At 58.8% G+C, this 57,671-nt stretch carries 38 protein-coding genes and 1 pseudogene (1 of these 39 running past the window's edge); 17 read left to right on the plus strand and 22 right to left on the minus strand.

The features are described 5' to 3' along the window. The 3 genes from K5E40_RS10410 to K5E40_RS10420 all read right to left on the minus strand — a co-directional run. Positions 1 to 974 (minus strand): RHS repeat domain-containing protein (locus tag K5E40_RS10410; protein WP_409339133.1); only part of this gene is annotated, 974 nt, incomplete at its 3' end. Continuing rightward, positions 971 to 5,473, minus strand: coding sequence for a SpvB/TcaC N-terminal domain-containing protein (locus K5E40_RS10415; protein WP_221730642.1), 4,503 nt, complete (start codon positions 5,471 to 5,473; stop codon positions 971 to 973). The genes K5E40_RS10415 and K5E40_RS10410, both read right to left, overlap by 4 nt. 220 nt (positions 5,474 to 5,693) lie before the next feature. Then, complete coding sequence (locus K5E40_RS10420; protein ID WP_221730643.1) at positions 5,694 to 7,217, minus strand: fumarate hydratase; 1,524 nt, start codon at positions 7,215 to 7,217, stop codon at positions 5,694 to 5,696. A gap of 459 nt (positions 7,218 to 7,676) precedes the next feature. Here K5E40_RS10420 and K5E40_RS10425 point away from each other — a divergent pair, with 459 nt between their 5' ends. The 3 genes from K5E40_RS10425 to K5E40_RS10435 are packed head-to-tail and all read left to right on the plus strand — an operon-like array spanning position 7,677 to position 10,490. Further along, positions 7,677 to 8,783, plus strand: a complete 1,107-nt coding sequence (locus K5E40_RS10425) for a diguanylate cyclase (RefSeq protein ID WP_221730644.1) — start codon at positions 7,677 to 7,679, stop codon at positions 8,781 to 8,783. Continuing rightward, complete coding sequence (locus tag K5E40_RS10430) at positions 8,776 to 9,711, plus strand: iron-sulfur-binding ferredoxin reductase (protein WP_221730645.1); 936 nt, start codon at positions 8,776 to 8,778, stop codon at positions 9,709 to 9,711. The genes K5E40_RS10425 and K5E40_RS10430 overlap by 8 nt, the downstream gene beginning before the upstream one ends. Before the next feature lie 29 nt (positions 9,712 to 9,740). Then, the gene (locus tag K5E40_RS10435) at positions 9,741 to 10,490 is read left to right on the plus strand and encodes an enoyl-CoA hydratase-related protein (protein ID WP_221730646.1); all 750 of its coding nucleotides are present in this window, start codon (positions 9,741 to 9,743) and stop codon (positions 10,488 to 10,490) included. A gap of 186 nt (positions 10,491 to 10,676) precedes the next feature. On the opposite strand, the gene K5E40_RS10440 is transcribed toward K5E40_RS10435, so the two are convergent. From K5E40_RS10440 to pyk, 4 genes are all read right to left on the minus strand, one after another. Next, positions 10,677 to 11,963 carry a hypothetical protein gene (locus K5E40_RS10440; protein ID WP_221730647.1) on the minus strand — a complete coding sequence of 429 codons (1,287 nt, stop codon included), beginning with the start codon at positions 11,961 to 11,963 and terminating at the stop codon, positions 10,677 to 10,679. A 213-nt stretch (positions 11,964 to 12,176) separates the two neighbouring features. Then, entirely contained in the window at positions 12,177 to 13,460 is a 1,284-nt protein-coding gene (locus K5E40_RS10445; RefSeq protein WP_221730648.1) for a delta-60 repeat domain-containing protein, read from the minus strand. 276 nt (positions 13,461 to 13,736) lie between these two features. Further along, positions 13,737 to 15,017 carry a delta-60 repeat domain-containing protein gene (locus K5E40_RS10450; RefSeq protein WP_221730649.1) on the minus strand — a complete coding sequence of 427 codons (1,281 nt, stop codon included), beginning with the start codon at positions 15,015 to 15,017 and terminating at the stop codon, positions 13,737 to 13,739. A 206-nt stretch (positions 15,018 to 15,223) separates the two neighbouring features. Next, positions 15,224 to 16,675 (minus strand): pyruvate kinase, encoded by a 1,452-nt coding sequence (gene pyk, locus K5E40_RS10455; RefSeq protein ID WP_221730650.1) that lies wholly within the window; start codon positions 16,673 to 16,675, stop codon positions 15,224 to 15,226. Positions 16,676 to 16,847: 172 nt separating this feature from the next. Between pyk and K5E40_RS10460 the strand changes: the two genes are divergently transcribed. Then, positions 16,848 to 17,234 (plus strand): tol-pal system YbgF family protein, encoded by a 387-nt coding sequence (locus K5E40_RS10460; protein WP_221730651.1) that lies wholly within the window; start codon positions 16,848 to 16,850, stop codon positions 17,232 to 17,234. 228 nt (positions 17,235 to 17,462) lie between these two features. After that, a complete protein-coding gene (locus K5E40_RS10465; protein WP_221730652.1) occupies positions 17,463 to 17,822 on the plus strand; it encodes a PilZ domain-containing protein in 360 nt (119 codons plus the stop codon). 132 nt (positions 17,823 to 17,954) lie between these two features. Here K5E40_RS10465 and K5E40_RS10470 read toward each other — a convergent pair whose 3' ends face one another. Then, complete coding sequence (locus K5E40_RS10470; protein WP_221730653.1) at positions 17,955 to 18,323, minus strand: DUF6124 family protein; 369 nt, start codon at positions 18,321 to 18,323, stop codon at positions 17,955 to 17,957. A gap of 467 nt (positions 18,324 to 18,790) precedes the next feature. Between K5E40_RS10470 and K5E40_RS10475 the strand changes: the two genes are divergently transcribed. The 4 genes from K5E40_RS10475 to K5E40_RS10490 all read left to right on the plus strand — a co-directional run bounded on the left by K5E40_RS10475 (position 18,791) and on the right by K5E40_RS10490 (position 33,936). Beyond that, the gene (locus K5E40_RS10475; RefSeq protein WP_221730654.1) at positions 18,791 to 21,970 is read left to right on the plus strand and encodes a hypothetical protein; all 3,180 of its coding nucleotides are present in this window, start codon (positions 18,791 to 18,793) and stop codon (positions 21,968 to 21,970) included. Between the two features lie 146 nt (positions 21,971 to 22,116). After that, positions 22,117 to 25,761 carry a Tc toxin subunit A gene (locus K5E40_RS10480; RefSeq protein ID WP_221730655.1) on the plus strand — a complete coding sequence of 1,215 codons (3,645 nt, stop codon included), beginning with the start codon at positions 22,117 to 22,119 and terminating at the stop codon, positions 25,759 to 25,761. Positions 25,762 to 25,814: 53 nt separating this feature from the next. Continuing rightward, positions 25,815 to 29,918 carry a neuraminidase-like domain-containing protein gene (locus K5E40_RS10485; protein ID WP_221730656.1) on the plus strand — a complete coding sequence of 1,368 codons (4,104 nt, stop codon included), beginning with the start codon at positions 25,815 to 25,817 and terminating at the stop codon, positions 29,916 to 29,918. Continuing rightward, on the plus strand, positions 29,911 to 33,936 hold the full coding sequence (locus K5E40_RS10490; protein ID WP_221730657.1) for a hypothetical protein: 4,026 nt from the start codon (positions 29,911 to 29,913) through the stop codon (positions 33,934 to 33,936). The genes K5E40_RS10485 and K5E40_RS10490 overlap by 8 nt, the downstream gene beginning before the upstream one ends. Positions 33,937 to 33,944: 8 nt before the next feature. On the opposite strand, the gene K5E40_RS10495 is transcribed toward K5E40_RS10490, so the two are convergent. From K5E40_RS10495 to K5E40_RS10520, 6 genes are read right to left on the minus strand one after another with little or no spacing between them, the layout of a single operon-like run. Further along, complete coding sequence (locus tag K5E40_RS10495; protein ID WP_221730658.1) at positions 33,945 to 35,276, minus strand: DUF58 domain-containing protein; 1,332 nt, start codon at positions 35,274 to 35,276, stop codon at positions 33,945 to 33,947. Further along, a complete protein-coding gene (locus tag K5E40_RS10500) occupies positions 35,273 to 36,274 on the minus strand; it encodes a MoxR family ATPase (RefSeq protein WP_221730659.1) in 1,002 nt (333 codons plus the stop codon). Before K5E40_RS10500 ends, K5E40_RS10495 begins: the two co-directional genes overlap by 4 nt. Continuing rightward, positions 36,271 to 37,434, minus strand: coding sequence for a DUF4350 domain-containing protein (locus tag K5E40_RS10505; RefSeq protein ID WP_221730660.1), 1,164 nt, complete (start codon positions 37,432 to 37,434; stop codon positions 36,271 to 36,273). The genes K5E40_RS10500 and K5E40_RS10505 overlap by 4 nt, the downstream gene beginning before the upstream one ends. Then, complete coding sequence (locus tag K5E40_RS10510) at positions 37,431 to 38,978, minus strand: DUF4129 domain-containing protein (protein ID WP_221730661.1); 1,548 nt, start codon at positions 38,976 to 38,978, stop codon at positions 37,431 to 37,433. The genes K5E40_RS10505 and K5E40_RS10510 overlap by 4 nt, the downstream gene beginning before the upstream one ends. Continuing rightward, the gene (locus tag K5E40_RS10515; protein ID WP_221730662.1) at positions 38,965 to 39,942 is read right to left on the minus strand and encodes a stage II sporulation protein M; all 978 of its coding nucleotides are present in this window, start codon (positions 39,940 to 39,942) and stop codon (positions 38,965 to 38,967) included. The genes K5E40_RS10510 and K5E40_RS10515 overlap by 14 nt, the downstream gene beginning before the upstream one ends. Next, complete coding sequence (locus K5E40_RS10520) at positions 39,939 to 40,664, minus strand: RDD family protein (RefSeq protein ID WP_221730663.1); 726 nt, start codon at positions 40,662 to 40,664, stop codon at positions 39,939 to 39,941. Before K5E40_RS10520 ends, K5E40_RS10515 begins: the two co-directional genes overlap by 4 nt. Positions 40,665 to 40,845: 181 nt before the next feature. Here K5E40_RS10520 and sbcB point away from each other — a divergent pair, with 181 nt between their 5' ends. Next, a complete protein-coding gene (gene sbcB, locus K5E40_RS10525) occupies positions 40,846 to 42,276 on the plus strand; it encodes an exodeoxyribonuclease I (protein WP_221730664.1) in 1,431 nt (476 codons plus the stop codon). 99 nt (positions 42,277 to 42,375) lie between these two features. On the opposite strand, the gene mvaT is transcribed toward sbcB, so the two are convergent. Next, entirely contained in the window at positions 42,376 to 42,753 is a 378-nt protein-coding gene (gene mvaT, locus K5E40_RS10530) for a histone-like nucleoid-structuring protein MvaT (protein ID WP_221730665.1), read from the minus strand. 312 nt (positions 42,754 to 43,065) lie between these two features. Here mvaT and purU point away from each other — a divergent pair, with 312 nt between their 5' ends. Next, positions 43,066 to 43,914 (plus strand): formyltetrahydrofolate deformylase, encoded by an 849-nt coding sequence (purU, locus tag K5E40_RS10535; RefSeq protein ID WP_221730666.1) that lies wholly within the window; start codon positions 43,066 to 43,068, stop codon positions 43,912 to 43,914. A gap of 86 nt (positions 43,915 to 44,000) precedes the next feature. Further along, positions 44,001 to 44,195, plus strand: coding sequence for a hypothetical protein (locus K5E40_RS10540; RefSeq protein ID WP_221730667.1), 195 nt, complete (start codon positions 44,001 to 44,003; stop codon positions 44,193 to 44,195). Here the strand turns inward: K5E40_RS10540 and K5E40_RS10545 are convergent. The 5 genes and pseudogenes from K5E40_RS10545 to K5E40_RS35575 form a co-directional block, all read right to left on the minus strand. Next, positions 44,161 to 45,159: a lysylphosphatidylglycerol synthase transmembrane domain-containing protein gene (locus K5E40_RS10545; protein ID WP_221730668.1), complete on the minus strand. Its 999-nt coding sequence runs from the start codon at positions 45,157 to 45,159 to the stop codon at positions 44,161 to 44,163. The genes K5E40_RS10540 and K5E40_RS10545 overlap by 35 nt on opposite strands. Next, positions 45,156 to 45,932 carry a DUF2334 domain-containing protein gene (locus K5E40_RS10550; protein WP_221730669.1) on the minus strand — a complete coding sequence of 259 codons (777 nt, stop codon included), beginning with the start codon at positions 45,930 to 45,932 and terminating at the stop codon, positions 45,156 to 45,158. Before K5E40_RS10550 ends, K5E40_RS10545 begins: the two co-directional genes overlap by 4 nt. Then, positions 45,925 to 47,037 (minus strand): glycosyltransferase family 1 protein, encoded by a 1,113-nt coding sequence (locus K5E40_RS10555; RefSeq protein ID WP_221730670.1) that lies wholly within the window; start codon positions 47,035 to 47,037, stop codon positions 45,925 to 45,927. The genes K5E40_RS10550 and K5E40_RS10555 overlap by 8 nt, the downstream gene beginning before the upstream one ends. Before the next feature lie 230 nt (positions 47,038 to 47,267). Continuing rightward, the gene (locus K5E40_RS35570) at positions 47,268 to 48,032 is read right to left on the minus strand and encodes a methyl-accepting chemotaxis protein (protein ID WP_401135294.1); all 765 of its coding nucleotides are present in this window, start codon (positions 48,030 to 48,032) and stop codon (positions 47,268 to 47,270) included. A gap of 93 nt (positions 48,033 to 48,125) precedes the next feature. Continuing rightward, a pseudogene (locus K5E40_RS35575) lies at positions 48,126 to 49,157 on the minus strand (cache domain-containing protein); the annotation flags it as partial. Positions 49,158 to 49,345: 188 nt separating this feature from the next. Between K5E40_RS35575 and K5E40_RS10565 the strand changes: the two are divergent. Continuing rightward, positions 49,346 to 50,833 (plus strand): helicase HerA-like domain-containing protein, encoded by a 1,488-nt coding sequence (locus K5E40_RS10565; protein ID WP_221730672.1) that lies wholly within the window; start codon positions 49,346 to 49,348, stop codon positions 50,831 to 50,833. Positions 50,834 to 50,878: 45 nt separating this feature from the next. Here K5E40_RS10565 and K5E40_RS10570 read toward each other — a convergent pair whose 3' ends face one another. Then, entirely contained in the window at positions 50,879 to 51,334 is a 456-nt protein-coding gene (locus K5E40_RS10570) for a DUF721 domain-containing protein (RefSeq protein WP_221730673.1), read from the minus strand. Between the two features lie 307 nt (positions 51,335 to 51,641). Here K5E40_RS10570 and secA point away from each other — a divergent pair, with 307 nt between their 5' ends. The 4 genes from secA to K5E40_RS10590 all read left to right on the plus strand — a co-directional run bounded on the left by secA (position 51,642) and on the right by K5E40_RS10590 (position 57,382). Then, a complete protein-coding gene (gene secA / locus K5E40_RS10575; RefSeq protein ID WP_221730674.1) occupies positions 51,642 to 54,377 on the plus strand; it encodes a preprotein translocase subunit SecA in 2,736 nt (911 codons plus the stop codon). A gap of 122 nt (positions 54,378 to 54,499) precedes the next feature. Then, positions 54,500 to 55,717 (plus strand): bifunctional glutamate N-acetyltransferase/amino-acid acetyltransferase ArgJ, encoded by a 1,218-nt coding sequence (gene argJ / locus K5E40_RS10580; protein ID WP_221730675.1) that lies wholly within the window; start codon positions 54,500 to 54,502, stop codon positions 55,715 to 55,717. 91 nt (positions 55,718 to 55,808) lie between these two features. Continuing rightward, complete coding sequence (locus K5E40_RS10585) at positions 55,809 to 56,441, plus strand: glutathione S-transferase family protein (protein WP_221730676.1); 633 nt, start codon at positions 55,809 to 55,811, stop codon at positions 56,439 to 56,441. Beyond that, positions 56,438 to 57,382, plus strand: coding sequence for a Nudix family hydrolase (locus K5E40_RS10590; protein ID WP_221730677.1), 945 nt, complete (start codon positions 56,438 to 56,440; stop codon positions 57,380 to 57,382). Before K5E40_RS10585 ends, K5E40_RS10590 begins: the two co-directional genes overlap by 4 nt. A 118-nt stretch (positions 57,383 to 57,500) precedes the next feature. Here the strand turns inward: K5E40_RS10590 and K5E40_RS10595 are convergent, their stop codons facing one another. After that, a protein-coding gene (locus K5E40_RS10595; RefSeq protein WP_221730678.1) for a cob(I)yrinic acid a,c-diamide adenosyltransferase crosses the window boundary here: on the minus strand, positions 57,501 to 57,671 show its 3' portion. Its footprint extends 414 nt past the window's final position; 171 of the gene's 585 nt are visible here — the last part of the coding sequence; its start codon lies beyond the right edge, outside the window — the gene reads right to left on this strand; its stop codon occupies positions 57,501 to 57,503.

Below are 57,671 nucleotides of genomic sequence, written 5' to 3' on the forward strand. Positions count from 1 at the left end.
TCATAGCCGGTGGCGCAGGTCAGTCGGTACAGCGAGTCGTAGCAGAAATCACGGTGACCCTCGATGAGCTGGTTGGCAAACCACACCGGCTGGAAGGCGTGGTCTTCAATGCGGGTGATATTGCCGACCGGGTCGTAGAAATACTCGAAATCCTGCAGCACCGCACCGGCAGCTTTGCGGCTGCGCTGGGTGTGCAGGCGACCATCGGCCGGATCGTAAGTCCATTGGCTGAGCACGCCGTTACCGGCCTGCTGTTCGATGATCTGGTCGGCGGCGTTGTATTGCGCATCGAGCAGAACCGGCTGCCAGTCGGGCTGGCCGTTGATCAGCAATTGCACCTGCTTGAGTTGCCCGGCCAGGCCATAGCGCGACTGCTGCCGATGGTCGCCGGCATCGGTCTGTTCCAGTACGGCACCCAAGGGGCTGAACACCCGTTGACTGGTGAAGGCTTCTCCATCGCCAAAGGTGCGGGTTTCCTGCATCGGCTGGCCGGACAGGGCGAAGCTGTCGGTGTGCAGCGTGCCGCCATTGTCTTTGTGCGCCAGCAACTGACCGCGCAGGTTGTGCCCGGCGTCGGCCGAGGCATCGGCGTAGGTGAAAGCTTCGACCTCACCGTTCTGTTCGATCGCCACCACGCGCAACTGGTTATCGAAGGCCGTGAGCCATTGGTGGTCGCGTTCGTCCCAACGCTTGCGCGGCTCGCCCGCCAGCCCGGGCAGGTTCAAGCGCCAGCCGGCGTCGACGCTGTCGGATTTCAGCGCGGCACCGCTCAAGGCATACACCGTGGTCTGGCACGGAACCAACAGGCGCGGATCCCACTGCGCCACCAGCCGTCCCACCGCATCATGCTGCTGACGGTTCACCAGAGGCGTGGTTTGTGCAACGGTACGCAAGTAAGCGACCTGCCGAACAGGCAGGCCCCGGCCGTCGCTCACCGAGAGCGTGGGTGTACGCCAATGCTCACTGGCGGTCATGACCGAGGAACCATTGTTTCGGGCGAAGGCTCGGCGGTGTCGTTGAAGTCTTCGCTGATGTGGTACCAGGGATGGTAGGTCTCGCGGGAGAACTCGCCTTTGGCGTTGATCAGTTTTATCTGCCGTCCCAAAGCGTCATAGAACAGTTGATCGAAGTAGCCGAGTTCGCGAAGGGATTGATCCTTGATGTAGCCATGCACATTGGCCAAAAACGCTCGGAACTGGCGATTCGGTTCCCCCTTGTTGTTGTATTCCACGCGTTGGCTGATGCGCCAGCGCGGATCGGCATGTACCTCGACATACTGGCCGTCTTGAACGACGAGTGAGCCATCCACCACCTTGTACGCCATGCCCGGGTCTACAAGTTGCTGGGTTTGCAATGCCCGGCCAAAACCATCGACGCAGGCCTTGATGATCTGGATTTGTGCGGGGATCTCGTCGTCGGGGTAACGGTCGGCGCTCAGCACGACGCTGTGCACCGGCTCCCGGTGAGCCGATGTGATCGCTTCAAGCAAGGCCTGTTCTGTTGACGTCAGCGTGTTGCGCCGTGCAAGCCTTTGACGCGCGCTAGCCCGAATATGTCCGCTGGGCAACAGGTATCCCTCGTTCACCCACGGCTCGGTCGCAGCAACGACACCCATCCAGCTGAACAAGTCCTTGCGCAGGGTGCTGGCGGCTTTTTGCACCGCCAGCGCCGGATTTTCGATGGCCGGGTCCGGGTGATGATCCGCCGGACGATCGTATTCGCTCAGCGGTCTGAAACCCGCGGCGACACCCTTTTCGGTGCCGTAAAAACTGGTGGCCAACGGTTGCCCGGAAGGTTCGTAAATCGCCTCTTCAACGTTGTCGTTGGGATCGATGATGCGCAGTGGTTGCAGGGCGTGATAGTCGTAATCGATGCGGGTGGTGCAGCCGTCGGGCAGCACGATACGCGTGAGTGCCAAATGGTAATCGTCGTATTCGGCCCTGGTCGTGCCGTGGCTGGGGGTTTCGCGGTAACCGAGCACTTTGTAAAAGCCTTGGAGGTCGGCGTATTCGGCGATGGAGAACGTTGACGACCACAAGTCGTGTTCCGTGCCAGTCAAGGGGGGGGACCAGAACAGAAACTGCATTGGCGTGTAACCGATCCTCTCCAGTTCGGCGCGGATGTCGAACGGCGGCGGCAGGACGCCGTAAGCGTCCAGTGCAATCTTGTCCAGTTGCGCCATTTCCAGCGGGCCTGTCAGTGCTTCGAATTCGGCAACGCCGTCGGCCAGCAGCGTGCCGTCGGTTTTCACGTAGCGCTGCACGGACTGGGTCGTCAATACGCGCTCGGAGTTCCAGTGCGGCGAATCCTGATGATCCCTCAGTTGGTCGAAAGAGACCTGTGCCGGCGAAAGACCGGTCGGCAGCGTGCCTTTGGACAAAACCAACGCATTGCTGCGCAGTTGGTATGGCAAGCCCAGTCGCCAATGCTGAGGATCTTCATCCAGGTCGATGAAGCGGGAACGGGTTTCGCTCAGATAGAACAACTGCTGCGCCTCGTCATGGGCGTCGCGCCACCACTGTTGTTCATCCGGGTCGGTAAATGGCGGCGAGTCTTCACGGGTCAGGCGACGTGCATAACTTACCGTCAGTGCGTGGGTCGACAGCCCGTACTCGTTCCAGCGCAGGTTGACCTCGTGACGGCACAGTGGATCCTCTATAAACCGGTCGTACTGGTAGCTGATTTTTTCCAGCATCAGCGGCAGTAAAGTCGCTGCCGCATACGAACCCTTGGGGCGCACTTCGCGTACCAGATAGCGCATCTCCTGCACCGCATACGGCGTGGCAATGCCCGGTTCGTCGACCTGGGCATCGGCATAGGTTTCGATGCGGGTGACCGCCCCGACCAGCGCCCGGGAAATCTGGTATTGGCTGTCGGCGTCGTGTGGCTCGATCGGTTCGTCGACTTCGTCGGCAGCGTGATAACGGCTGAACAACGTCTTGCCCAGTGCAACAGCCTGTGCGTCTTCGTTGAAATAAAAGTCGCGGGGCCGATCCATCGATTGCCCAGTATGGAACCAGGTGCAGACCCGTACGGGGTCGCTGAACCCGACATCGTCATCGCCGGTGGCGCTTTCGCTGTCGGTCTGCTGCAACTGACCAAAGCCACGGAACTCGCGGTCCTTGCTGTCGTAGACACCTTCGCGCCAAGTAAATGTCTGGGTCAGGCAGTTCCCGGTGACCTCATCCAGTTGCTGCTGTTTTTTCACCACTGCCACCGGGAACGGCAGGTTCGAGACCGGTATTTGGTTGAGTTTCAGTATTCGTTGTTTTTCATCGAGCCATTCCTGTGCGGAACTGCGATAGACCACGCTGGCACTGCAGCCCATATTGTTGTTGCTGGACGTCAGCAGATAAGGCTTTGCCGGCACGAAGTCGTAACGCCAATGCTGCGGTTGAACGTACGGCACCGTCAGGATCAGGCTGGCGCAGCCCAGCCCTTGCAGGTCGGCGAAGCTCACCTGGCAAAGGCGGTCATAACGCACGCCTTCGGGCCACGGCACGGTGATGGGAATCTGCTCCAGACCATTGCCGCCGCGGTTCAGATAAATCTCGAAAGTGTCGGATTGCAGATAGATCAGCGCCGAGGCACCGGAGCCGTCGAGGTCGGCGAGGCGTACGCGCGACGAATCGAATTGCTCGTAAGTGAAGGGCAAGTCGCTGATCTTGCGACCTTCGCCAAACGTACCGTGGCCCAGATTGGGCCAGCATGTGATTTCGTCATGGCGGATGCGGCTTAGCTCGGGCATGTCGCTGCCCAGCAAGTTGCCCAGCAGTACCAGTTCGGTGGGTGAATCACTGAACAACGGCAAGCGGTCGTCGTCAGGCTTGTGATCGACGTCTTGAGCCGCGGCAAAGCCCTGCTCGCGGCGGTTGGCGTACAGCCGCACCGAGTTCGGGCCGATCAATGCAACGGAACTCAAACCGTCTCCACTCAAGTCGCCGAGTGTCGACAGGGTGTTGAAAAACTCCAGCGGGAATTTGTCGAAGGGGACGAAGTCGGCGAAGTTACGCTGTGCATTCAGCGTACGGAAACCACTGATGCCCGGCTGCGCAGTGATCCAGTCCAGGCGTCCGTCACCGGTCAGATCGGTGAGCAATTGCTGTACCGCGCGGTTGCGATCGGCCACCGGGATCTTGTCCAGTTGCGTCCAGGGCCCGTAGTCGATGTCGTCGGTTTGCGGTGTGGCACGCAATGGTTCGCGGTAATACCAGCCCTGGTCATAGCGGCAGAGAAACCCTGGAATGCCTTCACCGTAGAGGTCAACGCACTGGTAGAAGTTGCCGTCTTCAATGCCTGGCTGGGTTTGTGACTCGAACAAACGAGCTGAGGTTTTATTGAGGTCGAAGGGCGAGTAGTCGAACTCCACCGGCGGCGAGTTCTCGACAAAGCCACTGGCATCAAAGGCCTGATAATGGGCCGCAGCGATCTGGCTGAAGGCCCATTGCGTCACGGTTTGCGGGTCGCGGTATTCCAGCAGCAGACGACGTACCAGTTTCGGCGAGTCGTCCGCTTTCGTGGGGAAGCGGTGGAACATCAGCACTTGCTGGCAACGCCTGCGGGTGCCCACCTCAAAGCCCTGCCCGTAGGTCGAGAAGCGGTCTGCGCGGTTGAGCCACGGCTTGAGGGTAGCGCCGTCATACACCGGAACCTCGGTCAGCGACGTGGTGCGCTCACCGTAGTCAAACAACAGCTGAAAATGCCACTGTGGCGGCGCGGTATCCTCCAACTCCCAGGCATACAGTTTTTGGCTCGCGGTGAAGTTGCCGTAGTGCACCCGCTCCAGATAGCGCTGGGCACGGTAGTCGTGGACGGGGTCGGGATCCTGATCATCGGCCTTGTACACGTAACCGATGTGTTCACCGCGAGCGTTCATGCTTTCGCAGAGCAGCCAGGCGCCAATGCGCTGCGGGTCGTCCGGGTCTGCGCTGCGTGAATTCTCTGTTTTGCCGTAGACATGCAGCGAACCGTCGGCGCCGTGTATCAGCCAGAAACCCGGCGCAACCCCCTCTCCTGAACCCGGCGCGTGCTGCCAGTATTCACGCAACGCAAAATCACCTTCCACCCGTGGCCAGTAGCGCACCACGCTGTGCGGGCCGACGTCATCGCCGTCATAGGTGGATTCAAGGCGCGACTTGATCGTGCCGTCGGCTTCCAGTTCCGGCATCCACACCTCACCATCGGCGCCGATGATTTCATCGTGATCGGTGTAGTGCGGCACGCCCTTGCTGGTACGTCGGCTGATCTCACTGAGGCCCAGTCCCCAGCCGATGCCGAATGGACCATTGCCGGTCTGGCTGCTGTAGGACAGGGACAGTTGCGGATCCCAGCCTCGCCCGGCGGATGTCGGCAAAGGCAGTACGAATGAGGCGGCACCCGTAGGGCCGACCGCGCCCCAACTTTTGCCGATCGTGGCGATCGTCGAGCTTTTGGCAATGGAGGGTGTAACGATGCTCAGCTCTTGTTCGGCCATGATTGCGTCCGGTGCACTTGCGGTGGCGTAGTTGATTGGACGCTACCAAGAATCGGACGAGGCGTAACCTGTCAGATCTGACAGGTCAATAAGATCAAATTGTGTGCATTGGCGCGGTTTTTATCGCCAAAGCAATGGTTGGGCCGGATGTCGGGGGCGTAGGCACAAAAAAACCGGCCCGTCGTGAGACGGGCCGGCTTCGTTTGCCGCGATGAAACGCTTACTGCACTTCTACCGCCAGGCTTTGGCTGATCTTCTGTTGCCAGATCGCAGGGCCGGTGATGTGTACCGACTCGCCTTTGCTGTCGACAGCAACCGTCACTGGCATGTCCTTGACCTCGAACTCGTAGATCGCTTCCATGCCCAGTTCGGCAAACGCCAGCACTTTGGACTTCTTGATCGCTTGCGCCACCAGGTAAGCCGCGCCGCCGACCGCCATCAGGTACACGGCTTTGTTGTCCTTGATCGCCTCGATCGCAGTCGGGCCGCGCTCGGACTTGCCGATCATGCCCAGCAGACCGGTTTGCTCAAGGATCTGACGGGTGAACTTGTCCATCCGCGTTGCCGTGGTCGGACCTGCCGGGCCCACCACTTCGTCACCGACCGGATCAACCGGGCCGACGTAGTAGATGAAGCGACCTTTCAGATCCACCGGCAAGGTTTCACCCTTGTTCAGCATCTCGACCATGCGCTTGTGCGCCGCGTCGCGACCGGTGAGCATTTTGCCGTTGAGCAGCACGGTTTCGCCCGGCTTCCAGCTCTGCACGTCTTCCGGGGTCAAGGTGTCGAGGTTGACGCGACGGGCCGACGGGCCGGCTTCCCAGACGATTTCCGGGTAGGCGTCCAGCGGTGGCGCTTCCAGCGAAGCTGGGCCGGAACCGTCGAGCACGAAGTGCGCGTGACGGGTGGCAGCGCAGTTCGGGATCATGCACACCGGCAGGGAGGCGGCGTGGGTCGGGTAGTCCATGATCTTCACGTCGAGCACGGTGGTCAGGCCGCCGAGGCCCTGGGCGCCGATGCCCAACTGGTTGACCTTCTCGAACAGCTCCAGACGCATTTCTTCGATGCGGTTCTGCGGGCCACGGGCCTTGAGTTCGTGGATGTCGATGGATTCCATCAACACTTCTTTAGCCATGACCGCGGCTTTCTCGGCGGTGCCGCCGATGCCGATGCCGAGCATGCCCGGTGGGCACCAGCCAGCGCCCATGGTCGGAACGGTCTTCAGTACCCAGTCGACGATCGAGTCGGACGGGTTGAGCATGGCCATTTTCGATTTGTTCTCGGAACCGCCGCCCTTGGCCGCCACGTCCACTTCCACGGTGTTACCCGGGACGATGGAGTAGTGGATGACTGCCGGGGTGTTGTCCTTGGTGTTTTTACGAGCGCCCGCCGGGTCGGCGAGGATCGAGGCACGCAGGACGTTTTCCGGCAGGTTGTAGGCGCGGCGCACGCCTTCATTGATCATGTCGTCCAGGCCCATGGTGGCGCCATCCCAGCGTACGTCCATGCCGACGCGCACGAACACGGTGACGATACCGGTGTCCTGGCAGATCGGGCGGTGGCCGGTGGCGCACATGCGCGAGTTGATCAGGATCTGCGCCATCGAGTCACGGGCCGCTGGCGATTCTTCGCGCAGGTAGGCTTCGTGCATCGCCTGGATGAAATCCACGGGGTGGTAATAGGAAATGAACTGCAGGGCGTCGGCAACGCTCTGAATCAGGTCGTCTTGCTTGATCACGGTCATGAGTCGCGCTCCTCTAAAAGACGGGAACATTTTAATAGGGCAGCTTCGAGCTTCGAGCTTCGAGCGGCAAGTCAAAGGCAGTACGTGGACTGTTTGAGCTTGCGGCTTTGAGCTTGCAACTTGAAGCTGGCCCTTTGGGCCGGGCACGCCGGGGCTGCTGGCGCGACGCTAAAAAGGCGCGGCAGTATACCGCGCCTCGGTGGGGCATACACGCGCCGGGATTCATTCGTTGGTCGAATGGCTTGACGGGGGGCGGGGGATTGCATTGGCAAATCGAGATCCTTGCCCCTCAGTCAGGCCCTGTCTCCCAGGGCGGTGAGGGGCTTTTGAGGCCACGCTTTTGACGCCAATTATCCGGCCCGAAAATCAATGGTCATTTATCGACTACGCCACTAAAGTGGCAGCCGGTCTGTAGGGTAGGACACTCGGTCAGCCTCCAATCGCACGGTGAGTCAACGATTGACCCATAACGCCATTCAACGTCTTTTGCTTAAACGCTTCGCCCTCGCTGCAGCCACCTATGGATTGGCTTTGCTGCTGCTGTGGCTGGCGTTTTTTACCGGTCATTTCGGCGAGTCCCTGCGTGCTGTGACCATCGGCAGTACGCTGGTGGTGATCAGCCAAGCCACCTTGTTCGGCCTGTTCTGGACCGGACGCAATATGCGTTTTGCCGACCCCAGCCTGACCGAAGCGCAAGTGCTGCTCGGGCTCGGCTGGCAGACGTGGCTGATCGCTCATCTGGACGAGGCCCGGGGCGCGTTTTTGGTGTTCTACGTGCTGATCCTGCTGTTCGGTCTGTTTCATCTGAGCCGACGGGCGTTCATCCGCTGTGCCCTGTTGGTGTTCTTCAGTTTCTGCGCGATTACCCTGTGGGACGGATACCACTTCCGCCTGCCGGAGCCAGCGCTCGCCGTGCTGCAAGTGTGCATCCTGGCGATGGTGCTGGCGTGGCTGGTGATTTATGCGCGCTTTGTTCAGGTTTCGCGTCAACGCATACGCCAGCGCCGGTTTGCCTTGCAGGCACATCAGGACACCTTGCGCGGGATGATGCGCCAGCTCGAAGACCTGGTCGCCACCGACGAGTTGACCGGGCTGTTCAATCGTCGACACTTTCTGCGTCTGGCCTCGCGTGAACTGAATGCGATGGACAGCGAAGCGGTGCACGGCCTGGCGCTGATCGACCTCGACCATTTCAAACGCATCAACGACTTGCACGGTCACGCCGCCGGCGATCAGGTGTTGCAGGCCTTTGCCGCTGTCGCCCAAGCGTGTCTGCGCGACGGCGATGTATTGGCGCGTTATGGTGGTGAGGAATTCGTGGTGTTGCTGCCCGACTGCGACGCCGAACGCCTGACCGCCTGCTGTGAACGTCTGCGCGTGGCCTTTACCGACGTCGAATTGGTCGGCGTGAATGTGCGTGATCTCAGCCTCTCGGCCGGCATGACCCTGTTGACCTTGGGCGATGATCTGGATGACGCCCTGCAGCGTGCCGACCAGGCGCTCTATCGAGCCAAGCGTGACGGGCGCAATCGCTGCGCTGCAGCCTGGGAGAACGTAGATGCCTGAGCTTCGCGTTGGTCAGCAGAACTGGTCGGTAGCGGCGGGTAGCAACCTGCTCGATGCCCTCAATCAGAACGGCGTGGCGGTGCCATATAGCTGCCGCGCCGGCAGTTGTCATGCATGCCTGGTGCAGTGCGTGCAAGGCCTGCCGGCCGACAATCGCCCGGATGCCTTGAGTGCCGAACAGCGCCAGCAGGGTTGGCGGCTGGCTTGTCAGTGCCAGGTTGTCGAAGACTTGCAGGTGCACACCTTCGATCCGGCGACGGACGGACGCCCGGCAGTTGTCGAGGCGCTGGACTGGCTGAGCGACAGCGTTCTGCGTTTGCGCCTCAATCCGCAGCGTCCGCTGCGCTACAGCGCCGGGCAACATCTGGTGTTGTGGATCAATCACATCGCACGTCCGTATTCGCTGGCCAGCCTGCCGGAAGAAGACCGTTTCCTGGAGTTTCACCTCGATTGCCGCCAGCCCGGGGAGTTCAGCGATGCGGCGCGTTGTCTGCAGATCGGCGACCCGATCCGCCTCGGCGAACTGCGCGGTGGTGCGTTGCAATACGACGCCGACTGGCATACACGACCGTTGTGGCTGCTGGCGGCGGGTACAGGCCTGGGGCCGTTGTTCGGTGTCTTGCGTGAAGCGCTGCGTCAGGATCACCAAGGCGCCATCCGCGTCATTCACCTGGCCCATGACGCCAGCGAGCACTATCTGGCCAAACCCCTTGGCGCACTGGCCACCCAGCGTGAAAACCTGACCGTCGAGCTATGGACGGCGGCCGAGGCACCCGCCGCTTTGGCGCAACTGCGCCTTGTTTCCCGGCAAACCCTGGCCTTAGTCTGCGGCTCGACGGCCAGTGTCGACGCCTTCGCCCGGCGTCTGTACCTGGCCGGATTGCCGCGCAATCAACTGCTGGCCGACGTATTCCTCAGCCGTGGTTGAGCGCTGATCCATCAGACGCGAGACACGCCATGACCGAAGCCATCCTGCTGGAACGCGAGCGCGGTTTACTGACCCTGCGCCTCAATCGCCCGGACAAGAAAAACGCCCTGACCCGCGCCATGTACAGCCGTCTCGCCGAGGCGTTGAAGCAGGCCGACAGTGATCCTGAAATCAACGCCGTACTGATCACCGGCAGCGCCGAGTGTTTCACCGCCGGCAACGACATCGCCGACTTCATCCAGCAGCCACCGAACAATCTGGACAGCCCGGTGTTTCACTTCATGCTCAACCTGCTTGAATGTCGCAAGCCAGTGATCGCGGCCGTGGCCGGCGCGGCGGTGGGGATTGGCACGACGCTGTTGCTGCATTGCGATCTGGTTTACGTCAGCCGCGATGCGCGGCTGCGCATGCCATTCGTCAACCTGGGTTTATGCCCGGAATTCGGCTCTAGCCTGATCCTGCCGCGCTTGCTCGGCCAGGCGAAAGCAGCTGAGTTGTTGTTGCTCGGCGAAGGTTTCAGTGGCGAGCAAGCCGCCCAGTGGGGCATTGCCACCGAAGCGTTGGGCAGTGGAGAAGCCGCGTTGGCCAAGGCACGGGAAATGGCACTGCGCTTCGATGAGTTACCGCCGCAAGCGGTGCGTATCAGCAAGCAACTGATGAAAGCTCCGGATCGCGAGCTGATCCGCCAAGTGATCGAGGAGGAGGGCGCGCTGTTTACCCAGCGGCTGCGTTCACCCGAGGCGCTGGCGGCGTTGACCGGGTTTATCAAGCGGCATTGAATTTTCGCTGACGGTAGCGGCCTTTCGGGAGCAAGCGTCCTCCCAAATCTGAAATTCATTCCCCTGTAGTGAGCATGCTCGCGATTGCATTTGATCAGTCAAAACCCCTCTGGGATCAGAAAGACAAAAGCCCCACCATTCACATGACGGGGCGACATTGAATTGCAGACAGACTGTGTGTCGGCTTCAACTCTTCCCGTGGAAACGAAGGATCACGCCCTGAACCACCGACGTTGACAGAAAGCCCGCGATCACGATTTTTCCATCGTCCTGCAGAGTGAGGCCGTCGAAACGATTAACCGCCCCTAGTGAAGTAATGACCCAACCTTGGTCGTTGAAAGAGAGATCGTCTTTCGCATCGCTCAGCAGTCTGGCCACTATCACGTTGTTATCTTCTCCTGGCCAGTGGCTATTGCCGAGCAGCACGATTTTTCCGTCAGGTTGCATGACTGCATTTCGCCATGTGGTGTTGCGGCCATCCACTTGGGTCAGCAAAGGTTGTCCACGGTTGAACTGAATATTGGCTTTACCATCCGGTTCGAGGCTGATCAAAAGGCCCTGTTCAGCGCTGCCTGCCCACCCTAACGCCAGAAGCCGATTGTTCGGCTGTCGAATCACTTTTCTGACGGTCGTGAACTGTGTTGACGGCGATGAAAGGACGACAAATCCGCCGTTGCCAAAAGCGGGATCGGGCCGACCGTCGGGGGTGTAGCACGCGAATAATGGCATTGACTCACCCGAAGCTAGCAACAGATTGCCACCGACCATGATCCTGCCCTTTTCGTCGATGTATCCGCTGTTCATTGTTATGGCATTGGGGTCATGTTCCGGATGAACCACTTGGACATAACCTTTTCCATTGAAGGAAGTGTCCAGAGAGCCATCGATGTTCAGCAAATAGGCGAGGGGGGAGGGGGACAAGTCCTTATTAAAGGTTTTTACGATCAGGATCTTGCCTTCAGTCGATGCGCTTACGCTGTATGAAGAGTCTTGATCCTGACGTTTCGATTGACCGGGGAACTGAGCCTGCAAGCCTTGGGGTATTGGCAGAGTCACAAGACCGTTGGAGCCGAATTCGCGATCCAGTTTGCCGTCGGAGTAGAAACGGGCCAGTGCGGGGGCGTTGCCTGACAGTCCAATCATTAGAATTTTGCCATCGGCCTGCAGGATGATGGAATTGCCGATGGAGACCGGTGCAGAGCCAAGCGAACCGCTGACAATGCCATCCACGCCAAACGATTTATCCAGCGATCCTTCAGGCAACAAGCGGCCCAATATGTAGTGCCCTCCGGAATCATGAGGAGCATCGCCCGTAAAATAAAGGCGTTCCAGTGTCGAAGGGGATTGCGCTGTAACGTCTAAAAGTAGGGTTTGCGACCGCAGGTTAGGGATGTTCAGGTGCCAAATGCCTTTCTCACCAAAACTTTCATCCAGTGAACCGGCTTGTCGCACTGATGGGCTTGGAGTGGCCATGTAACGCTCCTTGAATGGATTGTTTGCGGCTTTAGTAGCTGCCCATCATCCTGCCGCGTCTACTGGCAGGTCTGACAGTTGACACTGGTTTGTTCGTTATGCGTGCCGCGCCTCACGGTCAAGGGGCGCTGCCTTTCGAGCGCCGCATCAGAATGTAAAAGCCCCGTCATTCATAGGCCGGGGCTTTTGCTTTCTGCTCGTTTGAAGTGACAATCAGCCAAGTCCGTGCAAGCGCAGTACCTGACCTTGAAACTCCGGGGTAATCCCGGTTCCTGCCACTACGATCTTTCCATCCTTCTGTAGCGTGACAGCGTAGAAAGTTGTTCTGCCGCCAACGTCCGTACCCACCCAACCGATGCCCGCGAATGTTGTATCAAACGAACCGTCACTGAGTATTCTTGCGACGACGGCTGGCGCTGTTTCATCCAGTTGCTTGCCTATCAAAACGATCTTGCCATCCGGTTGCATGAGTCCGCTGGCCCAGTAGGTGGGCTCATTATTCAATCGGGTGAGCAACGGTTGACCTCGATTGAACTGGATATTGGCGCTGCCATCCGGTTCCAGACCGATCAAGAGACCTTGGGGCGTTTCGGTTCTGCCGATGCCCAGCAGACGGTTGTTCGGTTGTTGAATAATGGCCACCAGTCTGGCGGACTCCGACACTGACACAATGACAAACCCGCCATTGCCAAAGCCTTGATCGAGGCTGCCGTTGAGTCCGTAGCGCGCGAACAGGGGCGCCGACGTGCCTGAGCGTGGCGCCAGTTGGCCGCAGACGACAATGTTTCCATCCTGATCGATCAAACCGCCATGCACTTTGACGTCAGCAGGATCGGCACCCGGATAAATAACCTGGACATACCCCTTGTCATTGAAAGAAGTGTCCAGCGAACCATCGTTGTTGAGCTGGAAAATAAAGGCGCGGGTGTCCGCCAGATGAGTGATGACGTAAGAATTTACGATCAGGATTTTTCCATTGTCGAGGGGCAAGACATTTGCCGGCACGCTCTGATCTTTACCTCCCACCACGTCCATGAGCATCAGGGCATTGAGCTCTTGAGGTCGCGGGAGTACGACATGGCCCGCCATCCCAAATTCGACGTCCGGCGTGCCGTCGGGCAGGTATCGGGCCAATGCCGGATCACGTGCGCCTCCTACAGACCCGGTCACGAGAATTTTGCCGTCACTGAGAACGCTCACGGCGTTCCCCTGGGACTCGTTTGTTCCGGCAAAAAAACCGGTCACGACGCCATTCGTGCCAAAGCGGTTGTCCAGCGTTCCGTCAACCAGCAAGCGCCCCAGCAGGTAGGGCGAATGGGTGACGCCGCTTTGTACTTTACCTGTGAAATACAGGTGCCCGGTGGCGTGTGCTGCCGTGAGGCCGAAGAGCAGTGTTTCAGGTTCCAATGAGTCGAGGGCCAGACGAAAAATACCTGAATCTGCAAAACTTTCATCAAGCGACCCTGCGGCCTGCACAGATCGATCTGAGTGGTTCATGTGGCTGTCCTTGAGTAGGGGGCGACTCAAGTAGCTACCCATCACCATCCCCCGTCTACTGTCAGGTCTGACAGTAGACGGGGGATGTCACTCAGTGATTTACGGTTAGCTGTGTCAGCGATGAGGTCATCACAGGTGCCACACCTGCCTGACCCGAACGCAAAAAGTCCCGCCATTCAAATGGCGGGGCTTATTTTTCAGAAAGTCAGGTGGACCAATATCCTGACGCCATCGATACCCATGGCTGAAGAGGTTGTCAGCGGTGATTGCGCACTTTCAACCAAGCAGGCCGCGCATGATTTTGATGTTCGTATCGGTTGTCCAACTGAAAAACAGTACTTTGTCAGGCATGAACGCGATGGCGAGTGATGAGCCCGTGGTCTGCGGGAAACGCAGGGAGCCGGTGCCTTTGCCGAATGAGGTGTCGAGTGTGCCGTCACTGATGAAGCGAGCGATGACAACGTTCTGTGTGGCCTCCATCGGCAAGTCTGCTCTCCCTGCCACGAGAAGTTTTCCGTCGCTCTGCACTGTGCCCGCAAGCCACCCGGTTTCTGCATAGTCGAGCACTGTCTTGAGCGGTTGTGCGCGGTTGAACTGAATATTGGCTTCGCCGTTTGGCTCTCGACTGATCAGCAATCCTTTTCTGATGCTTGCAGAAGCTTCACCGATGGCTAAAACGCGTTGATTGGGCTGCAAGGCCAATTGATGAATTGCAAAGTATTCATTTTTTTCACCAACGCTCAGATAACCCGTTTTGTTGAACGATGTGTCGAGTTGGCCCGTACCGTCGAGCTGAATGAACAGTGCTTGGGGCGCGTCGGACGGCTGCACGATCACCCAGCCGACTGCGAGATATTTGCCATCAGGCAAGCGCATGACGCTTTCCAAAAATGTTTGCAGCGCGTTCTCGGGTTGAGCGGTGAAATGTCCCGTTTTGTTGAAAGTCTTGTCCGGCGAGCCATCGCTGTTCAGCACAGTGATTACGCCGAATGGACTATCCAGGTTCTGCAGCAACAGGATTTTTCCATCTGACATTACTGATGCCTGAGCCTGATCGTTATTGGGTTGACGGTCAGTTGCAGTTGTTGATGCGCAGCGGGTGGCCGGTGATTCCACGATGACTAAACCATTGTTGCCGAAGGTAGCGTCCGCAGTACCGTTCAGCTCCATCCGAAACAGTGCTTTTTTCGATGGGGAGCCGCTGGCTCTGAAGTCTCCGACGACGAGAATTTTGCGGGTTGCTTGAATATCGACCAAAAAAATCTGTCTTGGGAAAAATCGACTTGTACCAAAATCGCCGAAGACGTAACCCTCCTTGCCGAAGGTCGTGTCGAGTGTGCCGCCCTCAGTCAGATGAAAGTAGGCATACCCCATGACGCCATTCACAGCGATGGTCGAACAAGCGTAGTAAGAGTCTCCCGCTGGACCAAGAACCAATGCTTGTGGAGAAATCACCTGATAGTCGGAGGGGGGGGACACCTCGTAGGCACCATCGGCGCCGAAGTTCGGATCCAGCTCCCCCGTGCTGCTGAACAGTTTTTCATCCGTCGTATTCATCTGTTTGGCTCCTAGAAGGCAAGGCCTTCTTTCGTTCTTGATGGGATGCAGGCATCGACCTTGGCAGGCTCCTAGTGGGACAGGAATCACGAACTTCATCTACTGTAAGACCTGACAGTTGACGCATGAGTAATTCCAGTGTTGGCCTTTACAGGGGCGAAAAAAAACCGCCATTCACATGGCGGTTTTTTTCAGCATCCGATCACTCAGACCTGCGGGTCGCCTACGTGCAGGATCTTCATGCCGTTGGTGCCGCCGGTGGTGTGGTAGCTGTCGCCCTTGGTCAGGATGACCCAGTCGCCTTTTTCCACAACACCGCGTTTGACCAACTCGTCGATGGCCTTCTGGCTGACTTCGTGCGGTTCCAGCGAGGCTGGGTCGAACGGAATCGTGTACACGCCACGGAACATCGCCGCACGCGCCTGAGTCTCGCGGTGTGGCGAGAAGGCGTAGATCGGCACCGAAGAACGGATGCGCGACATGATCAGCGGGGTGTAACCACTTTCGGTCAGCGCGATGATCGCTTTGACGCCCGGGAAATGGTTGGCGGTGTACATGGTCGCCAGCGCGATGCTTTCATCGCAGCGGGTGAATTCCTTGCCGATGCGGTGGCTGGAGGTTTTCAGCGTCGGGTGCTTTTCAGCGCCGACGCAGATACGCGCCATCGCTTGCACAGCTTCCAGCGGATACAGGCCAGCGGCGGATTCGGCCGAGAGCATCACTGCGTCGGTGTAGTCGAGCACGGCGTTGGCCACGTCGGACACTTCGGCGCGGGTCGGCATCGGGTTCTGGATCATCGACTCCATCATTTGGGTCGCAACGATCACAGCCTTGTTGTGGCGGCGTGCGTGCAGAATGATTTTCTTCTGAATGCCCACCAGTTCGGCGTCGCCGATTTCCACACCGAGGTCACCACGGGCAACCATCACCGCGTCGGAAGCCTTGATCAGGCCGTCGAGGGTTTCGTCGTCGGCCACGGCTTCGGCGCGTTCGATCTTCGCCACCAGCCAGGCAGTGCCGCCGGCTTCGTCACGCAGTTGACGGGCGTATTCCATGTCAGCGGCGTCACGCGGGAAGGACACCGCCAGGTAGTCGACTTCCATTTCAGCGGCGAGCTTGATGTCGGCCTTGTCTTTTTCAGTCAGGGCCGGAGCGGTCAGGCCGCCACCGCGACGGTTGATGCCTTTGTGGTCGGACAGCGGGCCGCCGATGGTCACAGTGCAATGCAGTTCAGTGGCCGTGGCGGTATCAACGCGCATGACCACGCGGCCGTCGTCGAGCAGCAGCTCGTCGCCCACGCCGCAGTCCTTGACCAGATCCGGGTAGTCGATGCCGACCACTTGCTGGTTGCCTTCGGTCAACGGATGGCTGGTGGAGAAGGTGAACGGGTCACCGATCTTCAGCTCGATCTTCTTGTTGGCGAATTTGGCGATACGGATTTTCGGGCCTTGCAGGTCACCGAGCAGGGCGACGAAGCGGCCGTGCTTGGCAGCGAGGTCACGCACCAGTTTCGCGCGAGCCTTGTGCTCGTCGGGGGTGCCGTGGGAGAAGTTCAGACGGGCAACGTCCAGGCCAGCCAGAATCAGCTGTTCGAGAACTTCCGGCGAGTTACTGGCCGGGCCAAGGGTAGCGACGATTTTGGTACGACGGACGGACATGCAAAGACTCCTGAGTTCAAGCGCTAGCGAAGGCTACTATGCTCCAAGGGTGTAGTCATTGTTCGTTTGCACTACTTATCGTTTTCTTTATTGAACTTGGTCACTTTGGGGCAAACGCGCCTGAAGATTTCCGACGATGGGTCGATACAGAGCTCAAGACAGGAGAACCCTCATGCGATTGTTGCCCATTGCCGCCCTTGCCCTCAGCGTCCTCGCCGTGACGGGCTGCACCCGTTGGTCGATGAACCATCATTTGAACAACGCCTACAGCGCCTATGATCGCGGCAATTGCGAGCAGGTGATGCTCGAACTGTCCAAGGTCGAGCGCGCCAGCCGTGCCCGCCCCTATGTGTGGCCGGAAGTGACAATGATGCGTGGCCAGTGCCTTGAACGGCAGAAAATGTTTGTCGATGCGGCGCAGACCTACCAGTTCATCATCGCCTCCTACCCGAGCAGCGAATACGCCTACCGCGCACGCGCGCGCCTGGAGACCTTGCAGAGTCTGGGCCATTACCCGATCCCGGTCGCCACACCCGTCGTGCGGCCAACCCGCTTTTAATGGAAGTTGTCAGACAAAATCTGGCCGGCTGTACAGCCTGAGCTATAGTCCAGTGAACCGGGTTTAGAGTCGAGTCTCTAACTTGGGCAACACCTGCGACTGGCAGATGTAAGGTGATGGCGATTGGGTGACCATCACTCCGGAAGCGGGGAGAGCGCGTCTGCGATACGGGCGCGTTCCGAAGCAAAGGCGCGGCTCTGTGATAGAGCCCTGCATGGCGAACCGCATATGTTTACCGACCGCCGGATAGAACGGCATCAACTGCCGTATTTCCTCAAAGTGTTCAACCGCGTCACCGACAAACCCATCGGCTTCCTGGGCAATGTGTCTGAGGACGGGCTGATGCTGATCAGCCATTTGCCGATGATGACGGGGGTGGATTTCAATCTGCGTCTGAAGATTCCCGCCAGTGACGGCTGCCTGCAAGTGATCGACCTGACGGCATGCTGCTTGTGGTGTCACGAAGACGCGACCCCGCTGCAATATGACGCCGGGTTCGTTGTGCAGCGACCGCCGCCGGAATATGGGGAGCTGGTGCAGGCGCTGAAGCAATACTTCAGCTTTCAGCCGTTGCCGGCTTCTGCCTGACCCCAAATCTTTAGAAAGCTTCGCGGGCAAGCCCGCTGCCACATTGGCCTGTATTCCTTCAATTGAAAGGCGGTCGAATGTGGGGGCGGGCTTGCTCGCGAAAGCATCAGCACCTACAACCCATCGCCAGGATCAGGTAATGGCAATCGCCCGTTCGTTATCCAGCGTCTTCTGCGCCAGTAACAAACCCATCTCACTCAATTGATAGATCGCCATCGCCAGATGCCGCGGCTTGTCTTCGAGGCTGTCCGCCAGATCCAGCAGCAGAATGCTGACCGACGAAAACGTTTCGTAAGTCTGGATGGCCACGGCTTCGGGGTTGATGTCGGGGGCGACCATGAACATCTGCATGCCGCGATCCACGGAATTGCGCGGGTCAGGTTTTGGTTTGAGGTAATGGTCGAGGGCTTTTTCGGCGGCCTCGTGGAGTTTTTTTGATTCGGCGGATGTGTAGGGGGAAACCGAGTCGGTTTCGGGGGGATTGGGGGTTTCTTTGAACATGGTTTCGTACTCGCTAATAGGGCAGCCACCTTCTCCGCGACTAAACGAAAGGGTGGCGGCTGTAAGCAGGTTAGTCGACCGGTGAGTACGAAAACCGGCGCGCCCTAAGGCGCCCTGCGAACAGCCACCATCGAGTGCGGGAATAGGAAATACCCGACGGGATGACACTTATACGCATTCGTACTGAAACCGGGCGACTAAACCCGACCACTGATTGGCAGCGGCACGGACCAAGTTACGGGGCATCAACAAAGCGCACAAGCCGGCGGATTCTGAGGGATGTGTAGGCAATGGCGCAAGGCAACGTAGCCGTGTGCGGGCATCTGAAGGATGTCGCCAGATTACTGCGTGGGAAATATTACCGCCCGTCGGGACTGTCAGATTTTACAGGTGTCAGTGTCAGGCCGTTCGACTTAGCGTGAGAAAACGCATCGTCGCTGGCGACGCCAACAACTGGAGCTTGAGAGATGACTTCCGACGACAAGGACCAAACCGATCCAGGCATTTTCGGGCAACAAGAAAAAGAGCCCATAACTCAAGTGGGTAACCTGAACGTTGCTGGCGATGCGGTTGTTTCTGGCGAGGTGTCGCTGGAAGTGAATGATAGTTTAAACGATAAACCCCCTCCCATACAGTTGTTGTCGCCATCCAACTTTTCTATTCAAGGGAGGGCTTTCAGTTTTACGTTCCGAATTCCTTGGGCTGGGGTTCACCAAGTGTGGGTGGATTACATGGAAGATGGCGAAATTAAAAGTCAGATTTCCGGGGAGTGGTTTTCTGCGGGAACGGTAAATTCGCTTAACTTCAGTTATACGCGTGATGGTGCAAAGTCACTGCGTATTCAATGGCGGCGTGGTGAAATTTTTTCGGATTATAAGTTTCTCGATTACTACATTAGTGACCCTTTGAGTTTTGGCGAGATTTCAGACGATTTCAAAATTCAAGGTTATGGTGGTACCGGAACGACCGCCCATGCGGTGCATGTGCTTGGGGCGAATAACCGCACGCAGATTGGCCCTGAATTTCCTTGTGGAACTAGATGGGAAGCGCCGCTTTTTACATATTATCCCCCCAGAAGAGTAGCAGTAGGGATGTATCAAACCGCACGATACAAGGAGCATACGTACCATCGCCTGTCTTCAACCAAAGAGATGCTTTTTTTATACATGCCGAGGCTGAGTATGCCGGTCACTGGGCAAGTCGTGCGTATTTCTGATTTAAGTTTTATTGGGAAGGGGCACCCCGGATTAACACTTAAAGTCGTACGGCAGGATAATCACTATGCTTTATTGAGTGAAACTTCAGTTGAAGCTCCAGAAGTGTGGCAGCTGTCTGCGCTAAAGGATCGTGTCGGATTTGGTGAGTTAACCGTTGAAGTGCAGTATCACCACGCCAACATTGGTCACGGCTACTCAAAGGCCGTCACGTTTTTTGTCAATGGCATGCCCGAGATTCTTGAACCGCAACCTTCTACCTTACAGGACTCATCTTTTTTGTTAGAGGGCCGCAACGGATTGCTCGGCGCCCTGATCGAGGTCTTTGAGGATCAGAATACGCGGGTGTATGGCACGAGCAGGGTGTCTGCGGAAAATGGTGATTGGAGTGTGTCGGTCACCGGACTGTCGCCCGGCAATATCGGCCTTGTTGTTGAACAGTCGGTAGGCAACATGCGATCGGGTCGTGGTAACCCCCGTGCCTTTAAAATCCGCCCCCCGGTATTGGAAAGTGTTGACATCAATTTCCCCACTGATACATCGGCGACTTTCTTCGGCAGCGGCCATTTCGATGGGAGGCTTGAGACCCAGATCCAGTTCACCGTCAAGAGTGGCCCAGGGACTGCTCCCCCCAATACCAAGGTTAACCAGGACGGTAAGTGGCAAACGGCTGCGACGGACTGGCCCTTTGGCACCAGCACAGTCGAGGTCATTCAGAAAGTTCCCGATGGTGACAGTGGCTGGATCGAATCACATCCGTATGGTTTCGTGGTCACAAGATCGTTGACGAATGTCGAAGACATCACATTCACCCCGCAATACCGACCGAGCTTCAGTGGTAAAGGCTTCAGCGGTGCGACGGTCAGGCTGGTTGAGTCAGACCTCAACACGCCCATTGCTCCCGCCGTGCAAGTGCAAAATGGCAAATGGTCGAGCGCGGCGCTTGAGGAATGGGGGCCGACGTTCGAGCGCAAAGTCTATTTAAAGCAGTTCAAGGATGAGCATCAGTCACCGGACTGGATCGAGTTGCTGGTCAATATTCCACCCCTGGCACCGGGGGTAAACGAGCCCATCGAAGACGGTCTTTCACCGAAGTTCAGTGGTACATGCTGGCCGGGAGCCCAGGTCAATTTGATATTCAACGACAATGGCTTAACGGAAAACGCGGTCACGTCCAATGACTCTTGGACATATCAGCGACCCACCCCGTTTGCTCCAGATGTTGAGCATACCGTCGCCGTTTACCAGATTGCTGCCTGGCAAAAATCTGTGTCTGAGGTCAAAAGCTTTAGGGTTTCCGAGGCCATGCGCCAACCGATCATCACCTTTCCCCAGAGTGATACCCAGGTCGGCCGCGACGTGACCATCGAAGGAACCTGTGGAATGAGGGGCGCCACGCTGCAGTTGTGGGATGCGCAATACGGCTGGGAGTTGGGCGAGCCAAAAGTGTTGGAGGAGGACGGTGAGTGGGCGATAGAACTCACTGACCTGAAATTTGGTCCGTTCACGATCTACGCGGTGCAAAAGCGCAATGAACATGAGTCCGAACGCAGTGAATACTGTCGGTTTGAAGTGGTACTGCTGCCACCACAAATCACCACCCCGGCGCCCGACGGCAGGTTGACGCGCACCGCGAAGCTTGAAGGACGTGGTATGCCGTCCGGGCAGGTCGAGGTCTGGCGCGTGGGCGAGAACGAACCCTGGCAGCGCGATATTTTGGTGGGCGCGGACGGTGTTTGGGCGCGTGAGGTGACGTTGCCAGTGGGCCTCCACACCCTTCGGGCGCGACAGACGTTCGTTAACGACGGCAAGCCTTACGAGTCCGACTTCACGCCGCTTTTGACCTACGCCGTGGTCCCGGCAGCGCCTTTTGTCGAGACCCCGGTCGCAGGTGAATCGGTCGGGCAGCGGGTGGTGGTGTCGGGGTTTGGTGTGCCGGGCGATACCGTCAGCGTGACGCTGGGTAGCGGGCCGCGAGAGGTCGGGTTAAGCAGCGCAGTGCTTGAGGATCGCACCTGGTCGGTGACGCTGGAACTTGATCAGCCTGATGGCAATTACGTTCTGGGCGCTGTGGCCACGTGTGACGGTTTTGAGTCGGCCGTCGCCCGGCGATCAATCGTACTGGGCACCTATCGGCCCAGTATCGATGAACCGACAGCGGGGGGGTGGGTCAGCGATCCGGTGTCCTTTGCCGGTCAAGGTCGAGAGGGCAGCGGACAAGTCGTGAGCTGGTTCAATCCGGATGTGAAGTGGTCGCCGCTGCTGTCCGTTTCCGAAGAGGGATGGCGCGGCGAATACACGGTGGCGCGAACGGGCGGCCAGTGGTGTCGGTTCCGGCAGACGTTCAATGACGAAACCGGCAAGACAACGTTTTCCGCCTGGGTCGACAGTGCGCGTTTTGACGTGCAGTCCGCCCCCTTGAAGAAGACTTGAATCCAGAGCCGACGAACGGTCATTAAACCTGTCAGATCTGACAGTAGACGGTAATCGTCATTCGGCGCCAAATCCTGATGAATGAAATGACGGCCGGGCGAAACGCCTGGCCGTTCTGGCCGGTTATCGACCCAAGGAATTTGATCATGGCTGATCCTCGCCGCCCTGGCTTGCAACTGTTTGATCAGTTGTTCCCCTCAGAAGAGCAAAACGTTCAGAACGCAGGTTTGAAAAAGCTCAGGGATTACCTTGAACAAGGCGGTTCGATTTTATCGCTGGTCGCAAAGGGCGTGCAGGGCATGGTCAGGGACGAGCAGGTGAGTCCGCAGGACGCTAAACGGTTTTTGTACCGTGCCAACAGCATGGCGACTTTCCTGCGTCGCCAGTACATCGAGTGCACGCTTGGCGGTGGCAACGTCGATGATCAGAGCGGCTTCGCATCACTGGTCGACGGACCGACGTTTGAAGTGCTTTTCAAACCTAATTTCAACGCCATGTGTCCGCCCGATGCGCTGGAGTCTCTGGCATCACCGGTGGCTTATCTGATGGACCTGCTGCGCTGGCTCGTCTTCAGCATCGAGCCTGATCGGCGCGAGTTGAGCTATGCGATCGACAAGCGCCGTCCAGACTTGATGCCGCAGATGATCGACTTCAATGCGGTGTATCAGTCAGTGTCCTCGGTGGAAATCATTGTTCGGGTGCTGGAGACGTTTATCAATGAGCACCGGCCAGTGGGCCAGCCGGGGACGATCGAGGATGCTTTGATCGAGGCGCGTTATCCCAATGGTCTTCCTTACTATCAGCATTGGGTCACGCTTGACGGCATTGCTGGTCTCAAAAAACTGTCGGTCGGCGATTTTGCCCAGACGGTCGATCTGGTCTATCCCTACTTCTTGCGGGCGCAATTGCAGGCGCCAGATTTCGAGCGGGCGCTGGCGCATGCATCGCGGTTGGGGCCCTATCAGCGCAAGTTGCTGACCGAGCCAGGGCCGGATTCCGATAGGGAACGTCTGAACCAGTTCTATCTGGATAACTTTGGTACAACCGAAACTAAAGTGGCCGACCTGGGCCGGATCGAGTTTTTTGCAAAACATACAAAGCTCGATACACAGGGAATCGAGCGCTTGTTATCGATCAGGGATTTTGCACCGGTGCGTACGAGGAATGAGCACCCCCCCTACCCAGTACCTGAAAAACCGGAAAGCGGTCTCTGCGGCTCGGTTTACATCAATGCCCACTCCAGCACGCCAATTGACATCCTCCGTGGCAGTTCAAACGTTTCCGTTATGCATCGCCTGTCAGTGGCGCCTATCGCGGATTTTGCCGCATTCGACCGGATGAATCGCATGATTCGCCTGTGCAACTGGCTGGAACTGCCCAGTGACCAGGTGGATGCCGTGCTGGCCGCTGCGATGAGCGCTGACGTACGCGGCGGTGCAGAAAACGACTGGTGGATAACACCCAACGTTGTGCATGCCCTTGGCCTGTTTCAGACATTGCGCGAGCGTTACAACTGCACCGCTGCGGAGTTCGCGGCGTTTGTCGATCATCTGTCGATTTACGGGCGGGGGGAGGCACTCTCGCAATTCGATCAGTTGTTCAACAGCCGAGAAGGCTACGCCGAGCCTTTGAAGCTGAATGACGGGGTGTTTCCCGTGACGCCGGAGCCGGGGCAAATCGATCTGACGATCAATCGGTTGTGCGAGGGCTTGGGGATTGATCTGCAAACCTACCAATATCTGGCAATGACGGTAGCCAGGGCACACGGAGTTGAAAACAACGTGCTCTCGCCCAGCCTGCCCATCCTGTCCAGTTTTTATCGACTGACGAGATTGCCCCGGATGCTGGGGATCAAACCAGTCGAAGGTGTGCTGATGCTGAGTCTGCTGGGCGCAGACGAATGGCTCAATGGTCTGGCGGGCGAGCCACGGATTTGCAACAGCACCGACGGTGCGGTGGACGTGCTGAAAATTATCGGGGCCATGCAGGCGTTTGTGCAGTGGTGTAACGAAAACAAGCTGGAGGTGACGTGGGTGATGCAGCATCTGGCCGTGCCGCAACCCGCCTCCGAGGTCTCCGAACAGGATCGGCAGTTGTTCGATCAGATACGCGGTTTGCTGCCGACGGCTCAGCTTACCAATGCGACGGTGCTGATGGCGGGGGTACCTCCCGCCGGAGCGGCCAGTTGGCTCGATTTTTTGGCGACGGAGGGCGTTGAGGGGCCGACTGTTATTGATAGAGACGGGCTGGTACTGGCAGCCGTCGGTACGCCGCAACAGTATCTGATCGATGCACGCGTACGGATCGATTGGGCGGTCAGGAACGCCCTTGGGGATCTGGAAACGGACGTACACACACACATTGTCGACACCTTGCTCACATTACTTGTGGATGCCCGGGATGCTCAGGTGTCGCTGGTGAAAGAAACACTCGCGGTCTATGCAGGGGTCGGGGTCGATCTGGCGATACCGGTATTGAACTGGGCCAACTCAACGGTTTACGACTTGCTGCGGCAAGTCAGCGACCTTGTTGATCCGGACGAGCAATCGCTGCGCCAGCGTCCAGTCAATACGAATGCTGGGGCCCTTCGGTTGGCCGAAATACGGCGACTTGGCGACGTAGCGGCTGCATTGAGGATCAGCGCCGCCACGTTGCAGGAGTTTCTGGATTACGGCCATCAGGCTTGGTTGGATCAGTCCGACAAGCATGCGTTCTCGGTGTCCACCCTTTATGGCTTGATGACGCTGACCCGGGTTATTGAGTTGCGCTTGCAACCGGAGCAGGAGTTGCTCGATTACCTGCGTGATGTCAACGAGCTTCCACCGATTCTGGGCGCAGATGCCAAGCGCTTGGCGCAACAGGTCTCGGCTATCCGACTGGCCGGTATCTGCGGCTTGAGCGTGCAGGAGGTGCTTGAGTGTGTTCATCGCGTGGCGCCCCAAATGCCAATCCTGAAAAACCTGACCCAACTGGATCTGTTGATGCGTGTGCGTGAACTGTCCGCAAAAACGGGGATGGATGCGCTGACGATTTTCCAGATCGGTAACTTGCCGGAAGACGTGGATAACGAAAACAGAAACATCTACGCCGAGGCCGCCGAACTGGCCTTGCTGAGCGAGTCGGGCTCACGTCCATCGCCTGTCCAGGTGTCGGGAGCTGTGAAACAACTGGTGAGCACTGAGTCTTCTGTCGTGCCTACCGAAATCGTCGCCGGATCTGAGCAAACCGCCACCTACACGGTATGGGTCAAGGACGCCGACGGGACGCCATTGAGCGGTGTCAGGGTCAATTTCCGCGCAAGCCTTGGCACTGTCGAGGCGAGCGCCGACACAAACACAGATGGCGCCGCCAAGTTCACCTATACCCCCGGCACGACGATGGGAACAGACATCCCCGTGTATTGGCTGGATCTGTTCGAGCCTGAGAATGCCTGGCCCATCAATCTTATTTCCGATAGAGATAGCCTGGGATTTGTGCTGCGGCTGAGGTCGCCGGTGCCATCGGGTGTTGTGCCCAAAGGCCAGGAAGTCGAGCTCTACGCAACACTTCAAGACACCTACAAGAACCTTGGGAAGGACGAGATAGTGGATTGGGGCTGGAGCACGCAACACCGGCAATCAAAAGCGCAGGTTCGCCCTTCGCACATGAGAACCAATCAGGAAGGGCTCACACGGGTTTTTGTCTCCAGCCTCAGCGGTGGAACCTATACGTTCAGTGTCATCTGCCAAAAAAGCGCAAAGGTGGCCATCTTCGGGCCGATCGAGTTTGAAGGGGGTGGCCCCGCGCAGTGATACATCGCCGCCTCAGCGTTTAGCCCGCAATTCTCACTCAAGGAGCAAGGATCATGGCACTGAGCAACATTGCCAGTCTGCTGGAACAACGTCGCTCGGCACTGCTCGAGTATTGCATCGGACATGCCACCAGAGCGGATTACTCTATCGTCGAGACGTCGGCCGATCTGCTTGAGCTGTTACGCCTGGATCCGCTTGACACCTACGCGGTGCAAAGTTCTTGGGTGGCTGAAAAGACCAGTTGTGTGCAGCAGATCATGCATGCCGTGTTCAGCGGTCAGGAACCCGGGTTTGCGGGGTACGAGTTTGCCCCTCAGGATCTCGCTCAATGGTCGCTTTACAGCAACTATCCCGACTGGGCGGCTGTTCAACTGATTGCGCTTTACCCGGAAAACTACATCAGTCCGTTCGTTCGTCAACGCAAAAGCAGCCTGTTCAAAAACCTGGAAAACGACCTCAACCAGGCGCGCCTGACCACCGACTCGGTTCAGGTGGCCATGCGCAACTACCTGCAAGCGTTCGAGCAGACCTGTGATCTGGATGTCATCAGTTGCTACATGCACGGCGACAGGCCGTACCGCGCCGATTACTACTTTGTCGGGCGTCAGCGAATGCCACCGTTCCAGTATTTCTGGCGCAAGGCCGAGATTGAACTCACGCCCACCTGCGTTGCGGTCAATCCGGCGGCCTGGAGTGAATGGCAGGCCGTGGAAATTCAGCCGGCCAACCGGGTGATCGAGATGCGCCCGGTGTTCTGGAATGGCCGGCTGTGCCTGGTCTGGGCGGAGTGGCGCGACGAGGTGAAGGGTTCGACCGATCAGTCCCTGCCTCATAAGCTGGACGTCAACCTGGCCTTTATGACGCAGAACGGTCAGTGGTCAGCGCCGCTGAGTTTGTACAGTGCCGAGGTCGATGAGAGCCATGCAGAGGCGTTCCGACTGATCGCCGTCGTGCGCACCGATACCCTTGATCCCAAGGGCAAGTTGGGGGTCTTCATCTCAGGGGGAAAAACCCCGGAAACTGATACCTCGACGGTGAAGACATCACGGGTTGCGGAGCCTCTCAAGGTGCCCATGATTTACGATGTTTTGATGCGTCTCGACCACAATGACGCCGGTGAGTGGCTGGAGGATGCGCAGGGCCGGTTCACGACGCCCGAAACGGTGCAGCACTCACTGGGCAGCCAAGTGTCGATGACCTCCGAGGCCAAGCCACACGGGTCTATCTCGAGTTACCTGGAACTGAACGCCGTGGCCTTGCGTGAGAACGATAACGATGTACTGACGGTGAACGGTTATTGCAGACCGACCGGGTTGCCTGAGGGCGTTGACCCTGTCTTCAAATTGACATTGGTGAACCCGACCGGAGGTGATGCCCCACCTTTAGTAAGCCCCTATTCACAGGCTGGCGGCTGGAAAACCGGCTCGATGAGGTTCATACGTAGCAAGGGGTCATGGCCCCAACCCACCCGATTCACTTTCGGGACTGACCTGCCTGAGTATGGCAGCCGTGAATTCCAGCTCACGATTGTCGATCTGGCGTCTTTCGAAGCGCCAGTGCTGTTGAAAAACGCGGGCGATGCAGCGCAGTTTCTTTCATTCAACCTGCCTGATCCGTACCTCAAATGCACTCGCTTGAACTCGCTGTTCGGCCCGGAACTGGTGCAGCGCTCGAATATCTCCGTTGATGCCGTACTGGACTGGGATACCCAGTTTCTCGCCGAGCCGCCGCCCACAGGTCAAGTGTTTGAGGAGTTCAATGGCGCATTTGACGGCGCCAACGGCCTGTTTTTCTGGGAGCTGTTTTTCCATCTGCCGCATCTGGTGGCCACGCGTCTGCGTGATGAAGAACGCTTTGCCGATGCGCAATCCTGGTTGCAATACGTATTCAATCCACAGGCCAGTGAGGGCTCTGCGAAGACGGCGCCCAAAGTGGCGTACTGGCGCTGCCGGCCGTTGGCCAATGAGGCGGGTAATGCCGGTTGTGAATCGCTGGCTCCTATCGACCCCGATGCCATCGGCTACTCGGCCCCCAAACACTTCAAAATCCTGATGTTTTGCGATTACGTGAAGAATCTGATGGCGTGGGGCGACTGGTATTACCGTCAACTGACCCGCGATAGCCTGGTGGCGGCCAAGCTGTGTTATGTGCAGGCGGGATCTCTGATGGGCAACGCGCCCCTGGCCCGTGCGGTGACTCGCTGGCAAACCGATTCTGTGGAAAATCTGTTGGCCATGAGTTGCACGCGTTCGGCGCTTGAGCAGTTTGAACAGACACTGGACTTCAGCCTGGCGGATGTCCCCGCGGGTTCCGATGCCGCACCCATGCTCGGCCTGTTGGCCTGCGAGCCTTTCAAAGCACCGCTCAACCAGCCTTTGCTTGACTTGTACGCAGCGCCTGAGCAACGCCTCTATACCTTGCGCAACAATATGACCATTGACGGCAAACCGCTGGATATTCCGTTGTTCAGCCCGCCGACAGACCCGTCCCAGTTACTGGCCGATCTGGCGGCCGGTGGCGTCGGTGGGCCACGTCCGATGGGCGGGCGACCGGTGGTCAACGCGTTCCGCTGGCGAGTGACGTACGAAGTCGCATTACGCGCGGTGCAAGCACTGCAGGATTGGGGTAGCCAGGTGCTTAATCTGCTCGAACGCCGTGATCGAGCCTTGCAGGAAGAACTGCAGCAATCTCATCTGGTGGAATTGGGCAGCTACGCCCAGACCGTACAGGAGCAGTCTATCGCGCAACTGGAAGCGAACGTGACGGCACTTGCGCAGAGTCGGGCCGTGGCGCAGCAGCGGGCGCAAGCCTACGCACAGCGCTATGACGACAACGTCTCGGCCGTTGAGTATCAGGTCATGGCGAGCCTGAAATTGTCGAAAGTGTCTGCGTTACAGGCAAAAGTCCTCAAGGTGACCGCCGGCGTCACTGCGGCGTTGCCGAAAATCATTGGCATGTCCAACGGCGGCATGAAACCCGAGAATGCAATTGAAGCGGTGAGTTTCGGTCTGGAGGTCGCGTCGTCGCTGTTGCAGATCGATGCCGACACCCAGGCCACCACCGAAGGCTACCGCCGTCGTCGCAACGAATGGGGGCTGCAACGTGACCAGGCGTTGGCGGAAGTTGAAGCCATCGATGCGCAAATCGAGGCGCCGCAGCACGCTGTCGCGGCAGCCAGAACCAGCCTGGCGCAAACCCTGCGGGCCAACGATCAGGCGTTGGCGGTTTACAACTTCCTGAAAAAACGTGCGACCAATGCCGAGCTGTTCGGCTGGATGCTGGGTCAAATGAAGGCCTTGTATTATCAGGCTTACGACGCCGTGATCAGCCTGTGCCTCAGCGCCCAGGCATCGATGAACGCCGAAACCGGCGATTATGACGCACAGAGGCCCCTGCCCAGGATGTGGCTGGATCAGTTTCACGGGATGGCGGCGGGCGAGCATTTGCGCTGGTTTTTACTGTCTCTGGAACGCGAGTATGTGCAACGGTACGAGCGACGGCTGGAGTTGGTGAAAACCGTTTCTCTACGCAAGTTGTTTGAGGACAAGGTAGACCCACAGGCAGACTTCGACGGCTGGGCGGCGGCGCTGCAGCAGTTACGGACTACCGGCGTACTGGAATTCCAACTGAGCCAGTTGCTGTTTGACCGTGATTACCCGGGACATTACTGCCGGCAGATCAGTTCGGTGGAAATAGACCTGCCGATTCTGACCGGGCCTTTTGAAGATGTACGGGCCACCTTGCTGCAGATCGGTAGCATGACGGCTATCCGGCCCACAACGCAGTCGGTGCAGTATCTGTACAAGCCAGAAGGTCAGGCGCCACTGGATGTGTTGTTCAATTTACGCAGCGCTCAGCAGATCGCCCTGTCGGTCGGCATCGCCGACAACGGCGTGACAACGATGAAGCCCGATGAAGGCTTGCTCCATTCCTACGAAAAAACCGGGTGTGTTTCTTGCTGGCAACTGAGTTTTCCGCGAGCCGGAAAAGAGCCGCAAGTGAGCATGCTCCAGTCTTTGAACGACGTCATCGTCCGTATCCGCTATACGGCCAAAGCCGGCGAGCCGACCTTTGCCCGTAAAGTCGAAGATTTGGTCACCGAGGCTGAAGAAGCCAGAGAAAATGCCAAGACCCAGGGAGCGGACAGTCATGCGTGAACCTACCGTTCAAGCGAACCAGAATCTTGTACTCAATGGTGACTTCAAAAAAGGAACGGTTGGCTGGAAAACAACCGGTACCGCAATCGGCGTTGACCAGGAATTTTATGACGACGAGCCAATCCCGGTCCTGGCCCTCTCTCATGAAAGTTGGGTCAGTCAGTCATTTCAGATACCCAGCACGCCTGGGCTCCAGGTGCAGTACTCACTGAGTTTCCTGTGGCAGACGCACCACACCGAATCGGGCTGGCTGCGCATCTTCAAGGCTCAAACGGTGTTACACGAATTCGAGCTCAAGCCAACGCTTCCGCAAAATAGGCAACATGAACGGTCGCCACTGACGGCCGGGCAGTTACTGAAGTTTGCTCCGGAGGAAGGCACGCTGACGCTGGATTCGTTATTCGCTGCCGGCGATACGCTGCGCATCGAGATACGCAGTCCGAAGAACGTCCCGAATGACGACGACTCGAAAATACAGGTCACCCGCCTCGACCTGCAATTGCGGCTGGAGCCGTTGAGCCTGCAGGAACTTGATCTGGACGGAATGATTTGGGCGCCGAACACGCAAAACCCGTTGTACCTGTGCCTGGGCGCAACAGGCCTGCAATCTCACCGATTGAGGTTCACACCCGTACCGGACAGCCCGTGGCTGGACACCGAGGCGTCTTTGTCGGTCGCCGATAATCCACAGGGAGCGATCATCGTTACACCGGCAGAGGATGCCGAGCAGTTGCTGACCCTCCCATGGTTGCTCGACTGCCCGATTGTCGGGGATGAGGATCGGTATGCGTTCACGCTGAATCTGATCAACCGCTACAACGCCGAGCCTTGCGCCTTTGCTGTCTCGCTGGGGCATCATCGCTTGGTATTTCGCGAGACTCGTGGCGCTGACTATTACCCGGTACTGGGCCAAAGCGTCCGCCTTGGGGTTCAGGTCGCGTCTTTTTATACCGGTCAGCCCCCCGATGGGCGCACGATTGACTGGTCGGTGTCAGGGCAGGGCGTGAAAAGCGCCAAGGTCAGTGATGAACACGGCTGGGCCTGGTTCGAGTTTGAGACCGACACGGCGGGGGATGTTGTCGTCGAAGCGTCGGTCGACAGCCCCTATTACATCAATGCCAAGTTGACGGAAACGTTCAATATCAAGGTTTTGGCGACCGATCCGTGGCGTCAACTGGTGGCGGTGGTCGACGAGAGTGAGAGGCCTTGGGTGGGGACCGACTATCCCAACCGGGGCTCTTCGCATAAGGTCCAGATCCGATTGCCTGATAACACGCCTTTGCGTGGTTCTATGTTGTCGCTGCACTGGAGCGGTGATTCTCAGACCCAACTCGGGGTGGAAGTCAGCCCGGCGCTCGGGGAGCCGGTGCTCGTCGATAAAGACGATTTGATCTGGACGCTGACCAGCGCAGATCGTCTCGATGGTCAGTTTGACTTGTCGTTGGTCAGCTCTAGGTTGTTGGATTCGTCGCCGAAAAGACGCATGTCGCTGGCGCGCAATCGGGTGAAGATCGCCGATGTACGCGAGGCCAACAAGAGTCCGGTGGTGGATGAGCAAGAAAGCGTGTTGTTGCGGGTGCAGGTCGTGCATGCCACCGAAAGTGGTGACGGCGAGCCTGTCAGCAATGCACGGGTCACCTGGCTGACCCCCGAAGACGATGTTCCTGCGCAAACCGGCACAGGCGGCTGGGCGAGCTTGCTGTATACGCCAACAACCGCAAAAACGCATGAAATCACCGCCAGCGTCAAGGCGCACCCGGAGGCTGAGTCGATCGATTGCACGTTCGAAGTGGTCGCGATTCAGAGCAGTCCCTGGAATGACAATGTCCGGGTCCTGCTCGATGAGGTGGAGGTCGACCGCAATACGCTCGGCGTGCTCTGCCGAAAAGGTCAGACACCCCTACTGAGCGTCATACCTGTGCCCGGCAGTCTGTGGATTGACAGAAATATCAGTTTGCATTGGCGCGGTGCTGATCCCCAGATCGGGCTCGTTCCCGGTGATTTGGAACTGCCCAGGAAGTTGGTGGCGCAGGGTGTGCAGTGGACACTTGACGCTTCAGCGGGTACCAGCAGCCTCTTTGATCTGGAGCTTCGGCTTGATCTGGCAAATGTACCCCCTCGGGAGCTGTCCGGACGTTTGGTGTCGACCGACCTGGCCGAAGAGGTGGGGCTGGTGCTCGATCAGATTCGCGGCGAAGTTGACGAACAAACCTTTTATCCATGCCTGCGCGCCAGGCATTGCTTTAATGTGTTACCCAACGCCTTGAGCCCGCTGGTGGGATTGCAAGCTTCGCTGACATGGTCGGGAACGCCGGCAGATGAGTTAGGTGCGACGGTGCTGCCCGCGCTGGATACGTCACAAACCCTGAATGATGGCGGCGCACTTTGGGCACTGGACTTTTTTGATAGTGCGCAGCCTGGCCGGTTTTCTCTGACCCTGACGCTACCGCAGTTGGGTTTTGTCGCGACAGCCAAGCCCATGCAGCTGGACCACAACAAAGTCAGGATCATAGCCACGCGCGAATCATCGGTGAATCCGGTGGTGGGTCAGGAGCCGGCCTGGATGTGGGTAAAAGTGGTATCGGCCTTCACAGAAGAACCCGTGGATCAGGCGCCCGTGAGCTGGATCGTTGACGAACAGCCCCAGCAGAAAAAAACAGCGGGTGATGGCTGGAGCGGTTTCCCTTTTGTGGCCGTGACGCAGGGGGGCAAAACGATCGAGTGCCGGGTGAAAAGTCCCTATGACGGCTTCGAAGAGTCCCGTTCATTCACATTAACGGCGCTGGAACGCGACCCGTGGGACGGGCTGATGGTCAGTTTTGACGGCCTGCCGGCAAGGCCCTGGGGGCAAACCTTGTTCCCGCGTCGCAAGGGCCAACACAGGATCGATGTGACTGCTGAGGCGGGCAGCGCGTTGTTTGATCAACTGCTGACACTGGGGATGACCGGGACCGGACCTGCCGAGTTGGGTATTCGCTTCAACTCGCCTGGGCTTGGCGAACCGAGATATTTCAGCGAGGTGGGGTTGGACTATTACTTCTCGGTGGGTGACTCGAAGGACGGCAGCTTTGCTCTGTGCCTGGCGTCCGAGCGGCTGGCGAGTCTGTCGCCGGCAAACGGGATGTCGGTGGGGCAGGGCGAGCAGGTGATGAAAATCGCAGAACGCCAGCGGATCAATCAGACGTTGCTGTGGGGGGCGGCGGTGACCGAACAGGTCGCGGTGATCTCGACGGTGAGTGGCAAACCTATGGTCGGAGTGACTGTGACCTGGCGCAGTCCGGACCTTGGTGTCGTGACCTCGACCACCAATTTTTACGGGGTGGCGAAGATCGATTTTGTGCCCACTACACCAGGGGCGATGGAGTTGACTGCATCGGTGGGCGGCGCGGTCCATTCGGATTCGATTTCGTTACCGTTTTTCCTCAGCGAGCCACGTCAGATAAAAGCGTTGCTCAGCGATCATCCCGGCGGTTATCCCGGGCAGGAAATCAGCGCAGACGTTTGGGTGGTATCGGCCATTACGGGTGAGCCTTTGGCAGATGTCGAGGTGCTGTTGGAATACGACAATCAACCGTTGCCGTCACCATTCACCGACGGCGATGGAAAGGCGACGGTTCGCTTCGTGCTGGGGGCGGCTGGCGAAGCTTCTTTATTGGCCGCAGTGAAGGGCGGATTAGCCGGGTGGGACGTGAAGTCACTGTCGTTGTCTGTACTTGAATGGGATCATGCGGCTGTCGAGTCCGTTGTCGCGTCGGTGAATCCGGTTCCGGTGAACAGCTATGTCAATATGACCGCGCAGATTGTGGACAGGGAATCCCGTCAGCCAATGGCAGGCAGGGCTATTCTGGTTTCCCGAAATGGCGCGCCATTCATCGATGCCACTACCGACCGCAAAGGACAATACCTTCACTATTGGTGGCCGATGGACACATCGGAAGTTGTGTCCCTGGCGGTGAAGGTCGAGAACGCTGATGGCTCCTCCGACAGTGGCGCCGTTTATGTCACGGTCGTGAGTTGATCGACAGTTTAAAGCGCGGCACTTCGTTTCCAACCGAGATACTGCGTCACCAGTTCGGCCCCCAGTTCGGCGGGCCGAACGTCCATCACCGGAACGCCATGGGCGATCAGTCGCTCATGGAGTTCTGCGCGTTCATTCACATAATTCACTGTCGCGCAGTAGGCCAGTGCCTCGGGCAAGGTTTGCACCGGCGTGTTGCGTAAGCTATCGAGTGTCTCTTCGCGCAGGCTCGCCACCAGCACGCGATGGCGGGTGCGCAGGCGTTTGACCGCGCTCAGCAGTTCGTCATCGTCCTCATCGCGCAGATTGGTGACCAGCACCACCAGTGCCCGGCGTTGTTGTCGGGCGAGTAACTGGTTGGCAGCGGCCTGGTAGTCGGCGGGTCGCTGGCTGCTGTCGAGATCGTAAACGCTGTTGAGCAGCACGTTCAGTTGGCCGGAGCCTTTGACCGGCGCGAGATGGCGGGATTGGTCGCCAGCGAAAGTGCTCAACCCCACCGCATCGCCCTGGCGCAGGGCCACGTAACTGAGCAGGAGACAGGCGTTGAGCGCATGGTCGAAATGCGACAGCTCATCGTCCTGGCTGCGCATGCGTCGGCCGCAATCAAGCATGAATATGATCTGCTGATCGCGTTCGTCCTGATACTCGCGGGCAATCGGCGTACGCTGGCGTGCGGTGGCTTTCCAGTCGATCTGGCGCAGGCTGTCGCCCTCACGGAATTCGCGCAGTTGATGGAACTCCAGACCCTGGCCACGACGTTGCCGTTGGCGCACGCCGAGCTGGCTGAGCCAGTTGTCCACCGCCAGCAATTCACTGCCATAAAGCCTGGCGAAATCCGGGTAGACGCGGGTGTTGTCAATGACCTTCAGCAGGCGTTTGCCTGACCACAACCCCAGCGGACTCGGCAGGCTCACTTCGCAATGTTCGAAGATGAAGTGACCGCGTTTGAGCGGGCGCAGGCGATAGTTGATCTGGCTGCTTCGACCGGGTTGCAACTCGACGCTTAGCGGCAGGTTTTCAAAGCTCAGGCCATCCGGGACATGGTCGAAAATCTGCACGTTCAATGAATCGGCGAAGTCATGTTCAACCGTGAGTTGCACGTCTTTCCCGCGCCCGAGTGCAAGGCTGCCGGGCATCTGGCGTTTGATCCGTAGTGCCGGCAGGCGCTGGAGGCGCAGCGCATCGAATATCGACAATGCCAACAGGGCCAGCAGCAATCCCCAATTGATCGCCAGCAGACTCGCCGGGACGTCGAGGTCCAATGCCTGCAAGGTGCCCAGCAGTGTGCCGATGACCAGCAGCAGAGCCAGCCAGATCAGCAGCAGGCGCGAGGGTTTCACAGGCGCGGCGCCGGAACTTGGTCAAGCAATTGCTGGAGCACTTGATCCACTTGCAAGCCTTCGATGTCCAACTCCGGGGCAATGCGCACGCGGTGGCGCAGCACGGCCAGGGCGCAGCCCTTAATGTCATCCGGTATCACGAACTCGCCACCGCGCAGCAGCGCTCGCGCTCGGGCGCAACGCACCAGGGCAATCGAGGCGCGCGGCCCCGCGCCGAGGGTCAGGCCCGGCCAGGTGCGCGTGCTGCGTGCCAGACGCACGGCGTAATCGAGCACCTGATCGTCCAGCGGCAAATCGCTGGCAATACGCTGCAAGGCCTGCACGTCCTTGGCTTGCAACACCGTGCGCAGCGGCTGCACATCGAGCATGTCGGCGCGGGTCGAGCGGCTGACCTGACGCACCATGTTCAGCTCTTGATCGGCGTCGGGATAATCCATACGCACCTTGAGCATGAAGCGATCAAGCTCGGCTTCGGGCAGTGGGTAAGTGCCTTCCTGTTCGATCGGGTTTTGCGTGGCGAGGACCATGAACGGTTGCGCAATCGGCAAGGCGCGACCTTCGAGGGTCACTTGACGCTCCTGCATGGCTTCGAGCAGCGCCGCCTGGGTTTTCGCCGGGGCGCGGTTGATTTCGTCGGCCAGCAACAGGTTGGTGAACAGCGGGCCTTTGCGCAGCTTGAACTGCTCGGTGTGCAGGTCGTACACAGCGTGGCCGGTGACGTCGCTGGGCATCAGATCCGGGGTGAACTGAATGCGCGCGAACTCACCGGCGAAACACCGCGCCAATGCACGCACCAGCAGGGTTTTACCCAGACCGGGAACGCCTTCAAGCAACACATGGCCGCCGGCGATCAGTGCGGTCAGCACGTCGTCGATCACCGCGCTCTGGCCGATCAGGACTTTGTGCAATTCGCTGCGCACCGCTTGAGCCAATTGACTGGCGCGCTGGCGTTGCTGGGCGGCGTGGCTGGCGCTGCCGGGTTCGATCTGTTCAGTCATAGCGTGTTCCTCAAGGTTTGCAGGTGGGCGACCTGGCGACAGAAGTCGGCGCTGGACATCCGCCGGTTCGACACCGGGCTCATGGCCTGGCTGATGGCTCGGGTGGGTTGCCGGGTCAGGCGCGACAACGCCAGCCATTGTTCGGCAACGTTCAATTGATCGAAACCGGGATGACGGCGGCGGGCGCGGCGCAACACGTCTTGTTGCAGAGCTTGCAACAGCGTTTGCTGACCGTTGTGGCGCAGGGTGAAATCGGCACTGGCGCGCAGGTGCTCCTGCAACTGCCGACGGCCACCGGGGGCGGGCGCCAGAAGCGGGCCATGGCGCACAGACACATGCCAGAACCACAGGCCGATCAGCGCTAGCAGGGCGACAATGGCCTGTGGGAAATAGCGCCAGAGCAACGTCAGCAGACCCTCGTGCTCGGTGTTATAGACCAGCGTGACGTCGGTATCGGCGCTCAGGTACCAGAGCAGCCAGGCGTTGTCGTACTCGGCAATGGCGGTGGTTTTCCACAACTCGGCATCGGTGACCACGGTGATCGAGCCAAGGCTGTAGGGCATTTGCATCATGTGCGTAGCCTTGGCGCTGTTGGCCCAGGCTTGCGCGAGATTCTTCGGGTCGTCGAGGTGCAAGTCCGTATCGAACCCGGCGTAGGCCGGTGCGTCTTCATCTTCCAGGTAGAGCTTGGTCAATTGGGGATAACGATCTTGCTCCAGATCGGCGGGTGGGTCCTTCAGATCCTTGCTCAGGGACTGATGCAGTTGCACCCGGTCGAGCAGCAAGTCGTTGCTTTGTCTGGCCTGCGCATCCCACAGCGATTCGGCGACGAACACCAGTCGCCCGCCGGCCCGCGTCCAGTTCAGCACTTGATCGACCTGACGCGGCGTCATCCGTGTACGTTCATTGAACAACAGCAGTGTGTGGCCCCGAGGATCGATGTCCGGCAGCACCGCGAGGCTTTCGGAATGCGTGACGTTGATACCGCGCTCGCGCAAAAACATCTCCGCCGCCAGATAAGGATTCGCCTGCGCGGCCGGTGAGGGGCCGTGATCGATATCTTTCTGATAAGACTGGGCCTTCATGTACAGAAAAACGCTCAACGTGCCCAGCAGCGCAACGAGCAACGCGCCGATCCACCACAGCGTACGGCGGTTCAACGAGACGCTCCTGGGCCGAAAATGGCGCGCCAGCCATCGCACAATTGCTGCTGCAGATGCGCAGCCGGCACGCGATGCCCATAGGCCATGTTCTGCCAGTGAGTGGTCAGGGTACGGCTGAAGGCGAGCAGTTGCGGACGCTGGAGTTGTTCAATGCGCGCCAGTACCTGATTTTCGGTGTCGGCGTCTTTCAGGGCCAGACCGAAGTCGTGCAGCAAATGGCTGAGCAGGCCACGATAGAGCAGGCTCAACGCTGCACGGGGCTGAGTCTGCCAGAGCTGTTCGGCATCGGCGGCGATATCGTCGGGCAACGTGTCGCGGTTCAGATCCAGACCGAAAACTTGTTGGGGCGATGACCGCTTTGCCCGTGCAGGCAGTGTCGGGCGGCGGCTGACGAATGCTTGCAGAAACTCGCGATAGCGCCAGATCAGCCAGGCGAGCGCGGCAATCACCGCACCCCACAGCAGCACTTCGATCACTTTGGCCAGGGCATTGAATTGCTGACCGTCGAGCCAGCCGAGCAGGGTTTTGAGCCACTGTGGGGCTTCGCCTGCTTCGTTGGACTTGGCCGCAGTTGCCGGGTCGTCCCCAAAGCGGTAGCGGGTGACGGACTCCTTGTTCTTGAACGGCGGTTGTTCGAGCAGTGCCTTGATGCTGTCGCGTGATGCCTGACTGGTCAGCGGCTGATTCAACAAGCGAGGTGCGTCCGGGCGACTGTCGGGTTCGGCCGCCCAGACCGAGGACACGTTTGGCAGCACCAGACACAGTGCCAGCAACACGCCCAACACGCTGTTGTTCAGACGTTGGCGCAAGCGGCGGAACACCAGCTCAATGTCCCATGCCTCCAACTGCGTGCGCCGATTCAGATAAAGACTGAATCCGCAGGCCACATAAATCGGTTCCCAGACCACCAACACCAACGCATAAAAAGCATTGGTCAGATGCTCCAGCCAGCGCCAGTCCTGATCCGCTGCAAGCATCAACGACTGCCAGTCCCAGTCGGTTTCGATCTGTTGCGGCACAAGCATGTAGAACAGCAGCATCAGGCCGATCCACAGCGCCGTTTCCAGATGTACGCCGATGAGGGTCAGCCATTGCGCTGCGCCGGCGTTGCGTTGCAATAACACTTGCAAGCGCTGCTGACGTGCGTTGCCATCCAGACCTTCAAGTTGCACCACCGGCATCAGAAAGCTGCGGCTCAAGCTCAGGCGCCGCCAGGTCAGGCTGGCCAGCAATTGTGGTTTGAGCAGGCGCGGCCATGCGCGCAAGGCCTGTTTGAGCGTCGGCGTTTCGCCGAACAGCGCTTTGGACAGGATGTACAGTGGCAGGCGTTCGTAGGCCGGTTTCAGCCACCAGAAAATAAACACTGCCAGTGACGGTGAGTCCCAGAACAACACGCTGAGCAGAGCGAACAACGGCAGGGTGACGATCGCCCAACTGATCATCAACACGCGCCGATGTTGCTGACTCATGAGCGCGCCAAGGTCCATGGCTTCCCAGGTCGAGCGCGGGCGAATCACAACGGTCGCGTCACTCAGGCGCATGGGGTGTCCTTCCAGCGAGCAGCAGATAAGCCGCGACCGATACCCAGAGCCCGGCACCGACCAGATATTTGGTCAGCGGCGCGACGCTGGTTTTCGACGACCAATAGGCCTCGATGAAAGCGGCGATCAGCAGGAACAGCATGACCCCGCCAATTAGCAACACGCTCTTGCGCGCGGCGCGTTTCAACGCTTCGGCGCGGGTCAGTTGTCCCGGCGCGATCAATGCCCAGCCCAATTTCAGACCCGCTGCGCCGGCCAGGGCAATGGCCGTCAGTTCGAAGGCACCGTGGGCGATCACGAATGACCAGAAGGTCTGGCCAAAGCCGATTTCGGTCAGGTGCCCGGCCACCGCACCGATGACCAGACCGTTGTAGAACAGAAAAAACGCACTGCCCAGCCCCATCAGCAAACCGCTGGCGAAAGTCTGAAAGGCAATGCCGATGTTGTGCATCACGTAGTATCCGAACATCACCCAGTCTTCGCTGGCCGCGCGTTCGGCAGTGCGCCCCAGGTGCCCGGCCACCGGATCGTACATGCCCTGCATTTCACGTACTTGCTCGGCGGGCATCAGGTTGTAGATGAGATCCGGAAACAGATAAACCAGCACACCGACGCCGATCAGGCTGCCGAAAAACAGCAGACCGGCGACCAGCACGAAGCGCCATTCGGCTCTGACCATTCGAGGGAAGTCAGCCAGGGTAAAACTCAACAGGTTGGCACCCAGTCGGCTGCGATGGCGGTAAAGCTGTTGATGCCCGCGCAGCACTTGTTGCTGCAGCGAGTCGATCAGAAAACTGCTGTAACCGCGCTCCTGCGCCAGTGCCAAGTGCTGGCAGAGACGTCGATAGGCCTTGGGGAAACCGGCCACTTGCGAGGTTTCCTTGCCCCGTTCAAGGCGTTCAAGGGCCTGCGTAAAATGCGCCCATTCGGCCTTGTGGCGAGTTTCAAAATGGCTTTGCTTCATGCTGGCCCCAATAAGCCGCGGGCGATGCTGTTGAGTTCACCAACGGCTTTGGGCGCGGAAATATGTAAGGGCTGGGCCAGCAGTGCTGCCAGTTCGTTGACCCGTGCCGGCGTCAGCTCGCCCTGACGCTCGGCGAACCCGAGCAGGGCGCGTTGTTCGCTGAGGGTGAGTGCAATCGGCGCACGGCGTGGTTCGGCGTCAGGCAGTTGCGGGCGGGTCAGTGGACGTTCGCTGTAAACCACCAGTGTGCCGGCAGCGATGTCGCCCAGGCGTTTGAAGGTCGGGTGTTGCAGGCAACTGATGGCGCCGAGGAAGTAACCGAATGGCAACAGATCGACAAAGCGCAGGAGGTTGCGCAGCAGGGAGGCTGACCAGCCGATGGGGGTGCCGTCATCGTGCACCACGCGAAGCCCCATCCATTGTTTGCCCGGCGAACGTCCCTGACGCAGCACTTCAAACAGCACCATGTACCACCAACTGATCGCGAACAGCAAAAGCGAGCCGAGGCCCATGCCAAGCTTGCCGAGAAATGCCAGCACGATAAACAGCACGCCCATGAGCACGCCGCGGATGCCCAGATCAATCGCGAAGGCGATGGACCGCACCATCAACCCGGCCGGACGCAAGGGCAAGTCGATGCCTTCCGGTGTTTCGACCTGATGCCGCGTATCCAGCGGCGGGGCCAGCGATGCTTTCCTTGGCGGTGCTGTGGGTTCGAGCATGGGCTACCTGATGTTCGCCTGTTCGGGGTGCAAGTGGCTCCGATGCTAGCAGCCTCTCGGGGGAAAACGACATAACTATGTATTGCACCGCGTGTGGCGTGAAGTGCTTGAATGACGCGAGGCTGGCCGCGACCGCGGTTGAACGCCTAGACTTTGCCGATCTTCAGTTCAGGAACCGCCCGTGACTTCCATCTTCTGGTACGACTACGAAACCACTGGCATCAATCCCCGTTGCGACCGTCCGCTGCAGGTGGCGGGGATTCGCACCGACCACGACCTCAACGAAATCGATGAGCCGGTCAACCTCTACTGCCAGCCCAGCGAAGACATCCTGCCGCACCCAGCGGCGTGCGTGATCACTGGAATCACCCCAAGCCAACTCGCCGAAAAGGGTTTGAGCGAAGCCGATTTCATGACCCGGGTGCACGCGCAACTGGCCGCCCCTGGCACTTGCGGCGCGGGTTACAACACTTTGCGCTTCGACGATGAGATGACGCGCTACAGCTTTTATCGCAATTTCTTCGATCCTTACGCCCGTGAATGGCAGGGCGGCAACAGTCGCTGGGACCTGATCGATGTGGTACGTGCCGCCTATGCGCTGCGCCCGGACGGCCTGGTCTGGCCGACCGATGAAGAGGGGCGGGTAACGCTCAAGCTCGAACGTCTGACGGCCGCCAACAATATTGATCATGGCAATGCCCATGAAGCGTTGTCGGACGTGCGCGCGACCATCGCCCTGGCGCGGTTGATCCGCGAGAAACAGCCAAAACTGTATGACTGGTTGTTCCAGTTACGCAGCAAGCAAAAAGTCATGGATCAGATTCGTCTGTTGCAGCCTTTGGTGCACATTAGCGGGCGATTCTCTGCGGCGCGCAGTTATGTCGGTGTGGTGCTGCCGCTGGCCTGGCACCCGAAAAACCGCAACGCCTTGATCGTCTGCGACCTGCACCTTGATCCTCAGGGCTTGCTCGACCTGGATGCACAAGCCTTGCGTCAGCGTCTGTACACCCGCCGTGACGATTTGCTGGAAGGTGAGTTGCCAGTGCCGCTCAAGCTGATTCATATCAACCGTTGCCCGGTGGTGGCGCCACTGTCGGTATTGCGTGCGCAGGATCAGCAACGGTTGGGGTTGGACATGGCGCTTTATCAGGCGCGAGCGCTGCGACTAACTGACGCACAACAAGTTTGGAAAGATAAAGTGGCGGCAATTTATACCAGTGAAGACTTCACGCCCAGCGAGGATCCGGAACAGCAGTTGTACGATGGATTTATCGGTGATCGCGACCGGCGTCTATGTGAGCAAGTGAGAGCGGCCGATCCTGCTCAATTAGCGCAAGAGCAATGGCCTTTCGATGATGAACGTTTGCCTGAATTACTCTTTCGATATCGAGCACGCAACTTTCCTGAAACGTTGACTTTTGAAGAACAGGAGCGCTGGAGAATATTTTGTCAACAGCGTTTGTCCGAGCCGGAATGGGGCGCACCGAATACCTTGCAATCTTTTACAGAGAGCGCAGAGCAATGGACGCTTAATGCCACACCGATGCACAGAGCCGTGCTTGATGAATGGCACAATTATGTCCAGGCATTACGCAAACGTTTGAATCTTTGAAATCGAACATGCCGGGGCTAAATGCCGGGCATAAAAAAACGCCAGCACTCGCTGGCGTTTCTTTTTCGTCGCAGATCGTTCTGCAACGGGCGTTGCGGCTTAGCCCAGCAGGGTAGCCCAGCCTTCAACCACGTCACCGCCCCACTTGGCTTTCCACTCTTTCAGAGTCTTGTGGTTGCCACCTTTGGTTTCGATGACTTCGCCGTTGTGCGGGTTTTTGTATTGTTTAACTTTGCGAGCACGCTTGGTGCCGGTAGTTTTTACTGCACCGCCGCGTGGGGCTTTGGTTTTCGAATCCGGATCCAGCAGCGCGATGATGTCACGCAGGGATTTGGAGTATTCGCCCATCAGGGTGCGCAGCTTGCCTTCGAATTCCAGCTCGGCTTGCAGTTTGTCGTCTTCGGACAGGTTCTTCAAACGGGCTTGCAGCTCTTTGATAGCTTCTTCGGTGGCGCGATATTCGTTGATCAAGGACATGATTACTACCTTAGTAAAGTGCTGAATGGCAGGGGACAGTGTCGCAATAATAGTCAGGCTGTTTCATCAAGTAAACATTTAACCGGCGTTTTTATTTAAATTAGTTACGGGATTTAGCCGCGGATTGAATGTTCAGTTAAATAATGTGATGCAGTCATCACGGATATTCACAGTTATCTGATCAAACAATGATCGCCCTGCGCACAAAAATGTGCGTCAGGGGCCGCGTCCATGCCTGCGTTCATCAATACTGCAGTTTTCCTGCGCAGTCGCTAGAATGGCGGCCTTTGCGAAGTTCTGGAGTTCCCCCTCATGCGCACTTTTCGGCTGGTGATTTCTTGCCCGGACCGCGTTGGCATTGTTGCCAAAGTCAGTAATTTTCTGGCAGCCCACAATGGCTGGATCACTGAAGCAAGCCACCACTCGGATAATCAGGTCGGCTGGTTCTTCATGCGTCACGAGATTCGTGCCGATTCGCTGCCGTTCGGTATTGATGTATTGCGCGAGAAGTTTGCGCCGATCGCCGAAGAGTTCTCGATGGACTGGCGCATCACTGACACCGAGCAGAAGAAGCGCGTTGTGCTGATGGCCAGCCGCGAATCCCATTGCCTGGCTGACTTGTTGCACCGTTGGCACAGCGACGAACTGGACTGCGAAATTTCCTGCGTCATCTCCAACCACGACGACCTGCGCAGTATGGTCGAGTGGCACGGCATTCCTTATTACCATGTCCCGGTCAATCCACAGGACAAGCAACCGGCTTTCGCCGAAGTGTCGCGTCTGGTCAAACAGCACGACGCTGAAGTGGTGGTGCTGGCGCGCTACATGCAAATCCTGCCGCCGGAACTGTGCCGTGAATACGCACACAAGGTCATCAACATTCACCACAGCTTCCTGCCGTCGTTCGTGGGCGCCAAACCGTATCACCAGGCCTCTCTGCGCGGCGTGAAGCTGATCGGTGCGACCTGCCACTACGTGACCGAAGAGCTGGACGCTGGTCCCATCATCGAGCAGGACGTTGTCCGCGTCAGCCACAGCGACAGCATCGAAGACATGGTGCGTTTCGGTCGTGACGTCGAGAAGATGGTATTGGCGCGTGGCCTGCGTTATCACCTGGAAGACCGGGTGCTGGTGCACGGCAACAAGACTGTGGTGTTCTGATCGAAGTCACGCATGCTTGAATATCGAAGGGCCTGGGCGTTCAATCGCTCCAGGCCCTTCGCCGTTTCAGCCCTTGAGGAAATGCCATGAGCGATCCACTGGACAAAGCCACTTCCAAAGCGCCCGCCACCTTGGGGGAAGGTTGTTTGAGCCGTTATGACCCGGATGACATGAGTGAGGAGGATGGGACGGAGTTTCCCGGCGCCGCCGAGTTGTGGGAGCAAATAAAAGAAGAGCAGGATGGGCCTAAGAGGCCTGCCGCGCCTTCATCAGCTTCTTGAGCAGTGGTCTGCCGAACATCAACAGAAACACCGGACCGCCGACCAGTAGACAAAAGTAGTACGTCACCACCCGCCAGATCAGAATGGCCGCCGCCGCGGTGGATTTTCCCACCATTGGCGCCAACAGTGCCGCCGAGGTCAACTCCGCAGCGCCCGCGCCACCAGGCAACAGACTGAGCTGTCCGGCGCCCAGCGAGAGCATCTGCACCAGAAAACTCCAGGCCCACTGCAAGTCCGCGCCCAGTCCACGCAACGCCAGATACAGCACGCTGTAGCGCAGCAGCCAATGCACGCAGGTGAGGGCGAACACTTTGCTCAACGTCTGCCAGGGCAACTTCAGTGCATTGATGAAGTCGGCGAGAAAGTGCAGCACTTTGCGCGTCCAGCGACGGCGAGTGCTGGCGGGCACGTTCATTCTGGCCAGTAGCCGTCCGCTCAGGCGAATCAGTGGGCGGTGGTAACGTGCCAGCAGTACGCAACTGAACAGCCCACCGAACAACGATACGGCGCTGACGATCAGAAGCCATTCGAGACGATCACTCAGGTGCTGGAACACGGCGTAGATCAGAATGCCGCTCAAGGCGCACAGAAAGAACAGCAGGTCGCTCAACTGATCCATGGCAAACACGGCGCTGCTGCGGGACGGGCGCACGCCGTAGCGGGCCAGTAGTGCCATGATCGTCAGGGGGCCGCCGCTGCCGCCCGGTGTCGCGCAATAGGCAAATTCAACGGCCATGACCACGCCCAGGCTCTTCATCGGCGTGATGCGATTACGCTGATCGCCGAGCAATAAGCGCAGACGCAGGGTGTTGATGCCCCAGCAAAGCAGAATCATGGCGAACATGATCAGCAGCCATTGCAGCGGAAAGTTTTGCAAGCGCGCCCAGATCCCGCTGCCACCGAGTAGCAGTGGGATCAGCGCGGCTGCGAGCAGACCAAGCAACAACACAAGGCCGCGACTCATGCGGCGCGTTCCCGTTGACCGCGCTGTTGTGCAAGCCAGTTCACCTTGGTCATCGGCACTCGTCCTGCCGCCAGCAGCCGCTGGAGGGTATTGAGCCAGTAATTGCGGGAATAGCCATGACGCATGTCCACCGGGTGCAAGCCTAGACGAATCACTGGGGCGTGACGCCAGCGGTGTTCGCGCTGATCGCTGACCATCTTCGACAGACCACGACGCCAGGCGCTGCGCGCACTCCACACCAGCCCCGGCGCATCGACAGGGGTGAAGTCCGGCAAACGATAAAGGTGCTGAGGATCGCTGGTGTAGCGCAGCGGCAATTGGCGCAGAGCTTCTCGCGTGCCTTCGCTCATCAACCAGGCTGGGGCAACGAAGCCGTGCAGCGGCCACTCGTAGCGCTGGAACAGTTCTATGCCGGTGCGCAGGCGGGCGAGCGCGGCGTCGTGGGATAAACGATAGAACTCGCCCTCATGGGTATAGAGACGGCGCATGAACCAATCGCGTGGCGTGGTCGGGTCAGGTTCCTGGTCATCATGAAAATAACCGTGCAGGACCAGTTCATCGCCGCGGGCGAGGCGGGTGCTCAGCAGTCGACGAAAGTCCGGGTGAGCGTCGAGGGCGTCGTGGCGATGAAAATCCGGCACCACCAGCCAGGTCATCGGCACATTGCCTAAAGCATCGACTGCTTCTACAAAAGGTCGGTAATCCGCCCAGGTCGAGGGGGCCACGTCGTGCAGCGTCAGCAGTACGGCGGGGCGATTCAGGGAATCAGCCATTGGCCACCTTCCGCGTTACGTGGCCGAGGACGGCGCGGTAGTGGCTCAGCAAACTGTCGACCACGGTATCCCAGGCGTAATGCCGTTCGACATGTTGGCGCGCCTGTAGGCCAAGTCTTGCGCTGTCGCGACTGAACAACTCGCGCACGGCGTTGGCCATGGCTTGTGGGTTGTTCGGCTCACACAGCAGGCCGCAGGACTCTGGCACGATCTCTTGAAAAGCCCCGGCCGCCACCGCCACAACCGGAATACCGCAGGCCATGGCTTCGAGGATCACCAGACCGAAGGTTTCCTGATCGCCGGCATGCACCAAGGCATCGGCACTGGCCATCAGCCGGGCAACGGTCGGCGCCGGGCAGAATTCATTGATGACGCTGACGTTGTCCGGCACCACTGCGGGCATCGATGAGCCCACCAGCAGCAGGTGATAGCGCGGGCCAAGGCGTTGCATGCATTTGAGCAGGACCGGCAGGTTTTTCTCTTTCGAGCCGCGCCCGGCGAAGATCAGCAGGTGAGTGTCTTCGTCGATCCCCAGTTCGGCGCGCAGGCCTGGATCTGCGGCGCCCGGGTGGAAATTTTGCAGGTCAACGCCCAGCGGTTGCACGAAAACGTTGCGCACCCCCAGGCCAGTCAGCTTGTCAGCCATTACCTGGCTCGGCGCCAGTACCCGATCAAAGTTGCCGTAGAGCTTGGTGACATAGGCCTCGACGTTGGGCGTAACCCAATGTCCCATGCGGTTACTGGCCAGCAGCGGCAGGTCGGAATGGTAAAAACCGATCACCGGTACATCCAGTTGGCGCCGGGCATCCAGTGCGGCCCATGCGGTGAGGTACGGGTCGCCCACTTCAATCAGATCGGGTTGCAAGTCCTGCAGGACGTTTCGCCAAGGGGCCAAACGCACGGGGAAGCGGTAACCCTTGCCAAAGGGCAGGGCGGGAGCGGGAACCGTATAAACACCATCGTTTTCGCCGAAATGCGCACCAGGGATCAGCAGGCTGTGACGAGTCCCGGGTTTGACGCCCAACCGGCGGTGTTTGGCGTCAAGATAAGTGCGTACGCCACCGCTGGCCGGGGCGTAGAACATGGTGATGTCGGCGATGTGCACAGTGACCGTCCCTCCGCAGCGTTGCTCTCCCTTGGTTGACCTTTATCCACAATAGATGTTCGGTCGGGATTTGTGCGGTGCAACGAAGCGCAGCCCTCTCCCAGAAGGAGAGGGCTGCGCGAAGTGTTTGGGCTTGATACATCGACCAGAAAGTTTGAGCCGAACTCAGGTTTGAAACGCTTGAAGATCAGCGCCCTTTCCCCTCACACCCAGGGGTGAAGTTTTTGATCTTAAATGCGGAAACTGCCCACCAACTGCTTCAACCGCGAAGCCTGCTGCTCCAGGTCCGAACAGGCACGCAACGTCGCCTGCAGGTTCTCAACGCCTTCCTGGTTCAGCGTGTTGATCTCGGTGATGTCCACGTTGATCGACTCGACCACGGCGGTTTGCTCTTCGGTCGCGGTGGCCACCGATTGGTTCATCCCGTCGATCTCGCCAATGCGCTGGGTCACGCTGTTCAGACGCTCGCCTGCAAGATTGGCGATTTCCACGCTGTCCTGGCTGTGACGCTGGCTGTCACTCATGGTACTCACCGACTCACGGGCGCCGACTTGCAACTCCTCGATCATGGTCTGCACCTGTTGCGCTGATTCCTGGGTGCGGTGTGCCAGGTTACGCACTTCATCCGCCACCACGGCAAAACCACGCCCGGCCTCACCGGCACGCGCCGCTTCGATCGCCGCGTTGAGCGCGAGCAGGTTGGTTTGCTGGGAAATACTGGTGATCACCTCGAGAATCTGGCCGATGTTCACGGTTTTGCTGTTCAGCGACTCAATGTTGCTGCTCGATGCGCTGAGCATGCTCGACAGTTGATTCATCGCCTTGATGCTGCGATCCACCACTTGCTGGCCGTCCTCAGCGAGACCGCGGGCGTCGCTGGCCTGATTCGAGGCTTGCGCGGCATTGCGGGCGATTTCCTGAGCCGCGGCACCTAGCTCATTGATCGCGGCGGCGACACTGCTGGTGCGCGAAGCTTGCTGATCAGAGTTGTACATCGACGAGTTCGACGCGGCGACCACGCGCAGCGCGACTTCGTTGACTTGCCCTGTGGCCGACGACACTTCGCGGATCGAGCGGTGGATGCGCTCGACGAAGCGGTTGAACGCGGTGCCGAGGATACCGAACTCATCGTTATTGACGATGGTCAGGCGTTTGGTCAGGTCGCCTTCACCGTCGGCGATGTCTTCCATGGCGCGGGTCATGACGTGCAGCGGCTGGATGAGGATACGGATCAGCATGCCGAGCAGGGCAATGATGATGGCTACCGCGATAACCGTCGCAATGACTGCCGAGGCGCGGAATTCGCTGAGCATCGCGAAGGCTTTGTCCTTGTCCACCGACAGGCCGATGTACCAGTTCACCGACGGCAGGCCTTTGATCGGGGCAAAAGTGACGATGCGTGTTTTGCCATCGACGGTGACTTCACTGAAGTCACTGCTGATGCGCGGGGTGTCCTGCGGATACGCTTCTTTCAGCGATTTCATCACCAGCGCTTTGTCCGGGTGCACGAGGATCTTGCCGTCGGCGCTGACCAGGAACACATAACCCATGCCGTCGAAGTCTCGGGCGGCGAGGGTGTCGACCAGCGATTGCAGGCTCAAGTCGCCGCCAACCACGCCGACGCTCTGGCCGGCCTTTTTCGAGGCGGTGGCAATGGAAATGATCAGTTGGCCAGTGGCCGCGTCAATGTAGGGCTCGGTCAGGGTCGGGGTACTGCTGCTCTCGGCACCTTTGTACCAAGGGCGAACCCGTGGATCGAAACCGTCCGGCATCTTCACATCCGGGCGGATGGTGAAATGACCGGTAGCATCGCCCAGGTAGGTGGCCATAAACGTCGAGGTCAGGGCCTTCTGGTCCAGCAGACTGGCGACATTGGCGGGCTCGGGGTTGATGGCGATGTTTTGGGCAGCGTTCTCGACCAGCAGAATGCGGCCGCTGAGCCACGTTTGAATATTGCCGGCGGTGACTTCGCCCATTTCGTTGAGGTAATTGTTCAGGTCATCTCGAATCGCATTGCGCTGGAGCCAGTCGTTATACAGCGTGAACGAGGCGAAGGCGGCAATGACGATGAGGGCGGCGGCAAGCAAAATTTTATGGCTGAAGCGCAGATTTTTGTTCATGGCTTGGGGTTCCGCTAAGGTCTTAATGTCCAAGGCGTGCTTTTATAGCAGCGCGCTAAATGGGCAAGGATGAAAGTAAGCTGATATTTCCGTCTCTCCTTAGGGAAATGTCTGTCCTGACTTTTGGTCGGCTTCTCACCTTTCTTTATCGGCCATGCAGAATCAAAGATTAACCAACGGGTGACAAAATGCCTGACTCATCGCAACTCGTAATCGGCGCCGATCTCGCGGGGCAACCGATCGCCCAGGCCATGCGTCTGGCGAATCGACACGGGCTGGTCGCTGGCGCGACCGGCACGGGTAAAACCGTCACCTTGCAGCGTCTGGCCGAAGCCTTCAGTGACGCGGGCGTCGCCGTATTCGCTGCCGACATCAAGGGTGATCTGTGCGGTCTCGGTGCTGCCGGCAACCCGCAGGGCAAAGTCGCCGAGCGCATTGCCGGGATGCCTTGGCTCAACTACAAACCGCAGGCTTATCCGGTGACGTTGTGGGACATCCACGGCGAGTCGGGTCATCCGCTGCGCACCACGCTGAGTGAAATGGGCCCGCTGCTGATCGGCAGCCTGCTGGAACTCACCGACAGCCAACAAGCGGCGCTGTATGCCGCGTTCAAAGTCGCGGATCGTGAAGGGCTGTTGCTGCTGGATCTGAAGGACCTGAAAGCGCTGCTCAATCACCTCAAAGACAATCCGCAAATGTTGGGTGAAGACGCCGCGCTGATGACCACAGGTTCCAGTCAGGCGCTATTGCGTCGGCTGGCAACCCTGGAACAGCAGGGCGCCGAGGCGTTGTTTGGCGAGCCGGCGCTGCAACTCGAAGACATCCTGCAACCGGCCGCCGATGGCCGTGGGCGCATTCATCTGCTTGACGCCAGCCGTCTGGTGCATGAGGCGCCGAAGGTCTACGCGACGTTCTTGCTGTGGCTGCTGGCCGAGTTGTTCGAACAACTGCCGGAGCGCGGCGACGCTGATAAACCGCTGCTGGCACTGTTTTTCGATGAGGCGCATTTGTTGTTCGGCGACACGCCCAAGGCCTTGCAGGAGCGCTTGGAGCAAGTGGTGCGGTTGATTCGCTCCAAAGGGGTTGGGGTGTATTTCGTCACCCAATCACCGGCTGACTTGCCGGATGATGTGCTGGCGCAGCTTGGTTTGCGCATCCAGCACGGTTTGCGCGCCTTCACCGCCAAAGAGCAGAAATCCCTGCGCGCAGTGGCGGACGGGTTCCGGCCCAACCCAGCGTTCAACAGTTTGTCGGTGCTGACTGAGTTGGGTATCGGCGAGGCGCTGGTCGGCACACTCGCGGACAAGGGCACGCCGGAAATGGTTGAGCGCGTGCTGGTCGCGCCGCCGCAGTCACGAATCGGGCCGTTGACAGACACCGAGCGCACGATGCTGATAGCCGGCTCCCCCTTCAAGGGGCGGTATGACAAGCCGATTGATCGGGAGTCGGCTTATGAAATTCTGATGGGGCGTAAAGGCTTGGCACCGGAGGCTGAAACACCGGCGGGCAAGCCTGCCGTGCAAGAGCCTAGTCTGGCCGATAGGGCGGGGGAGTTTCTTGGTACGGCGGCAGGGCAGGCGTTGAAATCAGCCATGCGCCAGGCTGCCAACAACCTGGGCAAACAACTGGTACGCGGCCTGATGGGCTCCCTGCTCGGCGGCAGTAAACGCCGCTGATCAAACGGTGGGAGCGGGCTCGCTCGCTCCCCCATTAGATCGATGTCAGGTCTTGGCTTTGGCGTGCGCGGCAAGGCGCTCCAGCGCTGCGCGCAACCCCGGATCAGTGATCCCGTCCGCCGTCGCCTGAATCGTCGCGGCTGCATCCGTCGACAAATCCATGGTATGCCCGGTCGCACCGCGCTGAACCGTTGGCGGCTGCACCTTGAACAGAATCCGCGTGAGGCTGGCGAACTCGTCGAACATTTGTAATTGCCGTTGCAGACGCTTTTGCTGATAACGCAGACGTGTGGCCCAGTGGCCGTCAGTGACAATCAGCAACAGACTGCCTTCACGCCACGAAGCGACATGGCAGTGCTCACGGGCAGCGGGTTGCAGTTGGCTTTCAAGTAGACGCTGCAGATGACCCAAACGTTGGGCATGGCCGAGGATGGCTTTGAGCGGCTTGGCTTCGCGCAGTAGAACGGCGGGTGCTCTGGCCGTAAGAGGGCGAAATGCCATGATCGAACACCTGAAGTAACAGAAGCGCCATGGTAGCAGAAAGCAGCGAAATCACTCGCCCATTGCTTTTGCAATTGCTTTGCCCATTAAATCAACGACTAACTTCTTTTCTGTGTGACTTGAAGTTGAGCAAAACGCCCCTATTTTAAGTGAGCCCCGTCAAAGCGCAGTGCCAGCATCGTGGAACATCGCCACTTTCCTCACCACCGTTTCCGGGTAGAATGCTCGTTCGCATGCGGCCATGAGGGCTGCACGGGCGACTCACGGGGCCGCCCTCCATCCCTTTAGTGTGGAAGATCCTGCCGATATGTTTGCGCCTTTGTTAAAGAAACTTTTTGGAAGCAAGAACGAGCGTGAAGTCAAACGCATGCTCAAGACGGTGCAGCTCGTCAATGCCTTCGAAGAGCAAATGGTGGCCCTTTCGGACGATCAATTGCGCGCCAAGACCGATGAGTTCAAGGCCCGCATCGCCAAAGGGGAAACCCTCGACAAGCTGTTGCCAGAAGCCTTTGCGGTTGCTCGTGAAGCCGGCAAGCGCATCATGGGCATGCGCCACTTCGACGTACAGCTCGTCGGTGGCATGACCTTGCATGAAGGCAAGATCGCCGAAATGCGTACCGGTGAGGGTAAAACCCTCGTGGCTACCCTGGGTGTTTACCTCAACGCACTGTCCGGCAAAGGCGTGCACGTTGTGACGGTGAACGACTACCTGGCCCGCCGTGACGCCAACTGGATGCGTCCGCTGTATGAGTTCCTCGGCCTGACTGTCGGCGTCGTGACGCCGTTCCAGCCGCCGGAAGAAAAGCGCATTGCTTACGCTGCCGACATTACTTACGGCACCAACAACGAATTCGGTTTCGACTACCTGCGCGACAACATGGCGTTCAGCATGGAAGAAAAATTCCAGCGCGAACTCAACTTTGCCGTGATCGACGAAGTCGACTCCATCCTTATCGACGAAGCGCGTACCCCGCTGATCATTTCCGGTCAGGCCGAGGACAGCTCCAAGCTGTACATCGAGATCAACAAACTGATCCCGCAGCTGGAACTGCACGTTGAAGAAGTCGAAGGCGAAGTCACCAAGGCTGGCCATTACACCGTCGATGAGAAGACCCGTCAGGTCGAACTCAACGAAGCCGGCCACCAGTTCATCGAAGACATGCTTACCCGCGTCGGCCTGCTGGCTGAAGGCGAGAGCCTGTACTCGTCGCATAACCTGGGCCTGCTGACCCACGTCTATGCCGGTCTGCGTGCGCACAAGCTGTTCAATCGCAACATTGAATACATCGTGCAGGACGGCCAGGTCGTACTGGTCGACGAACACACCGGCCGTACCATGCCGGGCCGTCGTTTGTCCGAAGGCCTGCACCAGGCCATCGAAGCCAAGGAAAACCTGAATATTCAGGCCGAAAGCCAGACCCTGGCCTCGACCACGTTCCAGAACTACTTCCGTCTGTACACCAAGCTGTCCGGCATGACCGGTACCGCCGACACCGAAGCGTTCGAGTTCCACCAGATCTATGGCCTGGAAGTCATGGTCATTCCGCCGAACAAACCGTTGGCGCGTAAAGACTATAACGACCTGGTATTCCTCACCGCCGAAGAGAAATACACGGCGATCGTGGCGGACATCAAGGAAAGCATGGCCGCTGGCCGTCCGGTGCTGGTGGGTACTGCCACCATCGAAACCTCCGAGCACATGTCCGCACTGCTCGTGAAGGAAGGCATCGAACACAAGGTTCTGAACGCCAAGTTCCACGAAAAAGAAGCCGAGATCATCGCTCAGGCCGGTCGTCCGGGTGCACTGACCATCGCCACCAACATGGCCGGTCGTGGTACCGACATCCTGTTGGGCGGTAACTGGGAAGTTGAAGTCGCTTCGCTGGAAAACCCGACCCCTGAGCAAATTGCCCAGATCAAGGCCGACTGGCAAAAGCGTCACCAGCAAGTGCTGGAGTCCGGCGGCTTGCAGGTCATCGCCTCCGAGCGTCACGAATCCCGCCGTATCGACAACCAGTTGCGTGGTCGTGCCGGCCGTCAGGGTGATGCCGGTTCCAGCCGCTTCTACCTGTCGCTGGAAGACAGCCTGATGCGCATTTTCGCCTCTGACCGGGTGAAGAACTTCATGAAAGCCTTGGGCATGCAGCCGGGCGAAGCGATCGAGCACCGCATGGTGACCAACGCGATCGAGAAGGCGCAGCGCAAGGTTGAAGGGCGTAACTTCGACATTCGTAAGCAATTGCTCGAGTTCGATGACGTCAACAACGAACAGCGTAAAGTGATTTATCACATGCGTAACACGTTGCTGGCCGCCGACAACATCGGTGAAACCATCGCCGATTTCCGTCAGGACGTGCTCAACGCGACCATCAGCGCCCACATTGCGCCGCAATCGCTGCCAGAGCAGTGGGACGTGGTCGGCCTGGAAGCAGCGCTTGCCAGCGACTTCGGGGTGAAACTGCCGATCCAGCAATGGCTCGATGAAGACGATCATCTATACGAAGAAACCCTGCGCGAGAAGCTGATGAACGAGCTGATCGCCGCGTACAACGAGAAAGAAGATCAGGCCGGTGCCGAAGCACTGCGCTCCTTCGAGAAGCAAATCGTTCTGCGTGTGCTGGACGATCTGTGGAAAGATCACCTGTCGACCATGGATCACCTGCGTCACGGCATCCACCTGCGTGGCTATGCCCAGAAGAACCCGAAGCAGGAATACAAGCGCGAGTCGTTCACGCTGTTCTCCGAGCTGCTCGATTCGATCAAGCGCGACTCGATCCGCGTGCTGTCGCACGTTCAGGTGCGCCGCGAAGATCCGGAAGCCGAAGAGCAACGCCTGCGTGAGGAAGCTGAAGCACTGGCTGCCCGCTTGCAGTTCGAACATGCCGAAGCTCCTGGGCTGGATCAACCGGACGCGTTGGGTGAAGAGGTCGATGTGGCCCTCGCCACCGCCCCGGTGCGCAACGAGCAGAAGCTGGGCCGCAACGAACTGTGCTACTGCGGTTCGGGCAAGAAATTCAAGCATTGCCACGGGCAGATCCAGTAAAACCCGTTACAACGGCTGAAATACCCGCGCCGCGACCGGCTTCTGCCGTCGCGGCGTTTTGCCATTCAAGCCACCGTCCCAACGATGGGCGGTGCTGACATCATTGAGTAAGGAGCGCATTCATGGCTGTTGGTCTTGGTCCTTTGCCAACGTTGCACCCGGTTGCCGGTTTTGAACTCGGTATCGCCTCGGCCGGCATCAAGCGCCCTGGGCGCAAAGATGTCGTGGTGATGCGCTGCGCTGAAGGTTCGACCGTGGCGGGCGTGTTCACGTTGAACGCTTTTTGTGCTGCGCCTGTGATCCTGGCGAAACAACGCGTGCAGAACGCTGTGCGCTACTTGCTGACCAACACCGGCAATGCCAACGCCGGCACCGGCGAGCCAGGCCTGGCCGCTGCTGAGCGCACTTGCGCCAGATTGGCTGAGCTGACTGGCGTCGACGCCAATCAGATCCTGCCGTACTCCACCGGTGTCATCGGCGAGCCACTGCCGGTCGAAAAAATCGAAGGTGCCTTGCAAGCCGCGCTGGATGATCTGTCCGAAAACAACTGGGAAGCGGCCGCCACCGGCATCATGACCACCGACACCCTGCCCAAGGGTGCCAGCCGCCAGTTCCAGCATGACGGCGTGACCATCACGGTAACCGGCATCAGCAAAGGCGCAGGCATGATTCGCCCTAACATGGCGACCATGCTTGGCTACATCGCGACCGACGCCAAAGTCGCCCGCGACGTGCTGCAAAATCTGATGCTCGACGGCGCCAACAAGTCGTTCAACCGCATCACCATCGACGGCGACACCTCGACCAACGATTGCTGCATGCTGATTGCCACCGGCCAGGCTGCTCTGCCGGAAATTACCCGTGCCGAAGGCGAACTGTTTGCCAAACTCAAGCAAGCGGTGTTCGAAGTGTGCATGGACGTGGCCCAGGCCATCGTGCGTGACGGCGAAGGCGCGACCAAGTTTGTGACCGTTGAAGTCAACGGCGGCGGCAATCATCAGGAATGTCTGGACGTCGGTTACACCGTGGCGCACTCGCCGCTGATCAAGACCGCACTGTTCGCCTCCGATCCGAACTGGGGTCGCATCCTGGCCGCTGTCGGCCGTGCCGGCGTGCCGGAACTGGATGTGAGCAAGATCGACGTGTTCCTTGGCGATGTGTGCATCGCCAGCCGTGGCGCTCGTGCTGAGACCTACACTGAAGCGCAAGGCTCGGCGGTGATGCAGCAGGAAGAGATCACGATCCGTATCGAGCTGGGTCGCGGCGATTGCAGCGAAACGATCTGGACCACCGACCTGTCGCATGAATACGTGAAGATCAACGCCGAATACCGGACTTGATCCAATGGCCGGGTGAGAGCTGCTCGCGAAGACGGCAGTCCAGACACCACAAGTCCCAAAGCTTTTCCTCTGACGAAAAGGCGCCAAAACCATGTCCCTGCACCTGATCATCGGCGACAAACTGCTTTCCTCATGGTCGCTACGTGCCGCCCTGGCCGTTGAACTGACCGGCGCGCCTTACAGCGAAGAACGGGTCAAACTCGGCAAGCCCGACACCCGTGAGCAACTGCTCAAACATTCACCGACGGCCAAGGTGCCGCTGCTGAAAACCGCGCGCGGCACCATCGCCGATTCGCTAGCGATTGCCGAATACCTGGCCGAGCAGTTCCCGTCCGAGTCACTCTGGCCGACCGACATCGCGGCCCGCGCCCAGGCCCGATCCGCCTGTGCACAAATGCACAGCGGCTTCTTCGCCATACGTAACCACATGCCGTTCAACCTGAGCCACGATGCGCCGCTGAACCCGGTGCCGCCGGAGGTGAAGGTCGATATCGAACGCATGCTCGCGTTGTGGGCCGAATGCCGTGCTGTCGCCACCGAAGAAGGGCCTTACCTGTTTGGCCGCGTGAGCCTGGCCGATGCGTTCTTCGCCCCGATTGCCGTGCGTCTGCGCACCTATCAGGTGAAGCTGCCCGCGGCTGACGAAGCCTATGTTGAAACCGTCTACCAATGGCCGGCCTTCAAGGCATGGCAGAAGGCTGGACTGGAGGAATTGACCCCGTGAAACGTGTACACGTCGCTGCTGCCGTCATCCGTGACGACAGTGGCAAGATTCTCATCGCCCGCCGTGCCGATACCCAGCATCAGGGTGGTTTGTGGGAGTTCCCCGGTGGCAAGGTCGAGGCTGGCGAATCAGTTGAAAGCGCGCTGGCCCGTGAGCTGCAGGAAGAGTTGGGTATCGTCGTTGGCGCTGCCCGGCCATTGATCAAAGTGCGCCATGACTATCCAGACAAGCAGGTGTTGCTGGATGTCTGGGAAGTCTCGAGCTTCAGCGGCGACCCCCATGGCGCCGAAGGCCAGCCATTGGTCTGGGTGAGCGCCAAGGAACTGGCGAATTATGAGTTCCCGGCCGCCAACCAGCCGATCGTTGCGGCGGCGCGGTTGCCTGCTGAGTACCTGATCACCCCGCAAGACCTTGAAACTGCGGCGTTGTTGCGCGGCATCCAGAAGGCGATTGCTGGCGGGATCAAGCTGATCCAGTTGCGCGCGCCCAATGGCTATGACCCGAAGTACCGCGATCTGGCGGTAGACGCCGCCGGTCTGTGTGCCGGTAAAGCGCAGTTGATGATCAAAGGGCCGTTCGAATGGCTCGGTGATTTCCCGTCTGCGGGTTGGCATATCACTTCTGCGCAGTTGCGCAAATACGCCGCGGCGGGTCGCCCGTTGCCGGCGCAGCGTTGGTTGGCGGCGTCTTGCCATAGCGCAGAAGAGTTGGCTCTGGCCGAGCAGATGGGGGTGGATTTCGTGACCCTGTCGCCGGTGCAGCCGACGTTGACTCACCCGGATGCGCCGCCGCTGGGCTGGGAACAGGCTTCGGCGTTGATCGAAGGTTGCAGCAAACCGGTGTTCCTGCTCGGCGGCGTTGGTCCGGCGCAGCGGGAGAAGGCTTGGGGGGTTGGTGCTCAGGGTGTGGCGGGGATTCGGGCGTTCTGGCCAGAGAGCTGAAATATGTGGTGATGCTGCTGGCCTCTTCGCGAGCAAGCCCGCTCCCATAGTTGATCGGGTTCCTTCAATTGGAATGCAATCACCTGGGGGCTTGCTCGCGAAGGCGTCCGGTCAGGCGCTACTGTCCTGAAGGTTTTGCAGCAGGCTGCCAAAGAATCTCCGCCACCCCCTGCCGCCGCGCAATCAACCGCGCCGCGACAAACAACAAATCCGACAGCCGATTGATATACGCCAGCCCAACCCCGGCCAACGGCTCAATTGCGTTCAAATGCTGACAGCGTCGCTCGGC

The organism is Pseudomonas baetica, assembly GCF_019733355.1.
Lineage (GTDB): Bacteria > Pseudomonadota > Gammaproteobacteria > Pseudomonadales > Pseudomonadaceae > Aquipseudomonas > Aquipseudomonas baetica_A.

Coding starts and splice junctions, on each gene's coding strand:
- argJ (WP_221730675.1), top strand. CDS start 54,500: ATGGCTGTTGGTCTTGGTCCTTTGCCAACGTTGCACCCGGTTGCCGGT.
- K5E40_RS10520 (WP_221730663.1), bottom strand. CDS start 40,664: ATGCTCGAACCCACAGCACCGCCAAGGAAAGCATCGCTGGCCCCGCCG.
- K5E40_RS10445 (WP_221730648.1), bottom strand. CDS start 13,460: ATGAACCACTCAGATCGATCTGTGCAGGCCGCAGGGTCGCTTGATGAA.
- secA (WP_221730674.1), top strand. CDS start 51,642: ATGTTTGCGCCTTTGTTAAAGAAACTTTTTGGAAGCAAGAACGAGCGT.
- K5E40_RS10500 (WP_221730659.1), bottom strand. CDS start 36,274: ATGACTGAACAGATCGAACCCGGCAGCGCCAGCCACGCCGCCCAGCAA.
- K5E40_RS10465 (WP_221730652.1), top strand. CDS start 17,463: ATGTTTACCGACCGCCGGATAGAACGGCATCAACTGCCGTATTTCCTC.
- K5E40_RS10510 (WP_221730661.1), bottom strand. CDS start 38,978: ATGCGCCTGAGTGACGCGACCGTTGTGATTCGCCCGCGCTCGACCTGG.
- K5E40_RS10490 (WP_221730657.1), top strand. CDS start 29,911: ATGCGTGAACCTACCGTTCAAGCGAACCAGAATCTTGTACTCAATGGT.
- K5E40_RS10515 (WP_221730662.1), bottom strand. CDS start 39,942: ATGAAGCAAAGCCATTTTGAAACTCGCCACAAGGCCGAATGGGCGCAT.
- K5E40_RS10430 (WP_221730645.1), top strand. CDS start 8,776: ATGCCTGAGCTTCGCGTTGGTCAGCAGAACTGGTCGGTAGCGGCGGGT.
- K5E40_RS10460 (WP_221730651.1), top strand. CDS start 16,848: ATGCGATTGTTGCCCATTGCCGCCCTTGCCCTCAGCGTCCTCGCCGTG.
- mvaT (WP_221730665.1), bottom strand. CDS start 42,753: ATGTCCTTGATCAACGAATATCGCGCCACCGAAGAAGCTATCAAAGAG.
- K5E40_RS10480 (WP_221730655.1), top strand. CDS start 22,117: ATGGCTGATCCTCGCCGCCCTGGCTTGCAACTGTTTGATCAGTTGTTC.
- K5E40_RS10585 (WP_221730676.1), top strand. CDS start 55,809: ATGTCCCTGCACCTGATCATCGGCGACAAACTGCTTTCCTCATGGTCG.
- K5E40_RS10440 (WP_221730647.1), bottom strand. CDS start 11,963: ATGGCCACTCCAAGCCCATCAGTGCGACAAGCCGGTTCACTGGATGAA.
- K5E40_RS10470 (WP_221730653.1), bottom strand. CDS start 18,323: ATGTTCAAAGAAACCCCCAATCCCCCCGAAACCGACTCGGTTTCCCCC.
- K5E40_RS10435 (WP_221730646.1), top strand. CDS start 9,741: ATGACCGAAGCCATCCTGCTGGAACGCGAGCGCGGTTTACTGACCCTG.
- K5E40_RS10420 (WP_221730643.1), bottom strand. CDS start 7,217: ATGACCGTGATCAAGCAAGACGACCTGATTCAGAGCGTTGCCGACGCC.
- purU (WP_221730666.1), top strand. CDS start 43,066: ATGCGCACTTTTCGGCTGGTGATTTCTTGCCCGGACCGCGTTGGCATT.
- K5E40_RS10545 (WP_221730668.1), bottom strand. CDS start 45,159: ATGAGTCGCGGCCTTGTGTTGTTGCTTGGTCTGCTCGCAGCCGCGCTG.
- K5E40_RS35570 (WP_401135294.1), bottom strand. CDS start 48,032: ATGTACAACTCTGATCAGCAAGCTTCGCGCACCAGCAGTGTCGCCGCC.
- K5E40_RS10415 (WP_221730642.1), bottom strand. CDS start 5,473: ATGGCCGAACAAGAGCTGAGCATCGTTACACCCTCCATTGCCAAAAGC.
- K5E40_RS10550 (WP_221730669.1), bottom strand. CDS start 45,932: ATGGCTGATTCCCTGAATCGCCCCGCCGTACTGCTGACGCTGCACGAC.
- K5E40_RS10485 (WP_221730656.1), top strand. CDS start 25,815: ATGGCACTGAGCAACATTGCCAGTCTGCTGGAACAACGTCGCTCGGCA.
- K5E40_RS10450 (WP_221730649.1), bottom strand. CDS start 15,017: ATGAATACGACGGATGAAAAACTGTTCAGCAGCACGGGGGAGCTGGAT.
- K5E40_RS10565 (WP_221730672.1), top strand. CDS start 49,346: ATGCCTGACTCATCGCAACTCGTAATCGGCGCCGATCTCGCGGGGCAA.
- K5E40_RS10540 (WP_221730667.1), top strand. CDS start 44,001: ATGAGCGATCCACTGGACAAAGCCACTTCCAAAGCGCCCGCCACCTTG.
- K5E40_RS10475 (WP_221730654.1), top strand. CDS start 18,791: ATGACTTCCGACGACAAGGACCAAACCGATCCAGGCATTTTCGGGCAA.
- pyk (WP_221730650.1), bottom strand. CDS start 16,675: ATGTCCGTCCGTCGTACCAAAATCGTCGCTACCCTTGGCCCGGCCAGT.
- K5E40_RS10570 (WP_221730673.1), bottom strand. CDS start 51,334: ATGGCATTTCGCCCTCTTACGGCCAGAGCACCCGCCGTTCTACTGCGC.